This window comes from Microbulbifer mangrovi (assembly GCF_002009015.1).
GTDB classification, from domain to species: domain Bacteria; phylum Pseudomonadota; class Gammaproteobacteria; order Pseudomonadales; family Cellvibrionaceae; genus Microbulbifer; species Microbulbifer mangrovi.
In genome coordinates, this window is record NZ_LZDE01000345.1 from 1 (window position 1) to 57,671 (window position 57,671).

Here is a 57,671-nt window from a genome sequence, read left to right on the forward strand (position 1 = left end):
CCGCACCATGGTGCGGGTTTTTTATTGCTTCTACCTGGCTAGCAGGTAAAAGACTTACGGCAGCAGGTGAGCAACGGCGTCGCGCTCTTCTGCCAGCTCGGTCTCGGTCGCAGTCATCTTTTCGCGAGAGAAATCATTGATGTCTACGCCCTGAACGATTTCCCAGTCGCCGTTTTTGCATACAACCGGGAAGGAGTAGATCAAGCCTTCCTGGATGCCGTAAGAACCGTCGCTGTATACGCCCATGCTGGTCCAGTCACCCTCGGCGGAACCCAGCGCCCAGTCGCGCATGTGATCAATGGCAGCATTTGCTGCAGAGGCTGCAGAGGAAGCACCACGGGCCTTGATGATGGCCGCGCCGCGCTGCTGCACGGTCGGGATGAAGTCGTTCTCGTACCACTCCTGGTCGACTTTGCCCATGGCGTCTTCGCCGTTGACCTTAACCTGGTGCAGGTCCGGATACTGGGTAGCAGAGTGGTTGCCCCAGATGGTCATGTGGGTGATGTCGTTGACAGTGGAGTCGGTTTTGTTCGCCAGCTGAGTCAGCGCGCGGTTGTGGTCCAGGCGAGTCATAGCGGTGAAGTTGCGCGGATCCAGATCCGGCGCATTGCGCTGGGCGATCAGAGCGTTGGTGTTGGCCGGGTTGCCGACGACCAGCACTTTCACGTTGCGTGCGGCAACGTCATTCAGCGCTTTACCTTGAGCAGAGAAGATAGCCGCGTTGGCTTCCAGCAGGTCTTTACGCTCCATGCCCGGGCCACGCGGACGCGCACCAACCAGCAGGGCGTACTCTGCGTCTTTGAATGCAACGGTCGCATCGTCGCTCTGTACGATTCCGGCCAGCAGCGGGAAGGCACAGTCTTCGAGCTCCATGGCAACGCCTTTCAGCGCTTCCAGTGCGGGAGTGATTTCCAGCAGCTGAAGAATAACTGGTTGATCCTTACCCAGCATTTCGCCGGAAGCGATGCGAAACAGCAGCGAGTAGCTGATCTGACCGGCGGCGCCGGTAACTGCAACACGAACAGGTGCTTTCACGATGTATCTCCGTTGTTTTCAGGCGCCCGCATTATAGGGCCTTGCCAATTAATTTCATTATCCTTTAGTCGGTACTCGGCCAAATTTGTCAGGCCAAATCCTTTTGGGAGCCCGGATAACGGTCTTTTAAGGCCGTATAAAGTTGATTGCTGAAATTTTCTGCTGCACTGTCTAAAGATTCCGCAATCTCAGCCAGGTGCTCGTTGTCTTCCCTTCCCTGCCACAACTTCTGGTAGGTACCGTCTTTGTAACCGTGATCCTGACGGAAACGATTGAGAACGTTCTTGCCCACGTAGCGGCGATACAGGTCCTCGAATGGCATCTCGCAATCGGCCATTAATTGAGCAAATCCGACCAGGTCGAATTGTTTGCTAGACAGCGTATTGAGGGTGAATGCCTCCAGGTTTTCACGGAAGTCCCCGGCAACCGGCTGCTCTCCAGCAAGTTGTTGCTCCATCTTGGCGGCGACTGCATCGGGACCACCCTGCTGCAATTCCAGGCTCAGACCGAAATGCCAGATATCAACCAGCTCCAGCTTGACCTGTTCCATTTCCGGCTGTTGTTTTTTCCACCACTTCCAACCGTAGTGATCCAGCAGTTCTGCGCTCTCTACCCAGATTGCCCGGTACCAGGGGAAGTTCTGCTCGCGCCAGTGGTCGTTGACCAGCGTGTTGATGCCGTCCTGCAGCGCCAGCATGGTCTGCAATTGCTGTTGCAACATAATTGTTTGATTCCTGATTGTTCAGCATTCGCGCTCAAACGGCGCGAGGAAATAGTCTATGAAAATTTTCGGTGGTGATCGCCGCGAGCTCTTCGTAAGAAATACCCCGTAACTCGGCAATAAACTCAGCCACTTCTCGCACATAAGCCGGGATATTGGGCTTGCCGCGGTACGGTACCGGTGCCAGATAAGGCGAATCTGTTTCTACCAGCAACCGCTCCAGCGGTACCTGCCTGGCGACATCGCGCAGCTCTTCGGCGTTTTTGAAGGTCACAATACCGGACAGGGAGATGTAGTAATTCAGATCCAGGGCGGCCTTCGCCATCTCCCAGCTCTCGGTAAAACAGTGCAGAACCCCGGCGTGCTCACGGCTGCCGTGTTCGCGAATCAGATCAATCGTGTCCTCTCGGGCATCCCGAGTGTGCACAATCACCGGCAACCCAACCTCTCCGGCGGCCTGCAAGTGGGCAATGAAACTCTTTTGCTGTACCGCCTTGGTCTCGGTGCTGTAGTAATAATCCAGCCCGGTTTCACCCAGTGCTACAACATTGGGTTGCGCGGACATGGACTTTAATTTTTCGACATCCGCGAGCCCGGATTCCACGTCCAGGGGATGCACACCCACCGAGCACACGACATCCTCATAGCGTGCAGCGATATTGACCACATCTTCCGCATTGTCGAGGCTGATGCCGACACACAGGAACTTGCCGATACCACGGCTGCGCGCCAGCTCGAGAACTGCATCCAGGTCGCCGTCGAATTTATCTAGTTTGAGCCTGTCGAGATGACAGTGGGAATCTACCAGCATGGAACAGAGCCTGTTGGTGGCCCCAATGGATCAAGTACCACAGAGACCAGGAGAACGAAGCGGGGAATTATACAGATTGAGGGCCAGATGCGCGCGGTTTGGCGCAGGGCCCGGCGGGATCCAGAATGAACCCGCCATGCAGAATTACAGGGTGTGGGTCGGACGGCTGGACTCGAGGGAGCCAGCGAGTAGAGTTTCTATCTTGCCCTGCGCAACATTCTCCTTGTCGCTGAACTGGATGCCGATACCAGGCGTACGGTTGCCCTGGGCACCGCCCGGAGTAATCCATACTACCTTTCCGGCAACCGGTAGTTTTTCCGGTTCGTCCATCAGGCTAAGAAGCAGGAAAACCTCGTCGCCGAGGCTGTAACTCTTGTCAGTATTGATGAACAGGCCGCCATTCTTGACGAATGGCATATACGCCGCATAAAGCACGGACTTATCCTGAATCTTCAGCGACAGGATACCGTTGCGGGCTCCGCCCCCCATACCTTTCATACTCAACCCCGTTTCCGAATAACCGGTTATTGTTCTGATTTAACGCTGTGTTGTCGATAATTTACACAATTAAAGCCGCTAATCAGCTATTCCTTTCGCGCGCACATCAACACGGTAACTTACCGCGCCACTACTCGCCCTGTCTACACTCAACGAAACAGTGCGGACCAGCGAATCAGCAATTCCTCCATTAACAACCGCTTGTTCGGATTGCTGTTGCCGGTGACCAGTCCACGGGCTTTTAGCAGCTGGTCGTAGAACCCAAACAGCGGGCGCTGACTTTCCGGACCAGTTCCCGGCAACCGCTGCAATAAGGCCATGATCGGCGTATCTACCGCCTGATCCGTGGTACGCGCCTTCAACATCTGGCCGACCCAGCTCTGCCAGAACTGGAGCAGCATATTCAAATCCGCGCCCTCTCCCGGCGATTCCCAGCGTCCCGCCAGAGTCACCGGATTTTCGTCGCCGCGCGTCAGGGCGGTGAGGTCCGCAAGAAACTGATCGCGAATCTCTTTCGCTTCGGGCTCCATCAGGCTCACCGCCAGCAACGGCGCACCGCCAGCCAACGCCAGTGCACTCGATGCCATATCGCCCTCGACACCACTGTCGCTCAACCAGCGCAGTGCCGATTGATGCGGGGGAACCGGAAATGCAATGGTCTGGCAACGACTGCGAATGGTCGGTAACAAACCGGAGGGGTTGTCGGTAATCAGCAGAAAGATGACCGATGCCGAGGGCTCCTCAAGATTCTTCAAAAGCGCGTTGGCAGCATTGATGTTCATCGCCTCTGCCGGGGCAAGCCACACCACCCGTACACCCTCCCGGGCGCTGGTACGGCCGACGAACTCGCCCAGCTCTCGGACCTGCTCCACCTTCAGAGGACCACCCTCTTTCTCGGGTACAACGCGAATAAAGTCCGGATGCGTTCCCGCCACGCGCAGATTGCATCCACGACATTCGCCACAGGCGAGGCCGTGACGGGGCTGATCGCACAGTAAAAGCGCGGCAAACGCGTCGGCAAAGCGACGCTTGCCCAGCCCCGCTTGCCCGCTCACCAGCAGTGCGTGCGGACAACGGCCTGCAGTCCACTGCGCGCCCAGACGCTGCCATTGTGACGCCTGCCAGGGAAGCGGCGAGGGAATCGGCGGCTGCGCCTCCACAACTGCGGGCTTTTCTGTTGCCTTGCTCATTGTGTTCCCGCGATCAGTTCCAGTTCCCGCGCCAGATGCGCCTGAACTTCCTCCAACGGCTGCGAGGCATCGATCAATGCGTAGCGCTCTGGCGCAGCTTCCGCGCGCTCCCGATACGCAGCCCGCACCTTGCTGAAAAAGGCGGATTGTTCACTTTCAAAGCGATCAGCTTCCCCAGTGGTCGCCGCACGCTGCAAGCCGATTTCCGGATCCAAATCCAACAGCAGCACCCGATCAGGTCTAAGCGCACCCTGCACGGTTTGTTCTAGCTGGCCAATCAATGCCCGATCAAGCCCTCGGCCACCACCCTGGTAAGCATAGGTGGCATCGGTAAAGCGGTCACAGACCACCCACTTTCCACTGGCCAGTGCAGGTTTGATCACCTCGCTGAGATGTTGCGCTCGCGCGGCAAACACCATCAGAAGTTCAGCGGTGGGATCCACAGCCTCGTCGCGTTTTTCAAGCAACAGCGTTCGCAACTGCTCGGCGAGAGGAGTACCGCCGGGCTCGCGGGTCTGGACGTAATCGATCCCCCTGCTTTCCAGCCACTGGGTAATAAACCGGAGATTGGTTGATTTACCGACCCCCTCTCCCCCTTCGAGAGTGATGAACTTGCCTTTAGATAGATCTGACATGAATTCTCTGCTGGTTCGACGAAACGCCAACCGGTTTTTTGTTAATTGTCTTCTTTGTTTTTTACCGGGCTCGAACGGTAATCCGATCGACGCTGCAGCTGGTACTGGCGGACCGCGCGATTATGTTCGTTGAGCGTCGAGGAAAAGTGATGGGAACCGTCCCCTTTGGCCACAAAGTACAGCGTATTCCCGCCCTTCGGATGCAGCGCCGCATGAATGGCTTCCCGCCCCGGCAGCGCAATCGGTGTCGGCGGCATACCGCCAATCACATACGTGTTGTATGGGGTAGCGTTGCGCAAATCCGCTCGCCGCAAGTTGCCATCGTATTGATCACCCAGCCCGTAAATCACCGTCGGGTCTGTTTGCAGACGCATACCGCGCCCCAGGCGCCGCACGAAGACACCCGCAATTTCATCGCGCTCCCACGGCACACCGGTTTCCTTCTCGACGATGGAGGCCATGATGAGCGCCTCATAGGCATCGCTATACGGCAAATTTTCCGCGCGCTGCTGCCACTCTTCTTCAAGCACTGCATTCATACGCTCGAAAGACTGACGCAACAGGTCCAGGTCGGACGCGCCGGAGCGATACACGTAGGTATCCGGAAAAATCCACCCCTCCGGATTCCCTTCGATACCCAGAGCCTGCGCCGCGGCTTGAACGGATTCCCCTGCCGGGGTGTGGCGAACCTTGTTGGAATTTCTTATCTGGGTAAGGGCCTGCTTGAACGTCCAGCCCTCTACGAGGGTTACCCGATAACGGGTTACATCCCCGCGATTCAGCCGGCCGACCAGGTCCATCGCATTACTGCCTGCGGGAATCATATATTCCCCGGGATGGATGCTACTCTGGTCATTCAGCCGCGCATAGATTCGTACCCACAGAGCCGAACGCAGCACGCCGTCGGATTCGAGGCGCAACAGAACACGGGAAAGGTTGCTGCCACTTTCAACATCCATGCGCAGGCCATCCACCGGAACATCAAGGGGCTTTACCAGCGCATTTTGCGCGGACCACAACGCATAGCCACCTGCAGCCAGGCCGAGAACAAACAGCAACAGGAAGCCGCGCAGCCATTTGCCCGCGCGGCTGCGACCACTACCCTCGGTAGACTTTCGCTTAGCTGTTTTTTTATTGGCGGACTTACCGTTATTTTTCGCCACGTTTTGCACAACCCGTTATTAATGCGATGGATATTTGACTCGAATGCGGCACGCTTTAGTGCAGATCACTGGCAACCAATGTCCGCATGGCGGTGGTCGCTGAGCCGGGATACAACGTTCGCAGCCGCTCTTCAGTCAGGCTGCCAAGCGTCATCTGTACCACGGGCACCACCCCCCGCACAGCATTACAGACAGCCAGTTCTTCCGCCTGTTCAAGATCCGAGATAAGAAGATCATCTTCGCTGATTTCGACCCTTGCTGCCAGCCAGCCGAGCATCACACCCCGTACGCCACAGTTGCGCAGGCTGGGGGTCGACCAACGGCCGTCCCGCCAAACCAACAGGTTGCTGCGCAGCCCCTCAATAACTCGTCCCTGGTCATCCAGAAGCAACCCCTCATGGAAAAGGCCTGGCCGCGGGCCTGCAGCCTTTTCATCGAGCTCTCTTTCAGCGCGGGTGTAAACATCCCGCTGTAGCAACTTACAACCACTCGCGAATTTATGCGCCAACCCCTGTCTCGCTTCCATAGATTGACCCGCGGCCTCAAGTGGAAATGGAGACAGTGACGCTTGTGGAGTCACACGGGTCTCGCAGAGTGAAAGCGACACACCGTGTTGCCAGGGGGAATTCCCCTCAAGAGGAACAACCGAAAAATCCCATACGGTCTCACCGTACAGCACTCCATAGCGCAGCCGTATACGTGCGCCCTCAGCCCAGTCGGCGGTGCGCTTCGCGATCAGGAGTGCGGCCGCCTCGATACGCTGCAGCACACCGGGATCAGGCGACGCCGAGCGCGCAAGCCGGGCTAAATGGCCCGGCAGCAAAGGAATGGCACCATGCCGGGCGCGCATAGTCTCGAGCACGCCCACGGAGAATTCTCCGTCGGCAGGTACGCTCTGCAGCGTCCCGGCATCGGAATAGAAAAATGGGATGGGGAAAGTCACTGTTAGAAGTCGGCGCCGACCGATGCCAATCGCGGCAGGTCGGCACCTTCTAAAGCATTAAATGCGCTGGAAAATCAGCGAGCCATTCGTTCCGCCGAAGCCGAACGAGTTTGACAGCACCGCATCGATTTTCATTTCCTGCGCCTTGTGCGGCACCAGGTTAATACCAGCACAACTCTCGTCTACATTGTCGAGGTTGATAGTCGGCGGCGCTACCTGATCACGCAGGGACATGACTGAGAAAATTGCCTCGATCGCACCAGCAGCACCCAGCAAATGTCCGGTCATGGACTTGGTGGAGCTGACCGAAATGTTGTCCAGGCTACCGTCAAATACGGATCGCACTGCAGCAATCTCGGCTTTATCACCCAACGGTGTAGAGGTGCCATGCGCATTGATGTACTGGATCGCCGAAGGCTCAAGACCGGCATCTTTCAGCGCATTGGCCATGGACAGCGCAGCACCGGCGCCATCTTCCGGCGGCGAAGTCATATGGTGGGCATCGCCACTCATACCAAAACCGCTCAGCTCGCCGTAAATTTTGGCTCCGCGCGCCTTAGCGTGTTCGTATTCCTCAAGCACCAGAACACCCGCGCCCTCACCCAGAACAAAACCGTCCCGATCTTTATCCCAGGGACGACTGGCGTGTTGCGGATCATCGTTGCGGGTCGACAGTGCACGTGCGGCACAGAAGCCACCCAAACCAACGGGCGTGGTCACCATCTCAGCACCACCACACACCATCACATCGGCATCGCCGTATTGAATAGTGCGCATACCCAGGCCGATTGCATGGGTACCAGTGGTACAGGCAGTGGTGGTCGAAAGGTTCGGACCTTTCATACCGTACTTGATGGAAAGATTACCGGAAACCATGTTGATGATGGCACCCGGAACAAAAAATGGAGAGACCCGACGCGGGCCCTTTTCCGCGATCAGCATCGCGTTATTTTCAATCGCGGCAATCCCACCCATGCCGGAACCGATGCAGGCACCGATGCGCGGCGCATTGGAGTCGGTTACTTCGAGACCACTGTCTTCTACCGCCTGCACTCCCGCACTGAGACCGAACTGCAGGAACATATCCATCTTGCGCGCTTCTTTCTGCGCAACATGGGGTTCGGGGTTAAAATTCTTTACGGTTGCAGCAAAACGTGTACTGAAAGCAGAAACATCAAACGAATCGATTGGCACAACGCCACTGGTTCCTGCCAGCAAAGCAGACCAGGTATCTTCCAGAGTATTGCCCAGCGGGCTCACTGTGCCCATTCCGGTAATAACGACTCTTCTACGCGACACTTGCGCCTCCCCCGAAATCAATCATACACGCCGGGAACTATACTTATGTTGCCGGTCGTTTTCACAAGGTTCAAATAGACGGAGAGCCGCGCTATGCAACATAGAACGGCTCTCGCAATACTACAGTAACGGGCAACACTTACCCCTTACTAAGCTATCCAGCAGGAATCAACCGAGGTTTTGGTTGATGTAATCGATGGCCAGCTGAACAGTGGTGATTTTCTCTGCTTCTTCGTCCGGAATTTCGGTTTCGAATTCCTCTTCCAAAGCCATTACCAGCTCAACTGTGTCGAGGGAGTCAGCGCCCAGATCTTCAACAAAGGATGCTTCAGGTTTTACATCTTCTTCCTTCACGCCCAGTTGTTCAGCAACGATCTTTTTTACGCGCTCTTCAATGCTGCTCATGATTCAATTTAACTCCTAGTGGATAAAAATCTGTTTTGGTCACTACTTAAAAATTAGCCACTTTATGTGGTGTATCAGTAACCGGCTAACACAGCTTATGGTTAATGCGAGGCGGCATTGTACCCTGATTTTTTCGGGATGTAATGCACCACCTCCCCACAACCATTGAATGATAAATTTTTCTTTACCAATCAATCACTTATGGTGATTTTCTCGAAAGAAAATCAGCCCATATACATGCCGCCATTCACGTGAATGGTCTCACCGGTCACATAACCGCCAGCATCACTGGCTAAAAATGCGACAACGGAGGCAATCTCTTCCGGCGCGCCGAGACGTCCCAGGGGGATCTTGCCCATCAGGGCTTCACGCTGTGCGTCCGGCAAAACCTTGGTCATATCAGTATCGATAAAGCCTGGCGCCACAGTATTTACCGTGATGCCGCGGGAGCCCACTTCTGCCGCCAGCGCACGGGCGAAACCACCTACCCCGGCCTTGGTTGCAGCGTAGTTGCTCTGGCCCGCATTACCCATGCTGCCAACCACAGAACTGATATTGATGATTCGACCCCAACGCGCCTTGGTCATATCGCGCAGACAGCTCTTGCTCACGCGATACACAGCAGTGAGGTTGGTGTTCAGAACCGAATCCCACTCCTCATCTTTCATGCGCATCAGCAGGTTGTCCTGGGTGATGCCCGCGTTATTGACGAGAATGGTCGGCGCACCGAATTCTGCTTTAACGGACTCAAGCACGGCAGCAATGCTTTCCGGGCTGGTTACGTCCAGCTCCTTACCTGCACCTTTGAGTCCCTTTTCCGCAAAACGTGCAGAAATTTTTTCTGCGCCGCCGGCACTGGTTGCAGTACCAATGACGATAGCACCCTGAGCGCCCAGCAGATCAGCGATAGCTGCGCCAATGCCGCGACTGGCGCCAGTGACCAGCGCCACCTTGCCTTCGAGAGAAGTTGAAATAGTCATATTTGTTACAAACCCTTTTGCGAACCCGTATCGAGGGCCATTGCAGTCGCCTGCAAGACCTGACTGCCTTGGCAGTCTATAGGTATCGCCTTAGTTATTGTGCGGTGGATTTAACGGCTTCCGACATCTGTGCCGGCGTTTCAATATTGTGCGCGGTCAGGCTGCGATCGATGCGCTTGGCCAGTCCAGCCAGCACTTTGCCCGGGCCACATTCGACCAATTGCTCGGTACCTGCAGCTGCCATTACCTGGACACAGGAAGTCCAGCGAACCGGGCTATAGATCTGCTCAACCATCAGTGCCTTGATCGCCGCAGGATCAGATTCCGACTTGGCGTGCACATTGTGGATCACGGGGATTTCGGGTGCGCGAAAAACAGTCGACTCGATTTGCGGAGCCAATTTTTCTGCAGCCGGACGCATCAGCTCTGTGTGGAAAGGTGCGCTTACCGGCAAGGGCAGCGCACGCTTGGCGCCGGCGGCTTTACAAGCTTCGATGGCGCGCTCGACAGCGGCGGCACCACCGGCAATCACAACCTGCCCCGGCGAATTGTAATTAACCGCCGCAACAACACCGCCTTCCGCAGCGCTATTGCACGCAGCTTCTACGGCTTCGTCATCCAGGCCAATCACTGCGGCCATGGCGCCCTCGCCCGCCGGCACGGCCTCCTGCATGAGACGACCGCGTTCGCGAACCAGACGCACGGCATCTTCAAATGCCAGAACGCCCGCGCATACCAGCGCAGACCATTCTCCCAGACTGTGGCCCGCCATGCGGGCAGGTGCCACCCCGCCCTGGCTCAGCCAGGCACGGTACAGGGCAACGCTGGCGGACAGCAGCAGGGGCTGGGTTCTTTCGGTGAGATTGATATCTTCCTGAGCGCCATTCTGGCACAGGTCCCACAGGTCGTAACCGAGAACAGAGGAAGCTTCGGAAAAGGTCGCATTGATCTCCGGGAAAGCCTCAGCAGCTTCCGCCAGCATACCAATCTGCTGGGAGCCCTGGCCGGGAAATACGAACGCTAAAACTGGGTTGGTCATGGAACATCCTTTAACCAAATGAGTGAAGCCTTGAATAATGGGGCTCGACCGGACGTCTCAGACCGCAAGCATCACGCAGGGCTTAATCACACCCCGTCTGTCGCTGCGCCTGTAGCGTCATGGCACTACCAATCTGCTGCGCCAGACCCGACTCAGCACAATCTTTGGCCGTCAGCATAGCGCGATAAAACGCCTCACTGCTGGCGCCGCCATGGCTCTTGATGACGTTGCCTTCTAGCCCCAAAAAGCTGGCGCCATTATAGCGACCGGGTTCTAGCTGTGCGCGCCATTTTCGCAACAGATTTATGGCTAATTGGCCAAAAAAACGCTTTATCGGCGCCTTTTTATCGATGGTGAAGGTCTTTTGACCTATCAGTCGGATCACACCCTCGGCGGATTTCATGGCCACATTTCCCATCAGGCCATTGCAAACCACAACGTCGACCACCCCGGTAAAAATATCGTGCCCCTCGACAAAACCCACGTAATTAATAGAGGGGTCCGCCTGCAGCATAGCGCCAGCGCGCCGAATCTCCTCGGTGCCCTTGTGCTCTTCTGCGCCGATATTCAATAGCGCGACGGTGAGGTCTGATTTGCCAGCAAACACACGCTGGGCTTCCAGCCCCATGCGCGCAAACTGTACGAGGTCTTCCGCACTGCAATCTATATTCGCCCCGAGATCCAGGAGAAAGCAGGAGCCGTCCGCGGTCGGCAAAGATTTGCCCAGTGCCGGGCGACGTACGCCCTCTACCGTACCGAGAATACTGCGCCCGAGCGCGAGCAGTGCCCCTGTATTGCCAGCGGTAACCATCGCTGAGCACTCCCCATCGGCAACAGCCTGCAGCGCGCGCGCCATGGACGACTCACGTTTGCGTCGCAACGCCTGTACTGGATTGCAGCCTTGGGTAATTACCTGGGCACAGTCAACCACTTCAAGGCGCTCACGCACTGAAGGAGGTTCTTTTATAAGAAGGGATTGCAGCTGGGAACGAGGGCCGAACAGTTTCAGTTCTGCCTTGGGATAGCGGATAAGAAATCTTGAGCAGGCCGGAACGACAGAGCGGGGACCTAAGTCCCCGCCCATCGCATCCACGGCCAATCGCAATTGGCTGGACAAAGCTTACTCTTCTTCGGAAGAGGTGCCGACATCGATCACTTTGCGACCACGGTAGAAACCGTCTTTGGTCACGTGGTGACGGTGGTGCTTCTCACCGGTGGTCGGGTCAACGGACAGAGTCGGTCCACCCAGCGCATCGTGAGAGCGACGCATGCCGCGACGGGAACGGGTTTTTTTGTTCTGCTGAACAGCCATTTGGTGCTCCTAAACATAACTAACAGTTAACACCGGAACCGGGGCGCCTACCGGCGAGCCCAAACCCTTCAAACAACTCTCAAGACTTGTTTGACGAACCCTTCAACTGTTCCAGTACTTTAAAGGGGTTTTCATGTTGCTCTCCCGCATCCGGCTCCTCTCCACCACTGCGAAACGCATCCTGAGAGACGCACTCCTCGTCGTGGAAAGCAACCATTGGCAGGTTGAGCAAAATCTCATCTTCCAATACCTGATACAGGTCCAGCTCATCGCCGTCCTGTATCACCGGGTCGAGCGATTTGGGCAATGACTTGCCCTGCTCTTCCGACCAGACGAAGCCCCACGCAATGTCGGCCTCGATCTGCTCGCTCACCGGTTGCAGGCAGCGCTGACACAACAGCTCAACCTCCAACTGGAGATGCCCGGTAGCCACCTGGTTTCGCTGCAGATCCCTGGCAAACGCCAGAGTCACCGCCACATCACCATTCACTGACTCCGTAGACGACACCAGCCGTGCAAGAGCGCCTGACGGCACAATTCCGTCCAATTGCTGCTCACGCTGCACCAATTTTCGTGCATCAATGCGGCGCGGAAGCGCGGTTTTCTGGGGGGGTATCGACATAAGCGCGCAATTCTATGGACTCACCAGAGCCTTGTCAAAACAATTCATCCACCGCATGATCACCGACCCCAAAGCCCACCGGCATCACTCTCAGGCCAGGAAGCCCGTCACCATGCGCCGACTGATTCTAGCGTCCAGCTCACCTTATCGCCGCACTCTTCTGGAAAAGCTGCAACTGCCTTTCGACACCGCCAGCCCCCATATAAATGAAGAAGCATTGCCGGGCGAGACGGCTCCGGCACTGGCCAGCCGCCTTGCCCGCGAGAAAGCCAATGCCTTGCGGAAGCAATTCCCGGATGCCGTCATCATCGGATCTGACCAGGTAGCCGAATGTAACGGCCGACAGCTCGGCAAACCCGGCACAGCGCAAAATGCGGTCGAGCAGCTTCAGCTGTGCTCTGGACAGCCGGTCACATTCCACACCGGGCTATGCGTTCTCGACAGCAACAGTGGAAACCACACCACGACATGCGAAACATTCACGGTTTACTTTCGCAATCTTGAGCGCCGCGAAATCGAGCGCTACGTCACCCTGGAGAAACCGCTGGATTGCGCAGGATCATTCAAAGTCGAAGGCTTGGGAATCGCCTTGTTCGAAAAAATGGAAGGGAATGACATCAATACACTGATTGGCCTCCCATTAATTCGCCTAATCAAGCTCCTCAGGCAATATGGAATAGACCCGCTGACAGGCAACTGAACACAAAATTCGCCCTCTTTCGGTCATGCCACCAGCGGAGGCCACTGAAGCAACTCGGTAAAATGGTCGATAATCCGATGCGGACGACACTCATCGAGCCGCTCGCGACTGTGCACGCCATAACTAACACCGATAGATGCCATATTGATCGCTGAGGCCATACGCAGATCGTACTCGGTATCACCCACCATAACGGCATCGCGCACGTCACAACCGACCTCCCTGAGAAGCTCACTCAACATGCGCGGGTCCGGCTTGGATGCCGTTTCATCCGCACAGCGACTGGCCGCAAACAAATGGCCAATGCCGTGCTCTTCAAACTCCCGATTGAGGCCGCGGCGGCTTTTGCCTGTCGCCACCGCCAGAGTGTGCCCCGCGCCCAACAAATGATCGAGGGTCGCCAGAACACCGTCGAACAATGCCACCGGCTCTACCCTCGCTGCGAGCCACTCCTCCGCATAATAAGTGCGCAGGCGATTGCGCTGCTCGCTGTGCGCTTCGGGGAAAAGGGTGCTAATAGCCTCGGGCAGCCCGAGGCCGATGATGTTGCCGATCGCCGCAGGTTCGAGCACCGGCAGCCCTACCCTATCTGAGGCTCGCTGCATACAAGAAACGATGCGCGCCTCAGAGTTGCACACAGTGCCATCCCAGTCGAGGATCACCAGCATCAACCTTACCTCTTCCTTATATACAGCATATAACGCAACTAACAATACCGGCCTGACCGCACGATCAGCTGCGGCGAAGGCTAACCAAAACCGATTCGAGCTCCGGCGGCAGAGGTGCCCGCACATCCACCCTGGTACCATCCGGCAGCGTGCAGCGAACGCCCGCGGAATGCAGAAACAGCCGCTTTAACCCGTGCTCACGGAAGGCATTGTTGATCTCATCGGACGCGTATTTCGCATCACCCGCCAGCGGACACCCGACAAACTGTGCATGCACTCGAATCTGGTGGGTGCGCCCGGTAACCGGCTCAGCGGCCATCAAGGTTGCACCAGGGAGGCGCTCCTCAACCTGGAACCGGGTGGTCGACGGCTTGCCGTCACCATCCACAACAACCATTCGTTCACCACTCTTCAGCGTATTCTTCTTGAGTGGCGCCTCTACCAGCTTTTGCCCACGCGGCCACTTGCCCGCCGCCAGCGCCAGATAGGACTTCCCAAGCTTGCCCGCGCGCAGCTCGGACTGGACATGCAGTAACACCGACCGCTTACGCGCCACCAGAATGGCGCCACTTGTGTCCCGATCCAGCCTGTGCACCAACTCCATAAAAGGACTCTTCGGATACATCTGGCGCAGCGCCTCAATCAACCCGAGCCGCACACCGCTCCCGCCGTGCACCGCGAGGCCGGCGGGCTTGTTGACCACGAGCAACCCACCATTGTCATACAGTATGGCTGCCTCGAGCGTGCGCCGCAGGGACTCACCAGCCACTGCAGGCGTCGTACCCTCGGACACGCGAATCGGGGGCACACGGACCTGATCCCCGGCTTTCAGGCGATATTCGGCCTTCACCCGCCCCTTATTAACCCGCACCTCTCCCTTCCGCAGAATTCGGTAGACACGAGAGCGGGGCACACCCTTGAGGCGCGCTTGCAGGAAATTATCGATCCGCTGACCAGCCAGTTCTTCTGGCACGGTGAGGAACTGCACGCCCTTCCCGGCGGTGCCGGATGAGCGCTCATCAGTATCGCCGCGTGATTCGGCCGAACGGGGTGTTTTACTGGGTTTTGGGGGGTTACTTCGCATGGGGCGCATCATAGCGGCAACCCCCAGCCATTTGAAGCACCGCGATTGATGCCCCAACTACACCGTGGTATATTCGGCCGGTCTGAATTGGGCTGGTTTTCGGCGGCGCACGGTTTTTCTGCTATACAAAAACCCAGGTGCCGCTCTTGAGAAAATACCGTCAATCGGGCCGGTGCGCGCAATGACGCGTTATCAACAAAACTCCGTCGGCGAGACTCTTCAAGGGTGCGTCGCAAGATGGTGCCCAGGGATTTTAGCCACAGAGGCCCTCCCGAAGCTCTCGCCGACCCGACCCCGTTACAACGGGATTTTTGCGAAGGTAAGACGGGCTGACGCCCGCAGCGCTTGGAACAGACTCTAATCTGTCACATCTCGCTCCGCGATTGACGCCAGCGACCGAACTGGCCCCCGGCCTCTGCAGGTGATGCAAAATGGCACTCCCGCACCGCCGGTTACTACTAGAGACGACCAACGGGCCCAGCCACGAGCCGGCCCCGGAGCCTAGAGAAGATGTGACCCATGCAGCCCGAAACCGGACTGCAGTCAGGACCCGCCCGGGAAATATGCGGAGCCGGCCTGACAGGAAGCGAATACCCGAACGAGACCGGTATTCAGAGTTAATACAGTATGCACACCGCAGGTGCCCCTGACTGGCGCCCCCGCGGGGAGTGCGTATAACACGGCGATAATTGCTGGGCAGCGCCCTCCTCTCATCCCGTGTACACCAAAGCCTGCGAGCTTCAGCGGCGTTTTCACCTTCGCACAACGCAAGGAAAAGACGAACGCATGAAGAGAATGCTGATCAACGCAACCCAGCCGGAAGAGCTGCGCGTTGCACTGGTCGACGGCCAATGGCTGTACGACCTGGATATCGAGAATCGCACTCGCGAACAAAAAAAAGCCAATATCTACAAGGGCAAAATCACCCGCGTAGAACCCTCCCTCGAAGCCGCTTTTGTCGATTACGGTGCTGAGCGCCACGGCTTCCTGCCCCTGAAAGAAATTTCCCGCGAATACTTCCTGAAACAACCGAAAGACATCGACGGCCGCATCAAGATCAAGGATGTGGTTAAAGAAGGCATGGAAGTGATCGTTCAGGTCGATAAAGAAGAGCGTGGCAACAAGGGCGCAGCCCTGACCACCTTTATCAGCCTCGCCGGCCGCTACCTGGTGCTGATGCCTAACAACCCCCGCGCTGGCGGTATCTCCCGTCGCATCGAAGGCGATGAGCGCAGTGACCTGCGCGACGCGCTTTCCAGCGTTGAAGTGCCTTCCGGCATGGGAATCATTGTGCGCACCGCCGGTGTTGGCCGCAGCGGCGAAGAGCTACAGTGGGACCTCAATTACCTGCTGCAACTGTGGGACGCCATCAAAAAGGAAGCGGACGACTCCAAAGCGCCCCACTTCCTGTTCCAGGAAAGCAACGTCATCATTCGAGCGATTCGCGACTATATGCGCGACGATATCGGCGAAGTCATTGTCGACGAAAATGGCGCATACCAGCTGGCCGCCGAGTTTGCCCGCCAGGTAATGCCGAACTACGCCAACAAGGTAAAGTTCTACGACGACAATATCCCGCTGTTCAATCGCTACCAGATTGAAAGCCAGATCGAAACCGCATTCGAACGCGAAGTGAAGCTGCCCTCCGGCGGCTCCATTGTGATCGACGTAACCGAAGCACTGGTATCCATCGACATCAACTCCTCCCGCGCCACCAAAGGCGGCGATATCGAGGAGACTGCGCGCACCATCAACCTGGAAGCCGCAGACGAGATCGCCCGCCAGCTGCGCCTGCGTGACATGGGCGGCCTGGTGGTCATCGACTTTATCGATATGCAGAGCAAATCTTCTCAGCGCGAAGTTGAAAAGCGCATGGAGAAAGCCCTGGGTATGGATCGCGCCCGCGTGCAGGTAGGCCGCATCTCCCGCTTTGGTCTGCTGGAGATGTCCCGCCAGCGCCTGCGTCCATCCCTGGGTGAAACAACTTTCCGCGTATGCCCCCGCTGTAGTGGCCAGGGCACCATCCGTGGCACCAAGTCCCTCGCCCTGTCCATCCTCCGCCTCGTGGAAGAGGAAGCAAAGAAGGAACGCAGCGCAGAGATCCGCGCCATCACGCCGGTGAACGTGGCTACTTACCTGCTCAACGAAAAGCGCAAGGCAATTTCCAATATTGAAGCGCGCAACAGCACCCGCGTGGTCGTTGTTCCAAATGCCGACCTGGAAACCCCGCACTTCGAAGTTCAGCGCCTGCGCGACGACGACTCCACCACCCTGGAGACCTCCTACAAAATCTCCGGCACCATCGAAGAGGTAGCGGAGAAGGACAAGGAAGACGAACCACTGCGCGCTCCGGCACAACCGGCTGTGCAGCAGATCGCCCACTCCGCACCCGCTCCCACTCCGGCCGCCAAGCCCAAGGCGAAGGCCAAGGAACAGCCGGAAGAAAAACCTGGACTGTTCAGCCGCCTGATCAGTGCCATCTCCTCCCTGTTTAGCAGTGAGGAAGAGGAGAAATCCAACAAGAAACACAAGAAGTCCAGCGGACGCGGCAAGAACTACCAGCAGCGCAATCGCAACCAGCGCGGCGGCCGTGGACGCGGCCGCGGAAATCGCGGCAATCGTCGCGACGACCAGCGCAGCGATGAGCGCAAGGACGACACCCGCTCCAAGCGCGGCGACAAACGCCGTGACGACAGTGAAGGTAAAGACCGTCGTAGCGACAAGACCGAAAACGCCCGCGAAGCGAGCCGCGACAACGCACGTGATGGCAATCGCGATGGGCAGCGCGAAGGTCAGCGTCGCAGTCGCAGACGTCGCGGTGGTGACCGCCGCAACGAGCCGCAAACCACCGCCGCAGAAGTCGAAAACACCAACCTCGACAACACTGCGGAAGCGTCCGGTTCCGACGACGACCAGCAGCGCCCTGCACGCCGCCCGAGCAATGTGCGCGGACGCCCGCAACCCCGCCGTCGCGGCCGCCGCGGTGGCGACAGCGCTGCGGCAAGCGAGCAGCAGGACACCGCCAAGTCCGAGGCAAGCAATGAGAGCGAAGCAATCGCGAAAGACGAGCGCCCTGCCGAGCCCCAACGCAAGCCGCGCACCAAGCGCGAAGACAAGCCGGTAGCGAAGTCTGAGCCGCAAGCGGAACAGCGCAGCGAGAAACCTGCAAGCGAGCCAAAAGCCGAACCGAAAGCCGAGCAGCCGTGGGCGGGCACGCAGCCGCGCACCGAGGCAACAGCCAAGGCCAAGCAAGACGCAGAGACGCCGGCAGCCACTGCAGAAGCCAGCAAACCGGCCAAAACTGCAGACACCCCTGCGAGTGACGTGGAAGCGGCCAGCAAACCGGCTGCGAAGCGCGAAGTAGAAGCGAAAGCCGAAGCACCGGCAGAGGCGAAGGCGCCAGAAGCGGCCCCAGCCAAAGCACAATCTCCGGCGGAACCTGAAGTCACTGCTGAAGCCAATGTCGCCAAGGCAGCGGAAGCAAAAACTGAGAGCGAAGAGACTACGGAAGTGCCCGAGACTCACGCAGCAGGCGACCTGCTGGCAGAGTCTCCTGAAGAGACGGCCGCCAGCGTTAGCGACAAAGCAGATGTGGAACAGCCTGCAGAAACCGCCAAGGTCGTAGACACTAGCGTAGAAGCTTCCAACGAAGAAGCGCCAGAAGCCCAGGTGGAAACCACCGAGCAGAAAGCGCCCAGCGCGGAAGCAGCTCCGGTAGCCCGTGTGCCGGGCCGCGCCAGCAACGACCCGCGAATCAACCCGAAACCTCTGGTTGATTTCAAAGTCGTCACCGCCCGTCCGGAAGTTGGTGAAATGCGCCCACTCGACACAGCCCAACCGGCCAACATCGAGCACAGCCCTCGCCCACTCCAGCGCCCAGCCAATGATCCCCGGGTCAAACGCAGCGCGAACGCAAGTGCCGAAAGCAGCTCCGATTCTGCCGAAGCAGGTTAAGTCGCAGTATCTGGAACAGAATGGGTTGGCTGCTCAAAAATGCAGCTAACCCATTGAAGTTCCTAAAAAAATTGCCTACGCACTTGTACCCGCAAAACAGCTCGGTATAATGCGCAGCACAATTTGGTGGGGTGGCTGAGTGGTCGAAAGCGGCGGTCTTGAAAACCGTTGACTGTAACAGGTCCCAGGGTTCGAATCCCTGCCCCACCGCCATACAAAAAAGCCCGGCTTTATGCCGGGCTTTTTTATAACTGCTGGATTCTTTGGATCCTCCCTCTTCAAGCCGGCGCTGGCGACGCGCTTTTTCTCGAGCGCTTTGATCAAGGTGACTAACACGGTCTGCGCATCTTCAGTTACAAATTCTCCTCCAACTCATCGGCAACCAGGACTGGGGTTATTCGGATATCCGCATTCAATGCGGCAAATAGTGGCTCGTTGTACTGAACCAGCTTCGCCTGATCACGCTCTTCGAAGATAAAAATTGCGGCACGCTTTCCTTCAGAAACAAAAAAATAGGCAGCTTCCGGTTTCGCCAGGTCAGAAAATTTCTTCATCGCGGTCGCCATGGTTCCATCAGCGACTGCGTTGTTGCCCTTTTCGACAGGAATGAGAACTTGCATCATCAAGCGCATGGGATATTCCCCAGAATAAAACCTCAGTGTATACAGCGCGTCCAGTGCGATGAGGAAATGCACTCCATATATACCAACACACCAATTTTCACGTCACTCCCACCCTCCCCGGGAGAATATTGTGTAGTTTCTGCCGATACTCTTGGGATCAATGAACGGTCCTACCGATATTCCCAATGCGCCGCCCCTGGTCGACACTGATAGCATCCTTTCGTTTGCTGTCGCACTTGGCCTCGGCCTGTTAATCGGGCTGCAGCGCGAGCGAACCAGTGACCGCATGGGCGGTATCCGCACATTTCCCCTGATCGCGCTATTTGGGGCTTTGACTGCGCACCTGAGCCGGAACCCGGGCACGGGCTGGCTGATGCTGACAGGACTGATTGCGATGAGCGTACTCATTCTGCTCGGCAACCTGGACCGTTTGCGGGGCAAAGACGACCACGCAGGAGTCACGACCGAAGTCAGCGCCTTGCTGGTCTATTTGCTCGGCGCTTTTCTGGTACTGGGTGACAAGACGGTTGCGGTGATGATTGGCGGCACTATCGCGGTATTACTGCACTTCAAGCCGGGCATGCACGCCTTCGCCAAAAAGCTCTCGGACAAGGATCTGCGGTCCATCATGCAGTTTGCGGTGCTGTCGCTGATCATTCTCCCCATATTGCCCAACCGCACATTCGGCCCCTATGACGTTCTCAACCCCTTCGCTATTTGGCTATTGGTGGTGCTGATCGTGGGTATCGGCCTGGGCGGGTACGCGGTATACAAGATCGTCGGTGCCAGAGCCGGCACCCTTCTAAGCGGGCTGATTGGCGGACTGATATCTTCGACGGCCACTACCGTCACTTATGCCCGACTGGCGCGAACCCAGCAGAAGGCCGCTCCGCTCGCTGCACTGGTGATCCTGATCGCCTCTACCAGCATGTTTATCCGCATGTTTGTGGAAATCGCCGTGGTTGCGCCACGTCAGTTTCTCGCCTTCGTGCCGCCGCTCGCGCTGCTGTTCGCGATCAGCCTGTGTGTATGCGGCTTTGCATTCATTCGCATTCAGCACCGCGAAAACACCATGCCGGAACCGAGCAACCCCGCCGAACTGAAACCCGCACTGATATTTGGCGCGCTGTATGCTCTGGTATTGCTGGCGATTGCCGCAGGCAAGGAGTATTTCGGTAATCGTGGTATCTACGTGGTGGCACTGATCTCGGGATTTACCGATGTCGATGCGATTACCCTGTCTACCGCCAATCTCACTAACTCGGGCGCGATGAAGGTAGATACAGCATGGCGTGCGATGGTAATCGCAAGCCTCGCCAACCTGGCGTTCAAGGCGGGAGCCGCGGGGTTTCTCGGCGGGCTTTCATTGTTGCGCGGGGTGTTGGCGCTTTTTTCCATTCCGTTCTTCGCCGGCCTCGCAGTACTCTGGCTGTGGGTATAGACGACACTAGCCAAAATAGACATATCGTCTTTAAGCGACTATTACCCTTGGAAATATACAGGCAATTATGTCGACACAGCCGTCACTGGTTTGGCTAGTCTTAAGGAGTACAAACTTATCGACCCCAATTGGCATTGTGTAATCCGGCCATCAAGTCAGCGGGCCCACTGGAACAATATGGCGTGAAGTTTTCACCTATCTGGTTGATTGTCATCAGCACCGCCACCGTGGCAGTGGTGCTCTCAATCCTGCACTATTTTGATCTGGACGACCGGCTTATCGAGCTGATGCAGTGGATGGATACCCTCGGATGGCAGGCGGGCATCTGGTTTATATTGGTCATCGCTCTGGCAATTATTTTCCTGTTCCCTGGCGTGGTATTTACCATGGGGGCGGGATTTGTGTTTGGCGTGGTCAAGGGCACCATCTACGTGGTTCTGGGCACCGTACTGGGGGCGGCAATTGCCTTCCTGATTTCCCGCTACCTTCTTGGAAAGCGCGCTTCAGAATGGCTGCTCTCCAAAATCAAGCCGGCCAATCTTGGGGATATCCTGCGCGATGAAGGCTGGCGGATGGTCATGCTGACACGTATGGTGCCCCTGTTCCCGTTCAAACTATCCAATTACTTCTTCGGGCTGACCCCTCTCAAGTTTCGGGACTTCTGTATCGGGAACTTCATCGGTGTCATCCCTATCACAGTCAACAATGTCTATGTGGGATCTATCGCTGCGGATTTAGCGAGTATCGGCACCGAGCGCAGCGCACGCACGCCCACAGAGTGGACGCTCTACGGCCTCGGGTTTTTGCTCGCAATCATCGCGATTATCGGCCTCACCCGTATGGCACGCCGCGCCCTCAATCAGAAAATCGACGAAGGAGAGCTCTGATGCCCTGGATGAAATGGCTTCCCTGGCGGTTTTTCGTGCGCAAATTTGCCACTTCTCACGGGTTCCTCGACCCACTTACCCTGATGGCGAGACTGCAGCGATTTGCCGAACCCTCTGAAGTCAGTGAACCCATTGAGCTGTTACGCGCAGGCGCGATATTTCATGCCCGGGCATTGATCAACAGCAAGGTCATCCAGCACAACCTGGACTGGGTATGGCCCTATTGGATCGAGCGCCAGTTCGACCCCGCGGATGTTTCGTTCATCCCACGCGCGTTTTCGATCACCCACTGCAACCTCAGCCACCGTAACTGGACTGCAGTCGGCGTACCGGACAGCGAGGAAATGCCGATTGTCGATCCACGCGGATTACTGATTCCTCACTACGATGGCTGGTCTATAGACAGCTGGGTGATCGGCGACGACGGCTCTGTACTTTATCCATCACAAAGAGATGACGTAGATCAGCAACTGGTAATGGACGAAAAGCTCGGGGTCTCTATAGATACCACCTCGTCCACAGAGTCGGCCGAATTGAACTGCCGCGTGTGGGCAGAACTGAGCGAACACAGCAACAACTGCCATATGCAGTTGCGCGCGCAACACCAGAGCGGTGGCTGGTTGGTAGTCTCCCTGCGCCCCTACAATCCGGAGGGCGTCGCCTTCGTCCACAAAGTAGTGCTCGGTGACAACCGGGATCAGTGGCTGGTAGACGGGCGTAACAAAGTATTGTTCGACCGCCCGGTTGACCGCCACCACGCGTCCGATTATCACCGCGGAGATATCTCCCTCTACCTCCGCGATGAATCCAATGAGACCCACGCGGAATGTGAAGTGGGTATGGCGACAGCCGCAGCGCTATTTCGCATTGAACCCGGTGATACCGTAGACACACTGTTGACGATTCCGCAGCACTGCAAGCTCAACACGCGCAATGCTAGGACCAGCTGGAAGGAAAACCTTCAGAAGCACTGCGCGATGAGCGTGCCCGACAGTGAAATGCAGTTTCTTTACGATGCGGCGGTACGCTCGCTGATTCTGCATTCCCCCCACGACGTCTATCCGGGCCCCTATACCTACAAACGCTTCTGGTTCCGCGATGCTGCGTTTATGATCCAGTCGCTACTGCATGCCGGCCTGCTGGACCGCGCTTCGCGCGCTCTGGAGCGCTTTCCATCGCGCCAGAAGCGCAATGGATATTTTCATTCGCAAGATGGCGAGTGGGATTCCAACGGGGAAGCACTGTGGATTATCGACCAGTACTGCCGGATTACCGGCAACAAACTAAAGCAGGAATGGCTCGACCCGGTACTGCGTGGTACCCACTGGATTCACAACAAGCGCCAACCCAAAGATGACAGCCTTACCGGTGGCCTGCTACCCGCAGGGTTTAGCGCCGAGCACCTCGGCCCCAACGACTGCTATTTCTGGGATGATTTTTGGGGCATCGCCGGCCAGCTTTCCGCGGTCGCCATCTGCAACCGGGAGGGACACACCCAGGATGCGGACACATTCCAGCACCACGCGGATGATTTCATGCTGACGGTGGACAATGCGCTGGAGAAATGCGCTGCCCGTCTTGATCGTCCCGCCATGCCTGCATCCCCCAAGCGCAGGCTCGACGCCGGCGCCATTGGCTCGATTGCGGCCGGCTACCCGCTCAAGCTATACCCTGAAGACGATCCGCGACTGCTCGACCTGGTGGAATTCCTGATGGAAAACTGCTTTGTCTCGGGTGGCTTCTTCCAGGACATGATTCACTCCGGTATCAATGCTTATCTGACTATCCACGTCGCACAAGTACTCCTGCGTGCGGGAGACCCACGCTGTATCGATCTGATGCGTAACGTGGCGAAGCTCGCATCGCCCACCGGGCAATGGCCAGAAGCGATTCATCCGCACTCTTTCGGAGGATGCATGGGGGACGGTCAGCACGCTTGGGCCGCTGCGGAATGGGTCACCATGCAGCGCAATTGTTTTGTTCGCGAGGAAGGCGACTCGCTGATACTTGCCTCGGGCCTGCCACCGGAGTGGTTAAACGATACCAGCGCTCAGAAACCGATCCGCTTCGGGCCTGCACCCACACATTTCGGAACCATTTCCATTGAAATCACTCCAGGAGAAAGGCCGCGTATTTCCTGGTCCGGCAAATGGCACGATGAGGCGCCGCCGATTGAAATTCGGGCGTTCGGTTACCAGCCGGTGGTTGTTGATGCCGGCATAGAAATGTTGGAGTTGCAGCCCAAGTGAACATAGTGATGCTCACCAACACCTACCTTCCGCACGTCGGCGGAGTGGCGCGATCCGTACAGGCTTTCTGTAACGAATACCGTAAACGTGGGCACCAGGTGCTGGTAGTCGCCCCGGAGTTCTCCGAAAAAATCGCCAACGAGAAGGACGTGGTCCGTGTTCCGGCAATACAGAACTTTAACGGCAGCGACTTTTCCGTCGCCCTCCCCCTATCAGGCGAACTTACCGAGAGACTGGATTTCTTTGAGCCAGACCTGGTGCATTCCCACCACCCTTTTTTGCTGGGAATGACCGCCCTGCGTATTGCCCGCAGCCGCGAACTGCCACTTATATTTACTCATCACACCCTTTACGAGCGCTATACCCATTACGTTCCGGCAGACTCGGAAGCGCTGAAACGTTTTGTGATTGAGCTGGCGACTCGCTACGGAAATCTCGCCAGTATGGTCTTTGCTCCGAGCGAGAGCGTCGCGGAGCTACTCCACGAGCGCGGTGTCAAAACGCCGATTCAGGTCGTACCCACTGGCGTCAAGCTGGAAGACTACCAGCACGGCAACGGCAAGAAGGCGCGGGAACAGTACGGCATTCCCGAAAATGCATTTGTCGTCGGCCATCTGGGTCGCCTGGCGGAAGAAAAAAACCTCATTTTTCTATCTGAAGCCGTGATCGAGTTGATGGTACGCAATGACGACCTGCACTTTCTGGTGGTCGGCACCGGTCCAATCCAGGACCGTATACGCGCCCTGTTCGAAGAGCACCGGCTGGGCCATCGACTGCACCTTACCGGCACTCTACAGGGACAGCCCCAGAGCGACGCCTACAATGCGATGGATGTGTTCGGATTTGCATCCACCAGCGAAACCCAGGGCATGGTACTCACCGAAGCCATGGCCGCGGGCGTACCGGTAGTAGCGCTGGATGCGAGCGGGTGTCGCGAAGTCGTCGAGGACCGGATAAACGGCCGCCTGATCCTGAAGCAAAGCACCCGGGAAATGATCGGCGGCCTGCAGTGGGTATATGATCTGCCCACCGGCGAATACCGGGAACTCTGTCAGGCGGCGCGAGAAACGGCAGAGCGCTTTTCCATGGAAAACTGTGCGACTGCCGCGTTAAACCACTATCAATCGCTGGTCCACCAGCACTGGCCTCTGGATGACTCCCTCTATGCCCAATGGATGCGCCTGCGCAATATGATCGGCGCGCAGTGGGAAATCATCGAGGGGGTGACCAGCGCGGCCAGTGCCGCACTGGATCCGGAACACTCCAGCAAAAGCCACTTGCAGTAATCCCGACAACCCCGGAATGGAATTGGACTGTTCCCCATGATGACCCGTATCGAGAGCACCCTGCGCCGTTGGCGACGCCGGATCAGCCGCAGCGAGTGGCTGGCGCGGATGCTCAAGCTACAGATCAATGAACGGGATCCAGATGCACCTGCGCTGGTGCTCATCCAGATTGACGGCCTCGCCCGCCCGCAGCTCGACAAGGCGCTTGCGGACGGGAAAATGCCGTTCCTGAAAAAGCTTATTGAGCGAGAGCACTACCACCTGGATCACATGTACTCAGGGGTGCCGGCGACCACACCTGCAGTACAGGCAGAGATTTTTTATGGAGTGAAAGCTGCCGTACCGGCGTTCGGGTTCATGTCCACCGATTCCCAGGAAATGCTGCGGATGTACGAATCCAACGCAGCCAACAAGATTGAAAAACAACTCAGCGATGCGGGCCATGAACCCCTGCTCAAGCAGGGAAGCTGTTATGTCAGTGTATTCCGGGCCGGCGCCGATAATGACGAGGCTCACTTCTGCCCCGCCTCTACCGGCTGGGGTCCCTCCCTGAAAGAAGCCGGGCCCCTTGCACTGATCGTCCTGGTACTTGCCAACCTCTGGAGCCTGATCCGTACCGGGGCGTTGCTGTTCCTGGAACTGGTGCTTTCGGTGGTGGATTTCTTCCGCGGCCTGACGGATGGCGAGGATTTCCTGCGTGAACTGATGTTCATCCCCACCCGTATCGCGATCACCATCCTGATGCGCGAACTCTCCACGGTCGGTGTGAAAATCGATATTGCCCGCGGGCTGCCGGTGATTTACATCAATCTGCTCGGATATGACGAGCAAGCGCACCGCCGCGGCCCCAGCTCCAAATTCGCACACTGGACCCTCAAGGGTATCGACGATGCGATCGCGCGGATCTGGCGCGCCGCGCACCGCTCTTCGCGCAGGCACTACGATGTCTGGATTTACTCGGACCACGGGCAGGAAGACAGCATTCCCTACGAAACCCGGCACGGTCGCAGCTTTGCCGATGCGGTCAGCGAGGCTCTCTCGGACCTGCCGCAGAATCCCCGCGGCTATCTCGCAGCGGGTGATCACGGGGTACAACTCCAGCGGGTAAGGCTATTTGGCGGGCAATGGGTGCAAAAGCTGTTCCCCATTGAGGACCCCGACGAGAACGTCGTCGGCGACGCACCGATGGCGCTCTCGGCAATGGGACCGTTGGCCCTGCTTTACAACATCCACTGTAAAGGCACCCCGGCACCTGAAATCGCCAGGCTGATCGTCGAGAAAACCCATGCTCCCATGGTGCTCTACGAAGATAAGGACGCAACCGAGCCTGGCCCCGATGGCGAGCCAGTTACCAAGATACGCGGTTGGTGGCGACATGGCGCATTCTCGCTACCGGAAGACGGCCACAAGGTGATGGGAAACGATCACCCCTTTGTCGACGAAGCCGTAGAGGATCTGGCCAACCTGTGTCGACACCCCGATGCGGGCGATTTCGTGGTAAGCGGTTGGTGTGCGGGACACGAAAGCATCAGTTTTGCCATCGAAAGCGGCAGCCATGGCGGCGCCGGCCCGAATGAGACTCATGCATTCGCGCTGATGCCGGGAGATATTCACTTCCCGGAAAACGGACTCGGACACTGGCGCCCCAAAGATATCCGCAACGCGGCACTGGCTTTCCTCGAGGCGCAACCGGCAGAGCAACTTAAGTCACCGCCGGCAGTGAGCGTCGCCGCAGATTCGGGAACCCCCAACGCTCCGGATGGTAATTTATACGCAGAGCCCAGGCGCGAGCATTCTGCGGACATCTCTACCAAACGCGATACGTTCAAGACCTACAAGAACCTGCGGGTGATGACCTACAACGTGCATATCTGCAAGGGAGTAGACGGAAAGCTGTCACCCGAGCGTATCGCGCGGGTGATTGCGCGCTACTCGCCGGATGTGGTCGCCCTGCAGGAGGTGGATGTACGCAGAAAGCGCACCGGAAGCATTGACCAGGCACATCAGATTTCACGTCTGCTGTCCATGGACTGCCACTTCCAACCGGCAATGCATCTGGAAGACGAGCGCTACGGAGACGCGATCATGTCCCCCCACCCCCTGCGACTGGTGCGCAAGGATATCCTGCCTGGACCGGCAAAGCGCTCAATCCACCACGGACGCGCAGAGCCTCGCGGCGCATTGTGGATGGAGCTGGATTTCCACGGCACCCTGATTCAGCTCTTCAATACCCACCTGGGACTGAGCAAGGGCGAGCGATTGCGGCAAGTCGATGCATTGCTCGGTCCGGGTTGGATGGGCCACCCGAACTGTACCCAGCCAAGAGTCCTGGTGGGCGACTTCAATGCCTTGCCGAATTCGGCGGAAATCAAACGTATCACCCAGGTGCTCGCCGACGCACAGCTACAGTTACCGGGTCACAAACCGAAAGGAACTTTCTTCAGCCGCTTGCCAAAGGCGCGTATCGACTATGTATTTGCCGATAGCGAGCTGGCGGTAAACGGCATTCTGGTACCGCGCAGCGAACTCACCAGGCTCGCGTCAGACCACCTGCCGCTGATCGTCGACCTGAAAGTCCCGATACCGGGCGACGGCAGTCACCGGGCGCAGTAACGGGAGGCACGAGCAAAGCGTTACTGGAGCAGGGAGCGAACCTGCTCTTCCCGGGAAGCGCGCATGCCGGCAGTACGCCCTTCCTCGATCGCAATCTCCAGAGGGATGCCGTTGCGGGCCCGGTAGATGGCCCAGACCGCCCCGGCCCGGTTGCCACTGCCGCAATGAAGCAGCAGGGGCGCGGCGCCCCCATCCGCAAGGATCTCTCCGAGGCGGGCAATCTGTGCGTCGCTGGGAACGCCTTTGTCGATGGGCAGGTTGAAGTAAGTCATGCCCGCGGCCTCGACCGCCACGCGCTCCTCCTCAGTGCCCTCTTCCGGGGTGCGCAGGTCGATAATGGTCCGGAAGCCCTTACTCTTCAGTGATTCCACCTGCGCAAGATCTATACTGCCTCCAGTGGCCAGATATGGGCGCAGGCGATTGTAATTCATGACCTCCGCCCCCATATTGTCACCAAAGGGCACCTGTGCGGAGTCGGTCTCCGCCATTGTCATTGGTACAGTGGTCACGACAGCCACCAAAGACAGTGCGAACAGCGTTTCAAGCAATTTCATTTTCAGTACTCCTGTTTGTGCGCTATTTTGCCCCAACTATTTGAAGATCGTCGAACCCAGTGCCTACTTGAAGGTCCAATGCGCTGGTTATATGATCCCGAGAGATTTTATATTCACTAGCAGGAGACGCTAATGCAGCCCGAAGTTTATTCACACTCTGGAGCGCTGGACCGCTCGGAGTCCGCCAAAGTATTGCGCAATACTTACGCTCTGCTGGCAATGACTGTTCTGTTCAGCGCAGTCACTGCCGGTGTATCCATGGCTATCGGCATGGGCCGCGGCATGAGCCTGATCTGCTCCATCGCAGCGATTGTTCTGGTCTGGTTTGTTCTGCCGCGCACTGCCAATTCTGCGTCCGGTGTGGGCGTTGTGTTCGCGTTCACCGGCCTGCTGGGTGCCTCCCTCGGCCCGATGCTGAACCACTACGTCGGCCTGGCGGGTGGCGGCCAGATTGTTATGCAGGCGCTGGGTACCACCGCGCTGATCTTCTTCGCACTGTCTGCCTATGTGCTGACTACCCGCAAGGACTTCAGCTTCATGGGCGGCTTCCTGTTCGTGGGCCTGATCGCGGTACTGGTATGTGCCCTCGGCCTGATGATCGCCAGCTTCTTCGGCGTGCACCTGCCGCTGGCCAGCGTTGCCCTGAGCGGCGTGATTGCCCTGCTGTTCTCCGGTTTCATCCTGTATGACACCAGCCGCATCGTGAATGGCGGTGAGACCAACTACATCATGGCGACCACCTCCCTGTACCTGAACATCCTGAACCTGTTCACCAGCCTGCTGCACATCTTCGGCTTCGCTTCCGACGACTGATCAGCCCACTGAGCAAGTTCACACAGTGCCCCGCTCCGCGGGGCATTTTTTTATCGGTAACACCCAATCATGCAATTCACTCTCGTCGTCTACGGCGCACCCCATGCTTCCGAAGGTGCTAACACGGCACTGCGCTTCGCACGCGCCGTGCTTGCCTCCGGACACGGTATCTACCGGGTATTCTTCTACGGCGATGGCGTACATAACGGCAGTGCGTTGGTGGCGCCCCCACAGGATGAGCAGGACCTGCTGTCCCAGTGGCAGGATTTAAAAATCGCGCACAACCTGGATCTGACCCTCTGTATCGCTGCCGCCCAGCGTCGCGGCGTGCTGAACGACAGTGAAGCATCGCGCCTGGAAAAACCCTCCGGTAACATGGCCGACGGATTTGAGCTGGCTGGTCTTGGACAGCTGGCCGAAGCTGCGGCGGTCAGTGATCGCATCGTGACATTTGGAAGCTGATCCTATGGCGCAAGAAAAAACACTGCTGGCAATGTGCCGCCACGCTCCATACGGACACACGATCGCCCGAGAAGGGCTGGAAGCGGTTCTCGCCTGTGCGGCAATGGATCAGGTTCCCGAAGTGTTGTTCATTAACGACGGCGTCCTGCAGCTGCTGGAACAGAACCCGAAAACCATTGGCGAGAAAAACCTGCGCAGGAATCTACAGGCTTTGCCGATGTTCGGTGTGGAAACGCTGCATGTATGCCGTCGGAGCCTGGAAGAGCGCGGCATCTCACTCGATAACATTGACGTACCCGGAGCCGCGCTTGCGTTAGTGGACAATCCAGGCCCCTATATCGCCGGCTTCGATCAGGTTTTGAGCTTTTGACATGACTTTGCATATCGTTAGCCAGTCCCCTTTTTCCGGAAGCGCTTTGAAAGACTGCCTCTCCGCTTTCGCTGACGGCGATGCCCTGCTGCTGATTGAAGACGCCGTCTACGCCGCCAAGGGTCAGACGATCACCCAGCTGAAGGGTAAATCCGTGTACTGCCTAGAGCCCGATGCCGTCGCGCGCGGAATTTCCATTGATCCGGCAATAGAAGCGATCGACGAGACACGCTGGGTCTCCCTTTGCACTGAACACAACCCGATCGTCAGCTGGTTCCGGTAACACGCACATGAACAGTTTTGTTATTGAAGACCGCGAAATCCCGCTAGACAAAGAGGGATTCCTGCGCAACCTGGAAGACTGGAGCCCCGAGGTCGCCAAAGCTCTCGCAGCACAGGAAGGTATCGAACTCACCGATGACCACTGGGATGTCATCCGCTTGTTGCAGGAATTTTACAGAGAATTTGAACTGTCGCCGGCCATGCGCCCGCTGGTCAAGTACGTTGGCCAGCATTTGGGGCCAGACAAAGGTCGTAGTATTTTCTTGATGCAATTATTCCCCCCAAGCCCCGCCAAAATCGGCAGTAAGATTGCGGGGCTACCGAAGCCAACCAACTGTCTTTGAGCATTGGTTTCAGGCTAACCGCTATTTGAGTTTTCCAGTCCAAGCAGGCCGGGCAATGAGGTCAGCGCATCTCTGCGCGCGCCATTCCAGTCATGTGCAAAGCTGATCCGCAGGCAATTCCTGAACTGGCCCGACGACGAAAACAGAGGCCCGGGTGTAATTACAACGCCCTGCTCCAACGCTTTTGGATAAACCTCGAGGGTATCCACGCTAGCCGATAGCTCCGCCCAGACGGCCAGGCCGCCCCGGGGAACACTGACGCGGACTTGCCCGGGCCAGCGACTCAGCATGGCGATAAGTTGATCCCGCCTTTCTCGCAAGCCGGTGCGCTGACGGCGCAAATGTGACGCATAGCCGCCATCGGCCATAAACTCGGCAACGCCCTGCTGCAAAGAGCGGCTGCTGGCCAACTGGGTCACCAGTTTGAGCTGGAGAATGCGCTCGTGCCAGCGTCCGCCGGAGATCCATCCCAGCCTCAAATCCCGGGAAAGACTTTTGGAGAATGAGCTGCACAAAATCACCCTGTCGTTATCATCCAGCGCCTTGAGCGGGTCGGGAACCGGGCCGAATGCGGTATCCGCATAGATATCATCTTCAATGACCGCCAGATCGTATTGATCCGCCAGCGCCAGCAGGCGCCGTTTGGCGGACTCAGGCATCGAGGCACCGCCGGGTGTCGCGAAGGCAGGGGAAACAATGCAGGCACGCACCTTCCAGCGCTTGAGCACCTCCTCGAGCGCGTCGACATCCATCCCCGAGTCGTTTCCAGTGGGAACTTCAACCACTTGTAATTCCAATTGCTCAATCAGCTGCATCACGCCGTAGAATCCGGGAGATTCCACAGCCACGACGTCACCCCGCGAGCAACTGGCCATCAATCCGAGAAAAAGTGCGTTCTGGCAACCGGAGGTGATACACAATCGGTCGAGTCCGACCCGCCAGCCGCGCCGGGACAAGTGCAGTGCCAGTTGCGCACGCAGCCCCTCATCACCCGCTGGCTCATCGTAATATTGATAGCTGCCCTGCGCCGGGCGTCTTAACGCGCGCCCGATCGAGCGGTTCAGTGCCACAACCCCCGGAGGAAGGTCACCGCAGCGCAGCTCAGGTAGCAAGTCAAAAGCCGCGCTTCTTCCCATGATATCGAGCAGCAGGTCACTGACCGAGACTGGCCGCGGAGCCTCGATGCGCGCCCGACTAAGGGGTTGCCCCAAATCGGATGAGCGAACACAGACAAAGTAACCCGCCTTGGGGCGGGCCTCCACCAGTCCACGTGCCTCAAGGCGCTGCAAAGCATGTTGCACCGTTGCCTTGGACAGGCCCCGTTCGCCGCAAAGCATTCGGATCGACGGTAGACGCTCGCCTTCACGCCAGCGAAGCTCCCTGATGCCGCGTTCCAGCCAGGATTCAAGCTCCTGATAACGAAAAGTGTCCGACAAGTTACTACTCCTCCAAGCAGCCCCAAACAGGCCAACCCCCATCTGTACCCATTATATTTAATTTTTTTACCCCTGACCCGACTCACCACTTCCCAGTACTCTGCCGCCGGTCAGACTTCTAGCGGATCAGTTACCATGGAAAGAATTCCTGCCGTACAGGACTACACACCCTCACCCAGCCCGGATGGAAAATTTCACGTTCGCCTTACCGAGGGGCGCTTCCAGAATTTACGCAGATTCACCAGCTGGCCATTACTCGCCCTCTTTTTCGGACTGGTTTGGGTGCAGTTCGATGGTGAGCCATGGTTACTGTTTTCATTCGAGCAGCGGCGTATTGTTCTGTTCGGCAGTGCCCTCTCCTGGCGAGATCTGCCGTTGCTTGCCGGTATGTTGATCGTCAGCGCCAGTTTGCTGTTTTTTATTGCCGTCGCCTGGGGCCGGGTCTGGTGCGGATTTGCCTGCCCGCAAAGTATCTGGACCTGGATATTCATCCGAATTGAAGATTTAGCGGAGGGCAAGGCGAACAGGAGGGCACGCGAAGCCGACACGCCGTTTACCACGTCGCGTCTGGCGCGACGGATCGTCAAGCACGCCTTATGGATACTGCTCGCGCTCGCGACTGCTGTTACCTTCACGGGATATTTCATTCCAGTCCGCGAAATCTTTGCAGACAGCATGCAGTTCCAGCTCTCGCCGGCGACCGTTGGCTGGATACTCACTATGGCCGGGCTGACGTACGCCAATGCCGGACTGGTACGCGAAAAGATCTGCCTGCACGCTTGCCCGTACGCACGCTTCCAGAGCGTCATGTTCGACCGCGACACCCGAACGGTGAGCTACGACGTCCATCGCGGAGAACCCCGCGCAAACTTGCGCAAAGTGAACGCGCAACGCGGTGATTGTGTGGATTGTGGGCTCTGCGTTCAGGTCTGCCCGGCGGGAATCGATATTCGGGACGGCTTGCAGGCTGCGTGCATTGATTGCGGTGCCTGTATTGATGCGTGCGACAAAGTTATGCGCAAACTGGAGCGCCCCAATGGGCTGATCCGCTTCGCCTCAGAAGCCCAGCTGAGTGGAAAAAAGAGCCAGTTGATACGTCCGCGGCTAGCCGGATACGGCGCGGTGACGCTCTGCGCGGTGGCCAGCGTACTGTATGGCTTCACCGACACCACCCGCCTGCTGGTGGAAATCCGGCGCGATCGCGACACGCTGTTTACACGGCTGGATCGGAACACCGTGTGCAACCATTACCGGGTCAAAGTTGAGGGCTACAGCGAAGAGCAGCGCTTTGTGGAGGTCTCAATTTCCGGGGCCGGCCAGTCTGAACTGTTCGGTGCACGTCAAATTGACCTGATGGAAAACAATGCCAGCTGGCTGCCGTACCGCGTTTGCCTTCGAGATCCGGGGCCCGCCAAGCGGGAATTTACCTTCAATTTCGCCAGTGGCGGCGTGTCCACGGCGAAAACAACCACTTTTCTCGCCCGGACCTTCTAGCCAGAGCAGGAATTTCGGTTGCTCTAGGCCTGTATGATCACGCGCCGCTTTCCCCGGTGATGGCGGTGCTCCCACAAGTAGATCCCCTGCCAGGTTCCCAGCAGCAGGCGGCCATTTTCCATCGGAATACCGAGGCTACAGGCGGTCAGGGAGGCTTTTATATGCGCGGGCATATCATCGGGGCCCTCCAGGGTATGGGTGTAGAGGGGATCGTTCTCCGGTACCAGCCGGTTCAGCCAGTTCTCCAGATCGACACGCGCACTGGGATCGGCATTTTCCTGAATCAGCAGACTGGCGGAGGTGTGCTGGATAAACAGGGTGCAGAGCCCGCTGCCGAAGAGATTCTGACCGGCCAGCCAGTGGTTCACCTCCTCCGTAAACTCGTGCAACCCCTGCCCATTCACTACTATTTCAAGCTGTCCCAGTGCCATTTCGCTGTTCCTCTCACATCAAATCACAACCGTTTATCTGGAGGCCGCATCCGCTATAATCCGCGCCCCGACGATCGTACACCCAAATTCAGTCACTCACCCCTGCAACAGATACGGCTCAGCACAACATGGCTCTTCACCGCGTAAATACTGACGACTACCAGCAGCAACTGGACCAGAAGGTGGACCGCCTGCGCGGAGCCTTCTCACCCTTTACCAGTCTGGCACCGGAAGTATTCCCCTCCCCACCCAGCCACTACCGCCTGCGCGCGGAATTCAAAATGTGGCAGGAAGGCGGCCGTGTGGATTACGCCATGTACAAGCAGGGCGAGTACAAGAAGCCGTTTGTAATCCAGGAGTTTACCGTCGGCTCCCGGCGTATCAACGCCCTGATGCCGCCACTGCTGGAGGCAATCAACGACAGTGAAATTCTACGCAAGCGCCTGTTCTGCACTGAGTTTCTCACCACCTTGAGCGGCGACGCACTGATCACCCTGATCTACCACAAGCCACTGGACGAGGCCTGGGAACAGGAAGCGCGGGCGCTTCAGGATCATCTGGGGGTGCCGATTCTCGGGCGCTCGCGCAAACAGAAGCTGGTGCTGGACCGGGATTATGTGATCGAAAAGCTGGAGATTGACGGGCGCTCATATCAGTACAAGCAGGTGGAAGGCAGCTTCACCCAGCCCAACGGCGACATCTGCACTTCCATGATCCAGTGGGCGAGAAGCTGCTGCGAAGATACTGAGGGGGACCTGCTCGAACTCTATTGCGGCAACGGTAATTTCACCATTCCGCTGGCAGAAAAGTTCCGCAAGGTACTGGCCACAGAAATTTCCAAGGTATCTGTGAACGCCGCGCAGGAAAATATCGCAGCAAATGGCGTGGATAACCTGGATATCGTGCGCCTGTCGAGTGAGGAGTTCACCCAGGCCATTGATAAGGTGCGCCCCTTCCGTCGCCTGAAAGGCGTCGATCTCGAAAGCTACGATTTCTCAACCGTACTGGTGGATCCGCCTCGCGCGGGGCTGGATGCGGACACCTGTGCAATGATCGCGCGCTTCCCGCGCATTCTGTACATTTCCTGTAATCCGCAGACCCAGCTGGAAAACCTCGAGGAACTGACCAAAACCCACAAGGTGGAGCGCTTCGCGATTTTTGATCAGTTTCCCTACACCGACCACACCGAATCTGCAGTGCTGCTGGTCAGACGGTAAATCCGTCGATCAGAAATTGCGGCCGAGAATCCGCTTGGCCGCATCCAGGGCAAAGTCCCGGTATTCTGACTCGACCCGGGCCATTTCTTTTTCAAACGCAAACTTTTCTTTGCGCGACAGTTTTTTCCAGTCTTCCAGAATCGGAATATGGCTGGTCTTGTCCGCCACCTGGTAAAACGCCACGAACTCTTCCTTCACCGACGGCTCTACCTGCAGGGAATCCAGCAGTACGCGGATTCGCAGAGAAGCTTCGGTCAGCCCTACGCCCTCATCCAGCAGCGTCTTGGCGATAATCTGGATACTGGTGTTCACCCGGCCACGCTGCTCTTCCGCGGCCACCGCCAGCTCTTCGAGCTGCTCTGCCTGACGCTTGCGCGCTTTGCGCAGCTCCAGGCAGTAGTAGGTCGCTACTGCGGAAAGCACAAAAATAATCAAACCGGCAATTACCAGTATCCATACAGGTACTTCAGTCATGGGAGATACACCTTCAACAACGCCAGCCCGAGGCTCGCGGTAACAATAGAAAACAATGTACTGATCGCAATAATATTGGCCGCCAGCTGGCTGTTACCGCCGAGCGCGCGCGCCATGATAAATGAGGCCGATGCCGTTGGTGCGGCCGCGAGCAGTAGCAAGATCGCCAGTGCCTGGCCATCCAGCTGGAACAACAGCCCCACCCCGACCAGCACGACCGGGACAACCAACAGCTTGAATGCACTGGCTGCAAATGCGCCAAAGGAACTGCGCCGCAGCATACTGAGGTCAAGGCTCGCGCCGATACATAGCAGCGCCAGCGGCAAGGTTACCGAAGCCAGATAATCGCCGGTCTGGACGATCATCTCCGGCAACCTGAGACCCACAGCTTTCGCCACCAGCGCCAGCACAATGGCCACAATCAACGGGTTGCGCAGGATGTCCTTGCCCAGTTTTTTCCAGCTGAACTTCGCTTTCTGGCTGTACACGGCAAACAGTGCCACCGCCGCGATGTTGTAGAAAATAGTGATGACCGCCATCAACAGTGCCGCCTGAGCCAGCCCGGATTGACCGTAGGCATTCGCCGCCCAGGCCAGGCCGATAATGCCGAGGTTGCCGCGAAAGGCACCCTGGATAAACGCACTGCGGTCGCCGTGCTCCAGCGGTCGCGCCGCCAGCCAGGCCAGCGGTACTGTCAATACGGTGCCGATCAATCCCGCCAGCAACAGAGGCCACTCATCCCCCAGGCGGGCATCGGATCCGAAGATGTTGAAAAACAACAGTGCCGGCAGCGTCACCAGAAATACCAGCTTCGACGCGTCGTCGACAAAGGATTCACTCAGCAGGTTGACCCGCGCCAGCCCGTACCCCACCAGCAGGGTCAGGAAAATCGGCGCGGTGACCGACAGCGCAAATGAGAATGTAGCGGCGATGGTATCCAAGGGTTATTCCGCTTCCGTTTCGGTAACAGCAGACTCTTCGGCCGGCTCCTGCTCAGGGGCTGGCAGCTTGTGGCTGTCTTCCGCCTTTTCCCGCAGGTCGGCGGCAATCTGCTTGCGAGTCTTGGCACCGAGCTTACGCAGGCTGTCGATTCGTTTAACCGCATTGCCGCGGCCAGTGGCCAGGCGCTTATAGGTCTCCTGGAAGGCCTCGTCCGCCTGTCGGATACGACCGCCAAGGTTATCCAGGGATTCCAGCACCAGTGCGAACTGGTCGTGCAGCTTGCCTGCCTCGTCGGCGATTTTTTCCGCGTTCTTGTTCTGCTTTTCGTAGCGCCAGATGTTCTCTACCGTACGCAGGGTCGCCATCAGGCTGGTCGGGCTCACCAGTACAATCTGTCGCTCATAGGCGTAGCGGAACATTTCCGGATCCGCCTGCATGGCCAGCATGTACGCTGCCTCGATGGGCACAAAGATGAAGACAAAATCGAGGGTGCGCACGCCCTCGAGCTGTTCGTAGGCTTTCTTGTTCAGTCCGGTGATATGCGCACGCAGGGAATTGACGTGCTGCTTGAGGGCCTGGGTCCGCTCCTCGTCCGTTTCCGCAGACGCGTAGCGCTCGTAGTCCACCAGGGAGACCTTGGAATCGATGATCAGGTCCTTGTTCTCGGGCAGGCGCACAATCACGTCCGGCTGGCGACGACGGCCGTCGGATGTACTGTCCTTGAGAGAAACCTGGGTCTCGTACTCCCGCCCCTTCTGCAGGCCGGACTCCTCCAGCAGGCGCTCCAGTACTACCTCTCCCCAGTTGCCCTGGATCTTGCGGTCACCCTTGAGCGCGGAAGTCAGGTTCAGGGCCTCGTCGCTGATGCGCTGGGTCTGCTCGCGCAGGGCCTTGATCTGTCCCAGCAGGCTGTTGCGCTCGGCGTTCTCACGGTCGTATACGTGCTCCACCCGCTTGCGGAAATCTCCCAGCTGGCGCTCCAGCGGGTCGAGGCTTTTGCGCAGACTGTCTTCGCTGCGTCGAACGAACATCTGCTGCTTCTCTTCAAAGATACGATTGGCGAGGTTCTCGAACTGCTGGGTCATGGATGCGCGAGTCTGTTCCAGTTGCTGCTTCTGTTCCGCCAACGTCGCCTCGCTTCTCTCCACCAGCACCTGATAGCGCGCCAGCTGCTGGGACTTACTGGCCAGTTCGTCACGGAGCTGCTGGATTTCCAGCCCCTGCTGGGTTTCGCGCTCGCGGCCGGCTTCCTGTTGTGCAGCCAGTACCTGCTGCTCACCGCGCAGTGACTGCAGCTGACCGACCAGGCGGGACCTGCCCGCCCAGAACACCAGCAGCACCAGCGCCAGCACGGCAACACCGGCGAGAATGGCCTGTTCGAGGGAGATTTGCAGGGGAAACCAGGTCATAAAAAATCACTTAACTTTGCAAAGTCTATAGAACGAGTAGTTTTTGGAGCAAATCCAAAAAAGCTACACCTTTGGGCCGTGCAATTATCACACGGGTTTGAGCTGGCGCCTATTGCACCTGTCGAGACCAACCATGCCACACGTCCCGCCAGTAGCTCCACCCTACCCCTTTCGCCTGCTCTGGTTGTTGCCTACCCACCCAATCCCGGAACACCCCACAGACGCCATCGAGGGCCTTTCAGCGAGCATAAAAAAGCCGGGTCTCTGCCCAGCCTCACTTAACCTCTCTCAAAGCCAACACAAATCCCTGCGCCACATAATAGCTTGGGCGGGCCTCCTTGCAGGGTCGCAAGAGCCCTTCGTGCTCCATATTTTATTCATGGCCCTTTCACTGTTCGAATTTACCCCGAACTCAGATCCAGACCAATTTCTAGTAAGTCTCGTCAGCGACTGAGAGAGGAACGTCTACAGCAGTTTACCGGTCACACTTGAGAATAAACTTGCAAACTGACGGCGACCACAGCCACTGCAGCCGACACCCCTGCAATGACGGCACTGAAGCTCGCGACCTTTAAGCTACGATCTGCTAACTCCATACTGCGCAGAGTTACATCTTCTTGGCGGTCCACTAGAGTCATCTGAACCGCACTGCTACTCATCTCCAGAGCTCTATTGAGCGCAACTACCAGCATCGGCCCCGTAGATGCCCCCCAACATCATGGTCACACCCCGATTCGTAGATCTCAACTTTTGCCCAAATCACCCATGATTTCGGCTCTTATCTGCTCATACTGCCTGAGCCGCTCACTAGCACTTGGCAATTCACTAATTTCTCCAGACCTAGACGCGTAATCCTGGAACGTTTCCAACTGAGTCAGCTTATCTTCGAGTTCTAATCTTTTCACTGCCGTGGCCCCCTTAGGTCTCCTCACAGTAGCATCACCCAGAAGTATTTGACCCAATCATGCCACAAGTACTCGAGCAGACCTTACTACTTGGACAATTCCGCACCCGATGCGACTAAACCAGATAGATATTTAAATGGCTCCACCAACCGCGTGTAGGAATCATGTAATTCTGCAGAATTTCTTGATTGTCGAATAACTGCAGACCTATTCTTTAGATGACACCTCCCTTCCGACTCCCACCACATGGAAGGTAACCATGCCTACCACATCAAAATAACTATTAGTGTTTCCGTACTTTCCTTAGCGGACACCCTAAAGCGCGCCTAACAATCAAAGTATTAAAGTTAGCTTCCTGCACCGAAATTATATTTCTAGCATCAAGAAGCCTGCACCATACTTGAGTAAACGGCGGAAATATCAACGCGCAGCGCACTGGGAGTGTGCGATTTCTGACAGGCACCTCTAAATCAACCTTTAATTCCATTACACGCCATTACAACCACTACAAACACAAGCTAGAAGCGCGTATGCTAATAAAATGCCGGGCACACAAATGGAGACAAATATGATAAAACTATTTAACAACAAATGGATCTTAGGCGCTGCCAGTTTTTTATTATTAAGCACTGCAGCACATGCATTTCACATTAGCGAAACAAAGTGTTCGAATAGCTGTGTAGTTGTATACGACTCTGCCACCGGCACCACAACAATCACAGATTGTTGTGGTGGGACAGTTACAGTAACATTCTTACCACATCCCGACGAAGAGTTCCCAGGCGACAACTAATTAAGACATAGAAGCAACTGCCCGGCTAACCAATGCATTAGATATTTAAATATGAGAAAACCCATGATCAAATATTTTGCTACATTTGTGATAATCTCAATATCAGCAGCGTTTTTTTTATTGAAAGACCCACTTTCCCCTCCCGAGGTTGACCGATCTCATACTGATAACGATCAGGAGCACGTTGACCACCACGCTCACGATCAAAGCCATAGTCATTCTGGATCAGCACAGGAACCTGCCACTGAAAAACAAGATAAAAAAAGCCAAAAAGAATTAAGCATAAATGATATAGAAGCCAGGCTTTGCACCGACGACTTTGATCACCACTCCTGCAATATAAAACTCGACATCGATTTAACTGAAGCCTTGATTGATAAAAAATCAAAAGCTGCACGGGTGGAAGAGATTGGAGCCGTACTGCAAAGCAAAAATTTCGACGAGGTAATGATGTCAATTACTGGACATTCTTCAGAAAACATCATGAAGTCTGAAAATTTTAATATGCGAGCCAGATCTATTGCCGAAGAATATGAAGGCTCAATCGAAAGCAATTTTTCATGCAATGAGTCATTATGTTTATCAAAGTTCAGAACTGACAACAATGATGACTGGAAAGATTTTCAGCAGAAGTTTTTCACAGATGAAGCTGCTGGAAATATATTCATTCTTCCCGAGTCTGAGAGCTCAAACACGATGCGAGCAATGCTTGTCTTTGGAAAGGGGGCTCCGGTACGAAGAAGAGAAGACTAAGAAAAAAATGCAAGGCCTGCGCACTGCGGGCCTTGCAAAAACTTCGACTAACAAGTCACTGCCAACTAGAACTCACGAAATTCCTTTCAAAAAAGCCCCTCAATCTCACTTTCTTGACATAGATCTTTAAACTTATCATTACAAAATGGGGCCTGGTAGAACTCGCATTCTGATTTGAAGATCAACTTATCTTCGATACCACTTTCATCAAATAAAAGCTTGGCAACTGTCATAGGCTCACCAAACTCGTCATTTTTACGAGTACTTTTGGACTTGTCGACCTCACCTTCCACCATTATATGGAGAAGATAAAATTCATGCCCATCAACCTCTACTGGCAGAAATTCACCAAACGACTCAAGCATCAATTTGAAATAGGCATAGACCCACCCAGAGAGTACAAGTTCCGCACCCTTCAGACTGATACGCCTGGAATCTTCACGGCCTGCGTACCACTCATGGGAGCAAACATCGATTTAACACCACCCCACTCGCCCAGTATCGAAGAATTGTTTGAGCTTGTGATCAGCGCAACCGCGCGCAACAGATCACTTCTTCCCAGTTACTCAACAATTTGAAGTGTGCCTAATTGTAGAGCCTGAAAAAATTCGTAGTCATTTAGTAACTTATAAACCATTGCATTTGGGTTCCAGTCTGCATATTTTGGTTGAACGATCTCAGGTGGGGGGAGTCCCATCCTGCAATTGTCGCTTAATCACTGAGAGTCGATTTAAAAACGCAGATTTTCGTAAGGTTTCGGGTAGTGCACCTACAATCCAGTGCTCATAGTTCCAGCCGTGCAACTCCTTATGCACCAGCGCTTTAGGAGTCAAGTAATGAGCACGGTCCTTTTTCTTGCCTGGTAGATAGACTCCGTTTATAGGATCGTTTATACCTACACCATGCTCATGTAACGATACGCGAACATCCAAGCTTGCCGCTTGAATCCATCCTCCTTTGCCTGGAAGGATGTGGTGAGCAACGTGATCAGGACTCGGGCGTGGCTCATCGACTGCAGCAAGGTTCTTCATCAGTACGCGAGTGCGGTGGTGCTTTTCAGCTGTAAGTTCTGCATCCAGTCCACTCGCAGCTTTGGAGGCTGCCTGCGCTCGGTATACATCAAGCTCAGCCTGAAGTCCCGCCTGGGATTTCAGGCGAATCCGTTTTTTTGTAAATACCGGCGAGTCGCTTCCCAATCAGCCTCACGCTTCTTCCGTGATTTCTCAGACTCATTTTTACGAACATTCTCTGCACGCTATTTATGGTGCGGATGTACCAACCTCTCATACTCATATACAGCCAGTTCGAATGCGGTAGCGTACTTCGGCGGTGCCTCTGGAGCCCTTGGTTGCTCCCACCTTTCACCCATATGACCATCCCTATATAGTTGAGGGCCTAAACTCTACAATTCCGACCTGCAGTAATCAAAAAATCCGGCAATGGTACAGCATTACCACTTACCAGATATCTTACCTCCCAATTGTATAAACATACCGTGACCAGCAGTGTGAGGCTGCCGCTCAGATCGAGAAATCACAAAAAGATGCAACACAATAGCTGTGATCCTTCTTAATTAAGAGATACCTACGATGGAAAGGTTTTTGATTCGTTATGGCTGGAAGCAGTTGCGAGGAAACAAAAGTCCGGTTGCGGGGACGCTAATTTGCTGGGTGTGTTGGACGACCGCTATTTGGCTTAGGGCTCTACGCAACAGCTAGAGACCACTACACCACCAACCTAAGAAGGTTACCGGGAACAAGACTTGGTCGATCGCAGCCAGGTAAACCGGACGCCTAATTGAATTGTATTACTGGATCGAAGCTGAATTGCGAAGGATACTACCTTTTATCGGCCCAACAAAAGGGGGCAAGGCGTAACTCTCTGGTCCCGAACGGCGCCATCAGTAGCTACAGCTCCTTCCCCCCTTTTGGAGAGCATTATCTTCACTCACCTCTTCAAGTCCTGCCGATTTTCGATGGTCTAGCTGAGCATTAATGGTTGAATCAGACACAGATGTACCAACAGCAACCAGGGCAAAAAGTGCAGATATTCCCGAAATAATAGCGCGAATTTTTGCATCTTTACACCATCTTTAGCGCGCTCTGCTTTGGCACTAGCTAACTCCAGCTCAATACTCAGCTGAACCCCGTGAACACGACTTTCAACTACCGAGCGGACTATTTCAAACAGTGACTTTCGATTGGGCCCAGTGGTTGCGCTCCAGACTTCTGGCGCGGTATCAGCCTCGATTATCGACAGGCTGCCAATAATTCCTAGCATTTCCTCCTTGATATTGATCCAGGCAGTAAGCTCCTTCTCGTTACTGAGGTTTTCTGGCATCTCTCTGATTCTTTCTCTGAAACTCTTTGGATACTCTGTCTCGTCCACTAGGTTCTGTATTTGCTCTAGAGATAACGTCACGCTTTCATGCCCGCTATTGGAAGTGGATCACTGGCCTTAGTATCACGAATCAGCAACAAATCACCACACGGGTTTACTACACTATGGTCAGAAGCGAAAAAGCCCCGCACTTGCCGGGGCTTCTATATGGGGTGACTGGGGGGGGGCGCACCCGCGTCCCCAGGGAGCCACACTCTTGAGGTCAGTGCTTACCCTATTTTTTTATATGACGAGCAGAAACTCGGAGCGTTGCGAGTAACAAAGATGGGACGGAGGTCAGTGGTGCTGGAGCGGGATTTTGACAACTAGCTTATGGGATTACCCGAGCTTGCACTTGAAACGGCTTGCAGAAGTCCGAACAAGAAGAAGTGAGCGGCTGTTGCAGCTCTTATTCGTCACGAAGGATCCAGTCCAGTTTGTCGCGCCATTTTTGCAACCACACACCGACTTCGGGCTTGTGAGTGTGCAAATCGTAGATACTTACAACGCCTTTCTTCGTGTGGCCAATAGCCGCCACCCCTACTGCCTCTGGACAACCCAGTCGACCCAGGTTCGTCCGGCAAGTGCGGCGCAAGTCGTGCGGAGTCCAGTGTTCCAAGTCCAGCAGGAGCCCCTTTTCATCAAGCCAGTCAAGACGTTGGCTCAGTTGCGCTTGCGGTAGCGGCCTTTCTCTCGATGGCACCTGAACCGGGCATTTATTGATTTCCCGCCCCTTTTTATATTCCGCCAATAACTCAACCTTCTGCCGGGGTAAAATGATACGGCGCGGAACAGAGGTTTTATTTTTGGGCCAGGTGAATACCCCGCGCTTCAAATCGCGTTGCCACCATATTGCGCTCATGATTTACCCACCCCGACATCCGATCTGAAGAAAAACCAGCATGGCCACCCGTAATTCATCATTCATTATTCCGGGCTGGTGTATCCACTCATAAAACTCCCTGATCTCCCAGTCTTCAAAGAACCGGGTTTTGCTGTCGCCGCTCAGTTTCACACCGACATCTTTCGAGTCGTACCGTGCCGACCTAGCTGGAGTCGTAAAATCATCGGGGAGCATATCGTCAAGCTTTGCGTAACCAAACACCTTGGCAAGCTGGTCGCAAATTTTCTTTGCCTGCGACCTTTTCCCCCTCGATGTGTGTCGGCGTGCTAGTCTGCGTATGTCACTGCTGGTGATCGAAACAAGCGGGCGTTCACCCATAACGTCAACCACGTTCGCCTCAAGAAATAGTTCCACGGCGTGCGCGTTTTCGGGCTTCCAATTCGCTTGCAAGTGTTGCTTTATGTAGTTGCGCACGGCATCGGCTAGTGTGGGGCCTCGGAGCTCCCCTGGACTGGGTTCACTAGTCATGCGCGCTGCTTGAGGTTGCAGCTCCTTTATGGCCTCTTTGGGGTCGATTCCCTCTTTCCGAGCCTTCTTGAGTTGGGACAGGACAACCCGCGCCTGGATCAGGGGCAACTCAGAGAACCGCCAATCCGCATCTGCTTGATTCCACCTTGCCACCTATAGCAGAAGATGAATTACACGTCACTCTTGCCGCACTTGGCCTGCAACCCGGCATTATCGCTGGTATCTATATACACCTCACCCGGCTTCATTTTGTTCAGCAGCCCCGTCGTCAAACCCTTATCATTAGACGTTCATGCCATCCTGTATCAGAGGTTTAAAATCTACGCAGGTAGCTCAAGAAACGCCCAGATCAGGGGTGTAGGTTTTCTGGAAAAAGCTACACCTTTTACTCATTTGAGCAGCAATTGGGCAGGTTTGAGGAAAATTGAGAAGGGAACTCAAATTGTCTGAAACCCTCGCGGTTGCTAGCTTTCAGGGCGCCCCCATGAATTCTAGCCTACGGGAAGTGATCATAAACGAAATCACTTAAACTTATTACAGGGCACCGGCTGAGGTATTCTTGCCGGTCAGCAGTCCGTATCGGGAGACAGGTTTTTACATGCCTAAAGGAAGCCGCCATTCTAACAAGGCGCCCAGTGCATTGATATTCGATTCCGGCGTCGGCGCCATCAGTATCGCGCGCGAGATCCGTCGCCAGATACCCGGCTTGACCCTGCACTTCGGTATCGACAACGGTTTTTACCCCTACGGCAACAAGTCAGAAGACTCCCTGCGCCCCCGCATCGTGGAAGTCGCCAGCCATATGATGGCCGCCTGCGAGGCGGACATCCTTGTGGTCGGCTGTAATACCGCCAGCACCCTCGCCCTGCCCGCCCTGCGCGAAGTGTTGAATCAGCCCGTCGTCGGCGTAGTGCCCGCCATCAAGCCCGCCGCTGCCGCCAGCCGCTCCGGCACCATCGCGCTGATCGCGACGGAAGGCACAGTCAACCGCCGCTACACCCGCGAGCTGATCGAAGAATTTGCCAATAGCAACCGGGTCATCAACGTGCCGGCACCGGAACTGGTAGCGCTAGCGGAGGCCAAGCTGCGCGGCGAGGCCATTGCCCCCGCAGACCTGGCTCCGGTGATCGAACGAATCTTCGCAGGACCGGATGGCGACACCGTAGACACCGCAGTGCTCGCCTGCACCCACTTCCCCCTACTGCGGGATGAACTCGCTGCGGCCTCACCGCGCCCCCTGACCTGGCTGGATTCTGGCGATGCCATCGCCCGGCGGGTACGCTGGTGGCTTGAAGAGCTGAATATCACATTGCCCGAAACGCCGGGGAACAGCCTGCTACTCACCAGCAGCAGTGAAAACCACAGCGCAATCCTGCGGGCGTTCTCCGAATTCACCCCCGAATACCGCACTACCGCCATCCCGGTTAGACTGTAAGCGCGCGCCTTCGCGGCAACATCAATCCCAATAAATCAATAAGCGTTTTTCATGCTGCAACCCGCATTCCCACTGCTGCAGATCCTCAACCAGCTGCCCGAGGGCGGCCTGCTGCTCACCCCGACCAATCGCCTGCGCAACCGCTGCCAGCAGGTGTACGGCATCGGCCAGCAAGCCAGTAAAAACTGGGCCCCACCCGCCGTAGAGTCCCTGCAAGGCTGGCTCGACAAGCTCTGGTTCCAGTTACAGCAGTCCCAATGGCGTCCCGCCATGTGCCGGGTGCTTAACAAGGAGCAGCGCCAACTGCTGTGGCAGCAGTGTGTGGAAGAGACCCTCGACAAGGGACTGATCAACACCCAGCAACTGGCGGCCAACTGCGATACCGCTCTCGCCCAGCTGATCCAGTGGCAGCGGATCGATAACCCCGAAGAAGCCGAATCAGCCCTGGCACCGCACTGGGAGAAAACCGGCCTGTTACCGGATGATTACGCACTGTTCAAGGTTCTGCCGCTGTTCCACCAGCAATTGCAGCAGCGCAATGCCATCACCCCGGATCAGCGCGACCAGCTGATCAAACGCGCCTTCGCGGAAAACCAACTGCCGAAACTGCCGCAGATTTCCCTGGCCGGATTCGTACAGCACTCACCACTGGTTGAGCAGATTTTCCAGCGCGCCTGCGACACGCTGCAAAACTTCCCGATTCCCGATAAGCCGGGCGCAAGTGTAAAGGTTGCGCAGTGCCACAACCTGGAAGAGGAACTCTTACAGGCCGCACGCTGGTCCGCGGAAAAACTGCAGCAAAACCCCGACAGCAGTATCGGAATCGTGGTGAACAACCTCGGTCAGTGCCGTCCGCTGGTTGAGCAGGTTTTCGCTCGCGTGCTCGAGCCGCAGTGGCTCAACCCGTCCCAGGCCGCCTACACCCTGCCGTTCAACTTTTCCGCCGGTACACCGCTGGCAAAAACGCCGGTAGGCGCCGCCAGCCTGCAGCTTCTTGAAACCCTGCGCGATACATTTGATTACAGCGCACTGCGCAACCTGTTGTTCTCTCCATTCTGGGGTGAGCAAAGTGCCGAGGAACTGCATCTGCGCAGCACCCTGTTCCGGCGACTGCAGAAACAGGAGCTGCGCGAAATATCGGGCAGTGTGCTGCGCACCTGGGCCGAAAAGCTCGCCGCCGAACTGGCCCCCGACAGTCCGCTTCCCGGGCAACTGAACCAGTTGGGCGACTGGGCCCGACGCTGGCAACGCGCGCCCGCAGAAATCTGGGCACAGCGTTTTTCCGAGCTACTCTCACGGCTGCAGTGGCCGGGAAATCGCAATCCGAACAGTCAGGAATACCAGCAGCTGATGCTGTGGGAACAGGCATTGGAAAACTTTGCCGGCCTCACCGAATTCAGCGGAGCCCAACCACTCAATAAAGCCCTGCAACTGCTGCGGCAGATCGCCAGTCGCACGCCTTTCCAGGCAGAGACCCGCGACGGTCCACTGCAGATCCTCGGGGTACTGGAAGCGGGCGGCCTCGCGTTCGATCATCTGCGTCTGGTGGGATTCGGCCAGCAACAGTGGCCCGCACCCCCCTCCCCCAATCCGATGCTACCGGTACTCTGGCAGAAGGAATGGAAAATGCCCCGCGCCAGCGCCGAGCGCGAGCTGGAACTTGCCCAGCAGCTGACTGCGGACCTGCTAAATGGCAGCAGCGATATCGTGGTCAGCTACGCCTGCGAAGAAGATGGTGTCGGGCAGTCCCTGAGCGCACTGTTCGGCACGCCGGAACCGGCAGAATCCTTCGAACAGGATTCACTGGCCAGCCATTACCTGGCACTTGAAAGTGCGCCCGCGCTGGAAAAGATTGGCGATACCAACCTGCCACCACTGAGTGCGGAAGACTGCGCCCAGGTGCGTGGCGGTGCCGGCGTTCTCAAGGCCCAGGCACTCTGCCCACTCAACGCCCAGTTGCGCTATCGAATGGGCGCCGAGGAATACGCGGAACCGGGGCTCGGTCTCAGCGCCGCCGAACGGGGCAACCTTATCCATGAAATGCTCGCCGCCTTCTGGATTAACTGTAAAAGTTCACAACAGCTCGCTGCCATGACACCGGAGCAGCTCGCGCTACAGATCCGGTCCAGCATCGACACCGCCATCGGTCGCCTGAAGAAAAAGCATCCGGAACTTCCACCCAAATTTTGGGAACTGGAACAGGTCCGCCTGCGGGATATTTTCGAGCAGTGGCTACCCCTCGAGCAGGACCGCCCCGTATTTACGGTCGAGCAGGTGGAAACCGCTCTCACCGTCACCCTGCAGGGCCTGACCTTCACCCTGCGCCTGGACCGCCTCGACAGCCTCGTCGACGGCGAGCAACTGGTGATCGACTACAAAACCGGACAGACCTCCGTGAGCGACTGGCTGCAGGAACGCGTGAGAGAACCACAGCTACCGCTCTACGCCCTGTTCCACCCGCAAGCCAAGGCCGTCGCCTTTGGCGCGGTGAAAAATGGCAGCTGTAAATATCAGGGCTGCGGGGAACTCACGCACCCCATCAACGGCATCAAGTCGGTGGCAGATAGCCAGAAGGAGAAGGAACCTGAGTTGATCCAGTGGGACCAACTCAAACAACACTGGCAACAGGCACTGGAAGGCCTCGCAGAAGAATACAAGACCGGCCACGCGCCCCTCGCGTTCGACCGACCGGCAGACAACGATAACCAGAAATCCCTGTGGCCACTGAATCGCTGGCCGGAAAGACAGCAGTAACACCATGACCACGCATATACCCGTAGATGCCAGTGAACGCGCGCAAGCCCTGGAGATTGCCGAGAGCTATGCTGTATCGGCACCCGCCGGTTCCGGCAAGACCGGCCTGCTTACCCAGCGATTGCTGAAACTACTCAGCGCCTGTCAGCAACCGGAAGAAGTGCTCGCGATCACCTTCACCCGCAAGGCCGCTGGTGAAATGCGCGAACGCCTGCTGGACGCGCTGCTGGATGCCCGCGACAACCCGGAACCGGAAAACCCCCACGGCAAAATCACCTGGCAACTGGCGCGCGACCTGCTCGCCCACGACAAGCAACAGCAGTGGCATCTGCTGCAAAGCCCGCAGCGCCTGCGCATCCAGACCATTGACGGCCTGTGTCGCAACATTGCCAGCCAGCTACCCATCGACAGCGGTCTCGGCGCACCTGGAGAGCCCCTGGATCAACCGGCCATTGCCTACGAGATGGCTATTGCCAACCTGCTGAAAAAGCTCGAGCGGGAAGAACTCGACGAGGACCTCGGCCGGCTGCTGCTGCACCTGGACAACAATCTCCCGGAAGTCAGCGACATGCTGAAAACCCTGCTGGAGAAACGGGAGCAGTGGCTGGAGCCGTTGCTATCGGTACACAATGAAGTCGCAGAAGACTATTTCACCCAGGTGATCAAAGAGCTGATCAACGCACAACTGGTCGCGTTCAAAAATCGTCTTGGCAGTTTCGCCGGAGAGTTGATGCAATTGGCGGATTACGCCGGCAGCAACATGCAGCAGGAGAAACCGGGGCATATTGTCGGCAACCTCGCCGGCATCAGCGCCCTGCCCCCCTGTGACGATACGGGACTGGCACAGTGGCTGGCACTGGCAGAGCTATTGGCAACGGGCACCGGCACCCTGCGGAAATCTGTTACCAAGACCATCGGGTTTCCCGCAGCCGACAAAAAATCTCCCGATCCCGAGCGGGCAAAAGCGTATAAAGAACGCATGACCGCCCTGCTGGAGGCAATGCAGGATGTGCCCGCGTTACTCGAGGTTATCGCCGAAGTACGCACCCTGCCCGCCGGCATGGACGACAGCCAGTGGCAGATCCTGCGCGCCATGGCCCGGGTACTGCCGCTGCTGGTGGCGGAACTGAAGCTGGTCTTCCAGCAACTGGGGAGCACCGATTTTACCGAAGTTGCCCAGGCCGCACTGGCGGCACTGGGAGAGAGCGACTCGCCAACAGATGTGGCATTGAAACTGGACGTGCAGATCCGCCATATCCTGGTGGACGAATTTCAGGATACCTCCCAGCTGCAGCTGGAACTGCTGCAGAAACTCACCGCCGGCTGGGAGCCGGACGACGGCCGCAGTCTGTTTATCGTGGGTGACGGCATGCAGTCCTGTTACGGATTCCGCAATGCCAACGTGGGTATTTTCCTCGACGCGCGCAATGAAGGCATTGGTGAATTGCCGCTGACGCCACTCAACCTGCAGGTAAATTTCCGCTCCAGTAATGCCGTGGTGGACTGGGTCAACCGCACGTTTGCCCGGGCGTTCCCACCCCGGGACAATATCAGCCGCGGCGCGGTGCGCTATCTGGATTCAGTCGCCTTCAAACCCCGCGTGTGGGATGGCGAGCCGGTGAGTTTCTACGGCTGCGTGGACGATGAAGATCGTTTACAGGAAGCCGAAAAGGCAGTCGCCATTATTCAGGACCTGCAAACCCGCGCACCTGACGACAGCATTGCGGTACTGGTGCGCAACAAAAAGCACCTGCAACAGATTCTGCCCGCACTGACCCGCGCCGGCATTCCCTACCAGGCCCAGGATCTGGCACCGCTCGCCAGCAAGATGGTGGTGCTGGACCTGCTGAGCCTCACCCGTGCACTGCAGGATCCCAGTGACCGGACCAGCTGGCTGGCTGTATTGCGCGCGCCCTGGTGTGGGCTGGAGTTGCCGGACCTGTACGCGCTCGCCAATTTCGATGCGGGAGAAAGTGGCCCCCGCGACCCGCGAGTAGCGCCGATCCTCAACACCCTTGGCAATCCGCAAGCGCTTGCGGCACTGAGTAGCGATGGCCGCGCACGCCTGGAGCGTTGCGTACCGCAATTGCTCGAAAGCTGGCAACAGCGAGGGCGCAAACCGCTGCGCGTATGGCTGGAAGGCCTTTGGCTCGCCCTTGGTGGTCCCGCTACCGTCGCGGACAAACGCGAGCTGAGCAACGCCGCAGACTTTTTCCAGCTATTGGAGAAGTACGACCACGGTGGCGGCATCGCCGACTGGCCAGCGTTCGAACAGGCACTGGAAAAACTCTTCGCGCGTCCGGCGCAGGAGGCACGGGTCCAGGTCATGACCATTCACAAGTCGAAGGGACTGGAATTCGACCATGTGCTGATTCCCGGGCTCGACAAATCCGGCGGCGCCGGCGGCAGCGACCAGCTGCTGCGCTGGTGCAGCTGGCTGAACAGCGAAGCCCACACCCGCTTCCTGCTCGCACCCAAAAGCCCGCGCAGCGGTAAAGACCCTCTGTATGCCTATGTGAAACACGACAACAGCGAACGCGAGCGTTTGGAGGGCACACGCCTGCTTTACGTGGGATGCACCCGGGCCATTCACAGCCTGCACCTGCTTGCCTGCGTAAAATCTTCCGACAAGAAAAATGAGGATTACAAGTCGCCCACCGCTGCGTCACTGCTCGCCTGCATCTGGCCGACCCTGTCAGACAACTCGGCCAGCCCGTGGTGTCACTGGCTCGAAACCGATGCCCCGGCACAACAGGATGAATACAGGGATCACAGCTTCCTTCTGCATCTCCCCCAACACTGGCAGGCCCCGCCCCATCCACGCGAGGACTATCTCGCCCGCTACCGTATGGGCGACTTCCAGCGAGATGACAGCGAAGAGGCCAACCTGCCGGAGCTGGGCCAGGTCCACCAGCGGTGGTTCCGCCACGCCGGTACCGTCGCCCACGAAACACTGGCTACCCTCACCGAGTTCCCCGAGCGACTGGCGAAGCCCCCGGAGCAGCTGATCGAGGAATTGCGCCCGCTATGGCAGCTTCGCCTTGCCCAATCCGGCCTGAATGGAAGCAGCCTGGAAAAAGCCCAGGAGAAAGTGGAACAGGCCGTTGTACGAACCCTGCAATGCGAAACCGGACGCTGGCTACTGGATGCCAGCCATACCGAAAGTGCTGCGGAGCTGGAGCTGCACAGTGGCGGACGCGAGCTCAGGCGTAACATCGTCGACCGGACCTTTATCGATGAACACGGCACCCGCTGGATCATCGATTACAAAACCGCAGAGCCCACTGCTGCCGAGTCCATCGAAGAGTTTGTAGCCCAGCAACTCGAGCAGTACCGCAACCAACTGGAAAACTACCGCCGCCTGTTTTATCAGCGCGGCGAAAAGTCCGTCCGCTGTGCGCTCTACTTTCCGCTGTTCCAGCACATGGCAGAGCTCCCCAACTAGGGCGTGAATCGACCCGATATCGAGCCCCACAGGACGGGCAGATGAAAAACTGCCCGTCCTAATCCACCCGAAGGGCGCGACGTCTCGCGCAATCGCATCCCTTCCACGGCGAAGTTAGCCGGACAGATATTGCGGCCAACTGGCAAATCAGTGACATCTAAAACTGTTTCAAATGAAACCCTAGCCCTGCCTGCCCGGGCTGGGTAGCATAACTGCCCCGCAGCGCACGCCCTGCGGCAAGGAAGATGATTTCAAATTCAGACAGTAGCGATAGAAATACCATGACCACGCAGCAGTTCGACGACTTAAATGTCCTCTCCCAGGACGTTCTTATTACCCCGGAAGCGCTGAAATCGGAACTGCCCGTCAGCGAGTCCGCAGAGGCCACCGTAGCCGCCGGCCGCGCCGCCGTGCGCGACATCCTGGACCGCAAAGATCACCGCCTGATGGTCGTGATCGGACCCTGTTCAGTACACGATGTTGAGGCCGCCATGGACTATGCCAACCGCCTGAAGGCGCTGGCAGAAAAGGTCTCCGACACCCTGCTAATCGTCATGCGCGTGTATTTTGAGAAGCCCCGTACCACCGTGGGCTGGAAAGGCCTGATCAACGACCCGCACCTGGACGACTCGTTCAAGATCGAAGAGGGTCTGCACATCGGCCGCAAGCTGCTGCTGGACATCTCCGAGCTGGGCCTGCCCACCTCCACCGAGGCACTGGACCCGATCTCGCCCCAGTACTTACAGGACCTGATCTCCTGGTCGGCCATCGGTGCGCGCACTACCGAATCCCAGACCCACCGGGAAATGGCCAGCGGTCTTTCCTCCGCCGTGGGCTTCAAAAACGGCACTGACGGCAGCCTGGAAGTGGCCATCAACGCCCTCCAGTCCACCGCCCACCCGCACCGCTTCCTGGGTATCAACAAGGAAGGCCAGGTAGCCATCATCCACACCGCCGGTAACAAGTACGGCCATGTGGTACTGCGCGGCGGCAACGACAAGCCCAACTACGACTCCGTTAGCGTCGCCGTGTGTGAGAAAGAACTGGAGGATGCTGGCCTGGTACCCAACATCATGGTCGACTGTAGCCACGCCAATTCCAACAAGAACCACGAGCTGCAGCCCCTCGTGGTTGACAACGTTACCCACCAGATCCTGGACGGCAACAAATCCATCATCGGCATCATGGTGGAAAGTAACCTGAAACCCGGCAACCAGAAGATCAACAAAGATCGCAGCCAGATGGAATACGGAGTTTCCGTTACCGACAAGTGCATCGACTGGGAAACCACCGAAAACCTACTGCTGAACATGGCCGAGCAACTGCGCGGACCGCTGAAAGCACGCCAGGGGTAAGATTCGGGGCTCTGCCCTCTTACGCCCATCAAAAAGGCCGGCTTTGCCGGCCTTTTTGTATCTATGATTTAGGTGTTCCTGCCTGCCCACTACTCAAAAAAAGAAACAACAAGGCCAAATACCTATTTCCGCTGAATCTCCAAAAGGAGATTCAACTGTGGTATCAGTAGCCCCACAACGACGAGGTACTAGTTATGACTAAAAACAACTGGCTGTCGCAAAGCAGCGAGCAAGATTTCGACCTGACCGATCACAGTATTACACCCACGGTACTTCCCAGTGAGGCGGACGTTGGCAAGGCCATGCTCAACGAGCTGTATGAAACGGCAGCAGTCAAAGATGGCGATATCAATATCGCCCTGCTCGGCGGCCGCGGCGCCCAGGAACTGCACCGCCTATTGGGTGGACTGGCCAAGACATCGGAGAAAGATGAACTGCTGGGCCGGCTGAACGTCTTCACGCAAGATGCACTGGCACCCATGAGCATGAGCAACTGCTTCAGCTTTGTACGGGATTTTGAGCGCATTCTCGGCCCTGACTTCTTCAAGAAGATCAAAAGCTTCACCCCGATGCAGACAGATACCGATGACCTGGAGGCCGGGCTGACCGCGTATCTGGAAAAGCTGGAATCCCTGGGCGGCCTGGACATCTTCTTCATCGGCCACGGCCCGGAAGAAAACCAGGCATCCCACCTCGCCTACATAAAGCCCTTCTCCGGCGCCCAGAGCAATCATGTTGCCGGGATAATCCCGATTTCCAGCAGCATCCTGGAGCACCACATCAGCAAGTTCAAAGCCGGCGGCAGCGCGGTCAACGAACAGGACGAAGCCGAATGCCGTTCCGCCCAGTACATTCTCACCCTGGGTCCCGCGGCGATTCTGCAGGCGAAAAAGGTGGTGCAATCCGTCGTCGACGCTGATACCGCACCGGCCAAAGTCCAGACCTATGCGAATGTGTTGAACACTCGGCTGAGCTCCGATAGCGAGGAAGCCCTGCTGCAACTGAATGCGAACCCGGGGTTATGGATCAGGTTGCACCCCAATACCAGGTCTTTTGTACTGCCGAATTTGGGGATTAAATAAAAGCCAATAGAACTCCACGAAACCAAAGTGGCCGAACTAATACTTAGTCAGACCATTGGAATTGACTCGAATCTAAAGGGCCCACAACAAGGGCCCTTTTTATTCCCAAAACCATATCCAACACACAAAAAACGTGATACCCCGCACACAAAAGAATTTCCAGGTTATATAGAAGGCATCGGTCACTTATAATCGCCACCCATGTGAATAGAGTACATATTCACATGCAAAACCAAATACAAGCCTCACAAGCGAACATCAAAAAATCACTAGAAATATAATTATAAGTGATAAAGCACTGACACTAGAAAAGAACAGAAAATAACATCAACTAAAATATCAACTGTGAAAAAATATGTTTAGGACAACTACGTGACAGAGCTAACTCAAATTAATAAAAATATCAGCACATTACCTCTCGCTACAACCATTCCACCTCAAAATTACTTGCAATCAGGCTGGTTAACTGTATCAAGGCCAGTACTGGGAGAACCGGGTCAGATCAGCAATATGATCCATCCTGGTTCGGGCCAATTGGAAAAATGGAGCACTGGAGATTTCGCCCACCTTTCTTTAAATTTCCCTAATGTTATTACTGAATGCTGGTATTTGACATTGAACTTAAGGTCACCATGGAGAGGCCAAAGTAATTCAGAAAAAATAGTGATTTACGTAAATGATCGACCTCTTCCAGCATTCCGGGTAGATTCTGATATAGCAAAACAAAAGCTACTGGAAATACCGTCGGCCTGGGTTGAGCAAGACGGCAGTGTAAACCTCCGCATTGAGACACCCAACGCAAGCGATGAACAGGGTGAAATAGCTCATTTGCCTGATGAAATCCGACTTGGCGTTGAGCTATCAGCATTGACCCTGTATAAAAATAAAGAACAATATTTACAAACTATAGAAAGGTCCTATGTAGATGCCCGCTTAGTCAGGGATGAAATATTGGACAGAGGTGACTTGCCGCTAGATGACCGCGGCGAATTAATTGACAAAGCGAGAAGAACTTTAGAAATTGTTGAAAATAGCGATCTATATGCCCCGATCGTTGAGGAAAAAATACGATCGATTTTACAAGACCCTTACATTTTGACTTCACAGCAATATGAGTTTGTATTCGACAAACTCTACTTTGATGAAAATTATCAAAAGATAAGAGAGGGTGACATATTTCAATCTTTCAAGTCCTGGTCAGACGAACTGCAGGCCTTCCACGCTTCCGTTGTAAATGCTGGCAACAGAGCCTTCTTGAATGACGGGCAGCACAAAAAGCTCGAAACAATAGACCCCGACGAAGACCGACTATTGATTCTAACAAGACGATTAAAATTTTCGTCGCGAAAATTGAAACAACTGAAACTGTTAAATGATCAGCTTAACAATTTGGAAATCCTTTTAAAAAGAGATCATTTGGAGTCCATACCTCCAGCGCTAGAAATTGAAATGTCAAGCTACTGCAACTACGCGTGCGTTATGTGTGGCAGAAGCTGGCTAACCTTCCACTTTAACCGCCAAAGCAATGATCAACTCGCGCTTTTACTACCCATATTGCCCTTCCTAAACCATGTCACCATTGCCGGGGTTGGAGAAAATACCACAAGTGATCGATTGCTGGTTTGGGCAATGCTCTTGGAAAAATTCCAGATCGAAAGCCGGATATTCACTAATGGATCGATGATTCATCGCCAACTAGATGCCCTAAGTCGATTTAGCAAGGTCTGCATTAGCTTTGACGGCGGTTTTGCCGACTCTTTCGAAGCTCAGCGAAGAGGCGCCAATTTTGAGTTAGTAGTGAGAAATGCAAAGCTACTGCGAGCCAAAGCACCCAAGATTGAAATGGCCTTTAGTGTAGTGGTATCACGATTCAATATAGATGAGCTAGGCAGAATCATTGAAATAGCTGGTGATATTGGCATTAATCATGTGGCATTTAGTCCAGTTTGGCATGATTCCGGCATGCGCCTTAGACCTTCAGATTCGAGCCGTTTTCAATCCAACTTATCAGAAGCACTGAAGCTGGCCAAAAAATACCGAATTGAGATTCAGAATAACGTTATTCCCGAAGACTTCTGCGTGGCTGAGGATCAACCACTTGACCGAAACGCTCTTTTCGAAGAATTTTCAGAACTCAGCAAACCCAGCAATCAAACGTTATCTGTCAAGCAAATAGAAGAAAACTTTCAAAAACTCAACTTCAACTATTACCCAGACCCAGAAATACTTCCTGGAAAAAAATGGCCCCCAGCCCCAGACACAACACCTCAATTAAAGCAATGGATAAAGCCATCTTACGAATTTAATTTCGACCTGAATTCGGAAATTCAGAAACTTAAAAATAAGATAAAAGAACTAAATCTGCAGCTAAAAAATCAAGATGACATCAAGATACCTTACTGCCTATCCATTTGGAAATACACCTACGCAAAGGCCAGCGGGAAAAATAAGCTCTGCCCACAAACCGATATAGACGTCGGAAATATTGTCACAGATGGAATAACCTCCACCATCAACAGCAGCAGAAACCGGAAATTTAAAAACACCATGTTTGGAGGGGATTTGGAGCCAATTTGCAAAACATGCTTGGACCCATATCGGAGATGGGGGCATGACAGCATTTTATCCTTCTGTAAAAAAATGAAAATCATTCCAGAAGACTTATCAAGTTACTCCGAATCTCATACAGACAAAAACAATACCCTCCTGAAGCTACTCAGGCGGGTTATCAGGAAGACTCTAAGATTAGTGAAATATAGCTAAAAGGATAATGAATAAGGCAATTGGAGTGTTTAGCAGTCACACTGACAACCTCCCAACCAAAATCTCAAATTTTAGGCAGAATATGTAGCTTATTTATTCCAAAAAACAACTAAGATCTTGGCAAGGCCGCCACATGGAATTCCATTTTGGCGGCCTCGGGTAAAATCGTTCACAGGAATACCAAAAACGACTCAACTTAAACCCTTACAAAAGCTATATATGGGAGAAAATATGTGGTTGGCCATAAAC

General features: G+C 56.0%; 50 protein-coding genes and 1 tRNA gene. 22 read left to right on the forward strand and 29 right to left on the reverse strand.

Annotated features, from left to right (window positions below):
• Positions 1 to 54: 54 nt before the first annotated feature.
• The 15 genes from B4U49_RS17225 to B4U49_RS17295 form a co-directional block, all read right to left on the reverse strand.
• Entirely contained in the window at positions 55 to 1,035 is a 981-nt protein-coding gene (locus B4U49_RS17225) for a malate dehydrogenase (protein WP_078085851.1), read from the reverse strand.
• An 88-nt stretch (positions 1,036 to 1,123) separates the two neighbouring features.
• Positions 1,124 to 1,756 (reverse strand): dUTP diphosphatase, encoded by a 633-nt coding sequence (locus tag B4U49_RS17230; RefSeq protein ID WP_193432860.1) that lies wholly within the window; start codon positions 1,754 to 1,756, stop codon positions 1,124 to 1,126.
• Positions 1,757 to 1,790: 34 nt separating this feature from the next.
• Entirely contained in the window at positions 1,791 to 2,567 is a 777-nt protein-coding gene (locus B4U49_RS17235) for a TatD family hydrolase (protein ID WP_078085852.1), read from the reverse strand.
• Between the two features lie 144 nt (positions 2,568 to 2,711).
• On the reverse strand, positions 2,712 to 3,065 hold the full coding sequence (locus B4U49_RS17240; RefSeq protein ID WP_078085853.1) for a PilZ domain-containing protein: 354 nt from the start codon (positions 3,063 to 3,065) through the stop codon (positions 2,712 to 2,714).
• 149 nt (positions 3,066 to 3,214) lie between these two features.
• Positions 3,215 to 4,255: a DNA polymerase III subunit delta' gene (locus B4U49_RS17245; RefSeq protein WP_078085854.1), complete on the reverse strand. Its 1,041-nt coding sequence runs from the start codon at positions 4,253 to 4,255 to the stop codon at positions 3,215 to 3,217.
• Positions 4,252 to 4,890, reverse strand: coding sequence for a dTMP kinase (tmk, locus tag B4U49_RS17250; protein ID WP_078085855.1), 639 nt, complete (start codon positions 4,888 to 4,890; stop codon positions 4,252 to 4,254). The genes B4U49_RS17245 and tmk overlap by 4 nt, the downstream gene beginning before the upstream one ends.
• 41 nt (positions 4,891 to 4,931) lie before the next feature.
• The gene (gene mltG, locus B4U49_RS17255; protein ID WP_239692691.1) at positions 4,932 to 6,053 is read right to left on the reverse strand and encodes an endolytic transglycosylase MltG; all 1,122 of its coding nucleotides are present in this window, start codon (positions 6,051 to 6,053) and stop codon (positions 4,932 to 4,934) included.
• A gap of 55 nt (positions 6,054 to 6,108) precedes the next feature.
• Positions 6,109 to 6,996 (reverse strand): aminotransferase class IV, encoded by an 888-nt coding sequence (locus B4U49_RS17260; protein WP_078085856.1) that lies wholly within the window; start codon positions 6,994 to 6,996, stop codon positions 6,109 to 6,111.
• 57 nt (positions 6,997 to 7,053) lie between these two features.
• On the reverse strand, positions 7,054 to 8,295 hold the full coding sequence (gene fabF / locus B4U49_RS17265) for a beta-ketoacyl-ACP synthase II (protein WP_078085935.1): 1,242 nt from the start codon (positions 8,293 to 8,295) through the stop codon (positions 7,054 to 7,056).
• A 168-nt stretch (positions 8,296 to 8,463) separates the two neighbouring features.
• Positions 8,464 to 8,700 (reverse strand): acyl carrier protein, encoded by a 237-nt coding sequence (gene acpP / locus B4U49_RS17270; RefSeq protein ID WP_010130751.1) that lies wholly within the window; start codon positions 8,698 to 8,700, stop codon positions 8,464 to 8,466.
• A gap of 224 nt (positions 8,701 to 8,924) precedes the next feature.
• Entirely contained in the window at positions 8,925 to 9,680 is a 756-nt protein-coding gene (fabG, locus tag B4U49_RS17275) for a 3-oxoacyl-ACP reductase FabG (protein ID WP_078085857.1), read from the reverse strand.
• Positions 9,681 to 9,774: 94 nt separating this feature from the next.
• On the reverse strand, positions 9,775 to 10,719 hold the full coding sequence (fabD, locus tag B4U49_RS17280; protein WP_078085858.1) for an ACP S-malonyltransferase: 945 nt from the start codon (positions 10,717 to 10,719) through the stop codon (positions 9,775 to 9,777).
• 82 nt (positions 10,720 to 10,801) lie between these two features.
• The gene (plsX, locus tag B4U49_RS17285; protein WP_275078294.1) at positions 10,802 to 11,812 is read right to left on the reverse strand and encodes a phosphate acyltransferase PlsX; all 1,011 of its coding nucleotides are present in this window, start codon (positions 11,810 to 11,812) and stop codon (positions 10,802 to 10,804) included.
• Positions 11,813 to 11,839: 27 nt separating this feature from the next.
• The gene (gene rpmF / locus B4U49_RS17290; protein ID WP_078085860.1) at positions 11,840 to 12,031 is read right to left on the reverse strand and encodes a 50S ribosomal protein L32; all 192 of its coding nucleotides are present in this window, start codon (positions 12,029 to 12,031) and stop codon (positions 11,840 to 11,842) included.
• A 79-nt stretch (positions 12,032 to 12,110) separates the two neighbouring features.
• Positions 12,111 to 12,653: a YceD family protein gene (locus B4U49_RS17295; RefSeq protein WP_078085861.1), complete on the reverse strand. Its 543-nt coding sequence runs from the start codon at positions 12,651 to 12,653 to the stop codon at positions 12,111 to 12,113.
• A gap of 112 nt (positions 12,654 to 12,765) precedes the next feature.
• On the opposite strand from B4U49_RS17295, the gene B4U49_RS17300 reads away from it, so the two are divergent.
• Positions 12,766 to 13,353 carry a Maf family protein gene (locus tag B4U49_RS17300; RefSeq protein WP_078085862.1) on the forward strand — a complete coding sequence of 196 codons (588 nt, stop codon included), beginning with the start codon at positions 12,766 to 12,768 and terminating at the stop codon, positions 13,351 to 13,353.
• Between the two features lie 23 nt (positions 13,354 to 13,376).
• On the opposite strand, the gene B4U49_RS17305 is transcribed toward B4U49_RS17300, so the two are convergent.
• Together B4U49_RS17305 and rluC are read right to left on the reverse strand one after the other, a co-directional pair.
• On the reverse strand, positions 13,377 to 14,021 hold the full coding sequence (locus tag B4U49_RS17305) for an HAD-IA family hydrolase (protein ID WP_078085863.1): 645 nt from the start codon (positions 14,019 to 14,021) through the stop codon (positions 13,377 to 13,379).
• A gap of 64 nt (positions 14,022 to 14,085) precedes the next feature.
• Positions 14,086 to 15,009 carry a 23S rRNA pseudouridine(955/2504/2580) synthase RluC gene (gene rluC, locus B4U49_RS17310; protein ID WP_239692692.1) on the reverse strand — a complete coding sequence of 308 codons (924 nt, stop codon included), beginning with the start codon at positions 15,007 to 15,009 and terminating at the stop codon, positions 14,086 to 14,088.
• A gap of 882 nt (positions 15,010 to 15,891) precedes the next feature.
• Between rluC and rne the strand changes: the two genes are divergently transcribed.
• Positions 15,892 to 19,059, forward strand: coding sequence for a ribonuclease E (gene rne / locus B4U49_RS17315; protein WP_078085865.1), 3,168 nt, complete (start codon positions 15,892 to 15,894; stop codon positions 19,057 to 19,059).
• Between the two features lie 125 nt (positions 19,060 to 19,184).
• Positions 19,185 to 19,272: transfer RNA gene (locus B4U49_RS17320), tRNA-Ser, on the forward strand.
• 140 nt (positions 19,273 to 19,412) lie between these two features.
• Here B4U49_RS17320 and B4U49_RS17325 read toward each other — a convergent pair.
• Positions 19,413 to 19,691, reverse strand: coding sequence for a hypothetical protein (locus B4U49_RS17325; protein WP_078085866.1), 279 nt, complete (start codon positions 19,689 to 19,691; stop codon positions 19,413 to 19,415).
• A gap of 151 nt (positions 19,692 to 19,842) precedes the next feature.
• Between B4U49_RS17325 and B4U49_RS17330 the strand changes: the two genes are divergently transcribed.
• From B4U49_RS17330 to B4U49_RS17350, 5 genes are all read left to right on the forward strand, one after another.
• Positions 19,843 to 21,123 carry an MgtC/SapB family protein gene (locus B4U49_RS17330; protein WP_078085867.1) on the forward strand — a complete coding sequence of 427 codons (1,281 nt, stop codon included), beginning with the start codon at positions 19,843 to 19,845 and terminating at the stop codon, positions 21,121 to 21,123.
• A gap of 182 nt (positions 21,124 to 21,305) precedes the next feature.
• On the forward strand, positions 21,306 to 22,010 hold the full coding sequence (locus tag B4U49_RS17335; protein ID WP_078085868.1) for a TVP38/TMEM64 family protein: 705 nt from the start codon (positions 21,306 to 21,308) through the stop codon (positions 22,008 to 22,010).
• Positions 22,010 to 24,259: a hypothetical protein gene (locus tag B4U49_RS17340; RefSeq protein WP_078085869.1), complete on the forward strand. Its 2,250-nt coding sequence runs from the start codon at positions 22,010 to 22,012 to the stop codon at positions 24,257 to 24,259. The genes B4U49_RS17335 and B4U49_RS17340 overlap by 1 nt, the downstream gene beginning before the upstream one ends.
• Positions 24,256 to 25,545: a glycosyltransferase gene (locus tag B4U49_RS17345; protein ID WP_078085870.1), complete on the forward strand. Its 1,290-nt coding sequence runs from the start codon at positions 24,256 to 24,258 to the stop codon at positions 25,543 to 25,545. Before B4U49_RS17340 ends, B4U49_RS17345 begins: the two co-directional genes overlap by 4 nt.
• A gap of 36 nt (positions 25,546 to 25,581) precedes the next feature.
• Positions 25,582 to 28,158: an endonuclease/exonuclease/phosphatase family protein gene (locus B4U49_RS17350; RefSeq protein ID WP_078085871.1), complete on the forward strand. Its 2,577-nt coding sequence runs from the start codon at positions 25,582 to 25,584 to the stop codon at positions 28,156 to 28,158.
• Between the two features lie 20 nt (positions 28,159 to 28,178).
• Here B4U49_RS17350 and B4U49_RS17355 read toward each other — a convergent pair whose 3' ends face one another.
• Positions 28,179 to 28,712: a protein tyrosine phosphatase family protein gene (locus tag B4U49_RS17355; RefSeq protein WP_078085872.1), complete on the reverse strand. Its 534-nt coding sequence runs from the start codon at positions 28,710 to 28,712 to the stop codon at positions 28,179 to 28,181.
• Between the two features lie 132 nt (positions 28,713 to 28,844).
• Here B4U49_RS17355 and B4U49_RS17360 point away from each other — a divergent pair, with 132 nt between their 5' ends.
• From B4U49_RS17360 to B4U49_RS17380, 5 genes are all read left to right on the forward strand, one after another.
• Positions 28,845 to 29,525 (forward strand): Bax inhibitor-1/YccA family protein, encoded by a 681-nt coding sequence (locus B4U49_RS17360; RefSeq protein WP_078085873.1) that lies wholly within the window; start codon positions 28,845 to 28,847, stop codon positions 29,523 to 29,525.
• 69 nt (positions 29,526 to 29,594) lie between these two features.
• A complete protein-coding gene (tusD, locus tag B4U49_RS17365; RefSeq protein WP_078085874.1) occupies positions 29,595 to 29,987 on the forward strand; it encodes a sulfurtransferase complex subunit TusD in 393 nt (130 codons plus the stop codon).
• Positions 29,988 to 29,991: 4 nt separating this feature from the next.
• Positions 29,992 to 30,357, forward strand: a complete 366-nt coding sequence (gene tusC, locus B4U49_RS17370) for a sulfurtransferase complex subunit TusC (protein ID WP_078085875.1) — start codon at positions 29,992 to 29,994, stop codon at positions 30,355 to 30,357.
• Between the two features lies 1 nt (position 30,358).
• On the forward strand, positions 30,359 to 30,640 hold the full coding sequence (tusB, locus tag B4U49_RS17375; protein ID WP_078085876.1) for a sulfurtransferase complex subunit TusB: 282 nt from the start codon (positions 30,359 to 30,361) through the stop codon (positions 30,638 to 30,640).
• 7 nt (positions 30,641 to 30,647) lie between these two features.
• On the forward strand, positions 30,648 to 30,983 hold the full coding sequence (locus tag B4U49_RS17380) for a TusE/DsrC/DsvC family sulfur relay protein (protein WP_078085877.1): 336 nt from the start codon (positions 30,648 to 30,650) through the stop codon (positions 30,981 to 30,983).
• Between the two features lie 14 nt (positions 30,984 to 30,997).
• Here the strand turns inward: B4U49_RS17380 and B4U49_RS17385 are convergent, their stop codons facing one another.
• Positions 30,998 to 32,419, reverse strand: a complete 1,422-nt coding sequence (locus B4U49_RS17385; RefSeq protein ID WP_204903076.1) for an aminotransferase-like domain-containing protein — start codon at positions 32,417 to 32,419, stop codon at positions 30,998 to 31,000.
• Positions 32,420 to 32,554: 135 nt separating this feature from the next.
• On the opposite strand from B4U49_RS17385, the gene ccoG reads away from it, so the two are divergent.
• Entirely contained in the window at positions 32,555 to 33,913 is a 1,359-nt protein-coding gene (ccoG, locus tag B4U49_RS17390) for a cytochrome c oxidase accessory protein CcoG (RefSeq protein ID WP_078085879.1), read from the forward strand.
• 23 nt (positions 33,914 to 33,936) lie between these two features.
• Here the strand turns inward: ccoG and B4U49_RS17395 are convergent, their stop codons facing one another.
• Complete coding sequence (locus tag B4U49_RS17395; RefSeq protein WP_078085880.1) at positions 33,937 to 34,344, reverse strand: secondary thiamine-phosphate synthase enzyme YjbQ; 408 nt, start codon at positions 34,342 to 34,344, stop codon at positions 33,937 to 33,939.
• Positions 34,345 to 34,472: 128 nt separating this feature from the next.
• Here B4U49_RS17395 and trmA point away from each other — a divergent pair, with 128 nt between their 5' ends.
• On the forward strand, positions 34,473 to 35,561 hold the full coding sequence (gene trmA, locus B4U49_RS17400; RefSeq protein WP_078085881.1) for a tRNA (uridine(54)-C5)-methyltransferase TrmA: 1,089 nt from the start codon (positions 34,473 to 34,475) through the stop codon (positions 35,559 to 35,561).
• A 9-nt stretch (positions 35,562 to 35,570) separates the two neighbouring features.
• Here trmA and B4U49_RS17405 read toward each other — a convergent pair whose 3' ends face one another.
• The 3 genes from B4U49_RS17405 to B4U49_RS17415 are packed head-to-tail and all read right to left on the reverse strand — an operon-like array spanning position 35,571 to position 38,386.
• Positions 35,571 to 36,035, reverse strand: a complete 465-nt coding sequence (locus B4U49_RS17405) for a DUF2489 domain-containing protein (RefSeq protein WP_078085882.1) — start codon at positions 36,033 to 36,035, stop codon at positions 35,571 to 35,573.
• The gene (locus tag B4U49_RS17410) at positions 36,032 to 36,976 is read right to left on the reverse strand and encodes an AEC family transporter (RefSeq protein ID WP_078085883.1); all 945 of its coding nucleotides are present in this window, start codon (positions 36,974 to 36,976) and stop codon (positions 36,032 to 36,034) included. The genes B4U49_RS17405 and B4U49_RS17410 overlap by 4 nt, the downstream gene beginning before the upstream one ends.
• 3 nt (positions 36,977 to 36,979) lie before the next feature.
• On the reverse strand, positions 36,980 to 38,386 hold the full coding sequence (locus B4U49_RS17415) for a DNA recombination protein RmuC (RefSeq protein ID WP_078085884.1): 1,407 nt from the start codon (positions 38,384 to 38,386) through the stop codon (positions 36,980 to 36,982).
• 1,761 nt (positions 38,387 to 40,147) lie between these two features.
• Between B4U49_RS17415 and B4U49_RS17425 the strand changes: the two genes are divergently transcribed.
• The gene (locus B4U49_RS17425) at positions 40,148 to 40,837 is read left to right on the forward strand and encodes a hypothetical protein (RefSeq protein WP_143735727.1); all 690 of its coding nucleotides are present in this window, start codon (positions 40,148 to 40,150) and stop codon (positions 40,835 to 40,837) included.
• Between the two features lie 86 nt (positions 40,838 to 40,923).
• Here the strand turns inward: B4U49_RS17425 and B4U49_RS17430 are convergent, their stop codons facing one another.
• The 5 genes from B4U49_RS17430 to B4U49_RS17450 form a co-directional block, all read right to left on the reverse strand.
• Entirely contained in the window at positions 40,924 to 41,202 is a 279-nt protein-coding gene (locus tag B4U49_RS17430; RefSeq protein WP_078085887.1) for a hypothetical protein, read from the reverse strand.
• Between the two features lie 312 nt (positions 41,203 to 41,514).
• Entirely contained in the window at positions 41,515 to 42,033 is a 519-nt protein-coding gene (locus B4U49_RS17435) for an AHH domain-containing protein (protein ID WP_078085888.1), read from the reverse strand.
• Positions 42,034 to 42,817: 784 nt separating this feature from the next.
• Complete coding sequence (locus B4U49_RS17440; protein WP_143735728.1) at positions 42,818 to 43,177, reverse strand: hypothetical protein; 360 nt, start codon at positions 43,175 to 43,177, stop codon at positions 42,818 to 42,820.
• 448 nt (positions 43,178 to 43,625) lie between these two features.
• Positions 43,626 to 44,078, reverse strand: a complete 453-nt coding sequence (locus tag B4U49_RS17445) for a tyrosine-type recombinase/integrase (protein WP_078085890.1) — start codon at positions 44,076 to 44,078, stop codon at positions 43,626 to 43,628.
• A 3-nt stretch (positions 44,079 to 44,081) separates the two neighbouring features.
• Positions 44,082 to 44,696: a phage integrase central domain-containing protein gene (locus tag B4U49_RS17450; RefSeq protein ID WP_143735729.1), complete on the reverse strand. Its 615-nt coding sequence runs from the start codon at positions 44,694 to 44,696 to the stop codon at positions 44,082 to 44,084.
• A 490-nt stretch (positions 44,697 to 45,186) separates the two neighbouring features.
• Here B4U49_RS17450 and murI point away from each other — a divergent pair, with 490 nt between their 5' ends.
• From murI to B4U49_RS17480, 6 genes are all read left to right on the forward strand, one after another.
• A complete protein-coding gene (gene murI / locus B4U49_RS17455; RefSeq protein WP_078085892.1) occupies positions 45,187 to 46,023 on the forward strand; it encodes a glutamate racemase in 837 nt (278 codons plus the stop codon).
• 51 nt (positions 46,024 to 46,074) lie between these two features.
• Positions 46,075 to 48,777 (forward strand): PD-(D/E)XK nuclease family protein, encoded by a 2,703-nt coding sequence (locus tag B4U49_RS17460; RefSeq protein ID WP_078085893.1) that lies wholly within the window; start codon positions 46,075 to 46,077, stop codon positions 48,775 to 48,777.
• A 4-nt stretch (positions 48,778 to 48,781) separates the two neighbouring features.
• The gene (locus B4U49_RS17465) at positions 48,782 to 52,222 is read left to right on the forward strand and encodes a UvrD-helicase domain-containing protein (RefSeq protein WP_078085894.1); all 3,441 of its coding nucleotides are present in this window, start codon (positions 48,782 to 48,784) and stop codon (positions 52,220 to 52,222) included.
• Between the two features lie 281 nt (positions 52,223 to 52,503).
• Positions 52,504 to 53,577 carry a 3-deoxy-7-phosphoheptulonate synthase gene (locus B4U49_RS17470; protein ID WP_078085895.1) on the forward strand — a complete coding sequence of 358 codons (1,074 nt, stop codon included), beginning with the start codon at positions 52,504 to 52,506 and terminating at the stop codon, positions 53,575 to 53,577.
• 194 nt (positions 53,578 to 53,771) lie between these two features.
• Positions 53,772 to 54,659: a sugar phosphate isomerase family gene (locus tag B4U49_RS17475; RefSeq protein WP_078085896.1), complete on the forward strand. Its 888-nt coding sequence runs from the start codon at positions 53,772 to 53,774 to the stop codon at positions 54,657 to 54,659.
• Positions 54,660 to 55,031: 372 nt separating this feature from the next.
• Positions 55,032 to 57,422, forward strand: a complete 2,391-nt coding sequence (locus tag B4U49_RS17480; protein WP_143735730.1) for a radical SAM protein — start codon at positions 55,032 to 55,034, stop codon at positions 57,420 to 57,422.
• The last annotated feature ends 249 nt before the right edge of the window (positions 57,423 to 57,671 follow it).

Excerpts from the sequence above, each read along its gene's own strand:
- tusD (WP_078085874.1), top strand. The coding sequence starts at position 29,595 with ATGCAATTCACTCTCGTCGTCTACGGCGCACCCCATGCTTCCGAAGGT.
- ccoG (WP_078085879.1), top strand. The coding sequence starts at position 32,555 with ATGGAAAGAATTCCTGCCGTACAGGACTACACACCCTCACCCAGCCCG.
- B4U49_RS17355 (WP_078085872.1), bottom strand. The coding sequence starts at position 28,712 with ATGAAATTGCTTGAAACGCTGTTCGCACTGTCTTTGGTGGCTGTCGTG.
- B4U49_RS17470 (WP_078085895.1), top strand. The coding sequence starts at position 52,504 with ATGACCACGCAGCAGTTCGACGACTTAAATGTCCTCTCCCAGGACGTT.
- acpP (WP_010130751.1), bottom strand. The coding sequence starts at position 8,700 with ATGAGCAGCATTGAAGAGCGCGTAAAAAAGATCGTTGCTGAACAACTG.
- B4U49_RS17395 (WP_078085880.1), bottom strand. The coding sequence starts at position 34,344 with ATGGCACTGGGACAGCTTGAAATAGTAGTGAATGGGCAGGGGTTGCAC.
- B4U49_RS17475 (WP_078085896.1), top strand. The coding sequence starts at position 53,772 with ATGACTAAAAACAACTGGCTGTCGCAAAGCAGCGAGCAAGATTTCGAC.
- B4U49_RS17405 (WP_078085882.1), bottom strand. The coding sequence starts at position 36,035 with ATGACTGAAGTACCTGTATGGATACTGGTAATTGCCGGTTTGATTATT.
- fabG (WP_078085857.1), bottom strand. The coding sequence starts at position 9,680 with ATGACTATTTCAACTTCTCTCGAAGGCAAGGTGGCGCTGGTCACTGGC.
- B4U49_RS17350 (WP_078085871.1), top strand. The coding sequence starts at position 25,582 with ATGATGACCCGTATCGAGAGCACCCTGCGCCGTTGGCGACGCCGGATC.
- B4U49_RS17465 (WP_078085894.1), top strand. The coding sequence starts at position 48,782 with ATGACCACGCATATACCCGTAGATGCCAGTGAACGCGCGCAAGCCCTG.
- B4U49_RS17245 (WP_078085854.1), bottom strand. The coding sequence starts at position 4,255 with ATGAGCAAGGCAACAGAAAAGCCCGCAGTTGTGGAGGCGCAGCCGCCG.
- rne (WP_078085865.1), top strand. The coding sequence starts at position 15,892 with ATGAAGAGAATGCTGATCAACGCAACCCAGCCGGAAGAGCTGCGCGTT.
- B4U49_RS17295 (WP_078085861.1), bottom strand. The coding sequence starts at position 12,653 with ATGTCGATACCCCCCCAGAAAACCGCGCTTCCGCGCCGCATTGATGCA.
- B4U49_RS17360 (WP_078085873.1), top strand. The coding sequence starts at position 28,845 with ATGCAGCCCGAAGTTTATTCACACTCTGGAGCGCTGGACCGCTCGGAG.
- B4U49_RS17300 (WP_078085862.1), top strand. The coding sequence starts at position 12,766 with ATGCGCCGACTGATTCTAGCGTCCAGCTCACCTTATCGCCGCACTCTT.
- trmA (WP_078085881.1), top strand. The coding sequence starts at position 34,473 with ATGGCTCTTCACCGCGTAAATACTGACGACTACCAGCAGCAACTGGAC.
- B4U49_RS17445 (WP_078085890.1), bottom strand. The coding sequence starts at position 44,078 with ATGAGCGCAATATGGTGGCAACGCGATTTGAAGCGCGGGGTATTCACC.
- B4U49_RS17305 (WP_078085863.1), bottom strand. The coding sequence starts at position 14,021 with ATGCTGGTGATCCTCGACTGGGATGGCACTGTGTGCAACTCTGAGGCG.
- tusB (WP_078085876.1), top strand. The coding sequence starts at position 30,359 with ATGACTTTGCATATCGTTAGCCAGTCCCCTTTTTCCGGAAGCGCTTTG.
- B4U49_RS17380 (WP_078085877.1), top strand. The coding sequence starts at position 30,648 with ATGAACAGTTTTGTTATTGAAGACCGCGAAATCCCGCTAGACAAAGAG.
- fabD (WP_078085858.1), bottom strand. The coding sequence starts at position 10,719 with ATGACCAACCCAGTTTTAGCGTTCGTATTTCCCGGCCAGGGCTCCCAG.
- B4U49_RS17240 (WP_078085853.1), bottom strand. The coding sequence starts at position 3,065 with ATGAAAGGTATGGGGGGCGGAGCCCGCAACGGTATCCTGTCGCTGAAG.
- tusC (WP_078085875.1), top strand. The coding sequence starts at position 29,992 with ATGGCGCAAGAAAAAACACTGCTGGCAATGTGCCGCCACGCTCCATAC.
- B4U49_RS17415 (WP_078085884.1), bottom strand. The coding sequence starts at position 38,386 with ATGACCTGGTTTCCCCTGCAAATCTCCCTCGAACAGGCCATTCTCGCC.
- B4U49_RS17425 (WP_143735727.1), top strand. The coding sequence starts at position 40,148 with ATGATCAAATATTTTGCTACATTTGTGATAATCTCAATATCAGCAGCG.
- B4U49_RS17325 (WP_078085866.1), bottom strand. The coding sequence starts at position 19,691 with ATGCGCTTGATGATGCAAGTTCTCATTCCTGTCGAAAAGGGCAACAAC.
- B4U49_RS17230 (WP_193432860.1), bottom strand. The coding sequence starts at position 1,756 with ATGTTGCAACAGCAATTGCAGACCATGCTGGCGCTGCAGGACGGCATC.
- rpmF (WP_078085860.1), bottom strand. The coding sequence starts at position 12,031 with ATGGCTGTTCAGCAGAACAAAAAAACCCGTTCCCGTCGCGGCATGCGT.
- B4U49_RS17430 (WP_078085887.1), bottom strand. The coding sequence starts at position 41,202 with ATGCTTGAGTCGTTTGGTGAATTTCTGCCAGTAGAGGTTGATGGGCAT.
- tmk (WP_078085855.1), bottom strand. The coding sequence starts at position 4,890 with ATGTCAGATCTATCTAAAGGCAAGTTCATCACTCTCGAAGGGGGAGAG.
- B4U49_RS17340 (WP_078085869.1), top strand. The coding sequence starts at position 22,010 with ATGCCCTGGATGAAATGGCTTCCCTGGCGGTTTTTCGTGCGCAAATTT.
- B4U49_RS17460 (WP_078085893.1), top strand. The coding sequence starts at position 46,075 with ATGCTGCAACCCGCATTCCCACTGCTGCAGATCCTCAACCAGCTGCCC.
- murI (WP_078085892.1), top strand. The coding sequence starts at position 45,187 with ATGCCTAAAGGAAGCCGCCATTCTAACAAGGCGCCCAGTGCATTGATA.
- B4U49_RS17235 (WP_078085852.1), bottom strand. The coding sequence starts at position 2,567 with ATGCTGGTAGATTCCCACTGTCATCTCGACAGGCTCAAACTAGATAAA.
- B4U49_RS17440 (WP_143735728.1), bottom strand. The coding sequence starts at position 43,177 with ATGCCAGAAAACCTCAGTAACGAGAAGGAGCTTACTGCCTGGATCAAT.
- B4U49_RS17330 (WP_078085867.1), top strand. The coding sequence starts at position 19,843 with ATGAACGGTCCTACCGATATTCCCAATGCGCCGCCCCTGGTCGACACT.